57 protein-coding genes (1 of these 57 cut by a window edge) are annotated in these 55,660 nt (G+C 67.8%); 38 read left to right on the forward strand and 19 right to left on the reverse strand.

Features of this window, described 5'->3' with window-relative positions:
* Positions 1-332: the beginning of a LysR family transcriptional regulator gene (locus EV650_RS36915; protein WP_202875229.1), read on the reverse strand. Its footprint begins 550 nt before the window's first position; the window shows 332 of its 882 coding nt (coding positions 1-332); its start codon is at positions 330-332; its stop codon lies beyond the left edge, outside the window.
* Between the two features lie 45 nt (positions 333-377).
* On the opposite strand from EV650_RS36915, the gene EV650_RS36920 reads away from it, so the two are divergent.
* Positions 378-755 carry a DUF427 domain-containing protein gene (locus EV650_RS36920; protein ID WP_134123771.1) on the forward strand — a complete coding sequence of 126 codons (378 nt, stop codon included), beginning with the start codon at positions 378-380 and terminating at the stop codon, positions 753-755.
* On the opposite strand, the gene EV650_RS36925 is transcribed toward EV650_RS36920, so the two are convergent.
* Entirely contained in the window at positions 742-1,515 is a 774-nt protein-coding gene (locus EV650_RS36925; protein WP_134123772.1) for an alpha/beta fold hydrolase, read from the reverse strand. The genes EV650_RS36920 and EV650_RS36925 overlap by 14 nt on opposite strands.
* Before the next feature lie 103 nt (positions 1,516-1,618).
* On the opposite strand from EV650_RS36925, the gene EV650_RS36930 reads away from it, so the two are divergent.
* Genes EV650_RS36930 through EV650_RS36945 form a run of 4 tightly spaced genes read left to right on the forward strand, consistent with a single transcriptional unit; the run spans position 1,619 to position 6,759 of the window.
* A complete protein-coding gene (locus tag EV650_RS36930; protein ID WP_166678400.1) occupies positions 1,619-2,401 on the forward strand; it encodes a GNAT family N-acetyltransferase in 783 nt (260 codons plus the stop codon).
* A gap of 48 nt (positions 2,402-2,449) precedes the next feature.
* Entirely contained in the window at positions 2,450-4,732 is a 2,283-nt protein-coding gene (locus EV650_RS36935) for a helicase-associated domain-containing protein (protein ID WP_134123774.1), read from the forward strand.
* Between the two features lie 5 nt (positions 4,733-4,737).
* Entirely contained in the window at positions 4,738-5,067 is a 330-nt protein-coding gene (locus EV650_RS36940; RefSeq protein WP_134123775.1) for an AAA family ATPase, read from the forward strand.
* Positions 5,068-5,085: 18 nt separating this feature from the next.
* Complete coding sequence (locus EV650_RS36945) at positions 5,086-6,759, forward strand: DNA repair helicase XPB (RefSeq protein WP_369409976.1); 1,674 nt, start codon at positions 5,086-5,088, stop codon at positions 6,757-6,759.
* 113 nt (positions 6,760-6,872) lie between these two features.
* On the opposite strand, the gene EV650_RS36950 is transcribed toward EV650_RS36945, so the two are convergent.
* From EV650_RS36950 to EV650_RS36965, 4 genes are all read right to left on the reverse strand, one after another.
* Positions 6,873-7,733 (reverse strand): type IV toxin-antitoxin system AbiEi family antitoxin domain-containing protein, encoded by an 861-nt coding sequence (locus EV650_RS36950; RefSeq protein ID WP_134123777.1) that lies wholly within the window; start codon positions 7,731-7,733, stop codon positions 6,873-6,875.
* Between the two features lie 155 nt (positions 7,734-7,888).
* Positions 7,889-8,599 (reverse strand): FadR/GntR family transcriptional regulator, encoded by a 711-nt coding sequence (locus EV650_RS36955; RefSeq protein ID WP_134123778.1) that lies wholly within the window; start codon positions 8,597-8,599, stop codon positions 7,889-7,891.
* A gap of 27 nt (positions 8,600-8,626) precedes the next feature.
* Positions 8,627-9,562, reverse strand: a complete 936-nt coding sequence (locus EV650_RS36960; RefSeq protein WP_134123779.1) for a dihydrodipicolinate synthase family protein — start codon at positions 9,560-9,562, stop codon at positions 8,627-8,629.
* A 14-nt stretch (positions 9,563-9,576) separates the two neighbouring features.
* Positions 9,577-10,641, reverse strand: a complete 1,065-nt coding sequence (locus EV650_RS36965) for a sialidase family protein (protein ID WP_134123780.1) — start codon at positions 10,639-10,641, stop codon at positions 9,577-9,579.
* Positions 10,642-10,688: 47 nt separating this feature from the next.
* Here EV650_RS36965 and EV650_RS36970 point away from each other — a divergent pair, with 47 nt between their 5' ends.
* From EV650_RS36970 to EV650_RS36990, 5 genes are all read left to right on the forward strand, one after another.
* Positions 10,689-12,311: an extracellular solute-binding protein gene (locus EV650_RS36970; protein ID WP_134123781.1), complete on the forward strand. Its 1,623-nt coding sequence runs from the start codon at positions 10,689-10,691 to the stop codon at positions 12,309-12,311.
* A complete protein-coding gene (locus tag EV650_RS36975; protein WP_134123782.1) occupies positions 12,312-13,256 on the forward strand; it encodes an ABC transporter permease in 945 nt (314 codons plus the stop codon).
* On the forward strand, positions 13,253-14,173 hold the full coding sequence (locus EV650_RS36980) for a carbohydrate ABC transporter permease (protein WP_134123783.1): 921 nt from the start codon (positions 13,253-13,255) through the stop codon (positions 14,171-14,173). The genes EV650_RS36975 and EV650_RS36980 overlap by 4 nt, the downstream gene beginning before the upstream one ends.
* 100 nt (positions 14,174-14,273) lie before the next feature.
* Positions 14,274-15,062: a phosphatase PAP2 family protein gene (locus tag EV650_RS36985; RefSeq protein ID WP_134123784.1), complete on the forward strand. Its 789-nt coding sequence runs from the start codon at positions 14,274-14,276 to the stop codon at positions 15,060-15,062.
* Positions 15,063-15,099: 37 nt separating this feature from the next.
* Positions 15,100-17,133 carry a HelD family protein gene (locus EV650_RS36990; protein ID WP_134123785.1) on the forward strand — a complete coding sequence of 678 codons (2,034 nt, stop codon included), beginning with the start codon at positions 15,100-15,102 and terminating at the stop codon, positions 17,131-17,133.
* Here the strand turns inward: EV650_RS36990 and EV650_RS36995 are convergent.
* The 3 genes from EV650_RS36995 to EV650_RS37005 are packed head-to-tail and all read right to left on the reverse strand — an operon-like array spanning position 17,101 to position 20,760.
* Positions 17,101-18,516: a hypothetical protein gene (locus EV650_RS36995; RefSeq protein WP_134123786.1), complete on the reverse strand. Its 1,416-nt coding sequence runs from the start codon at positions 18,514-18,516 to the stop codon at positions 17,101-17,103. The two genes, EV650_RS36990 and EV650_RS36995, sit on opposite strands and share 33 nt — an antisense overlap.
* Positions 18,513-19,526: a hypothetical protein gene (locus EV650_RS37000; protein WP_134123787.1), complete on the reverse strand. Its 1,014-nt coding sequence runs from the start codon at positions 19,524-19,526 to the stop codon at positions 18,513-18,515. Before EV650_RS37000 ends, EV650_RS36995 begins: the two co-directional genes overlap by 4 nt.
* Positions 19,527-19,557: 31 nt before the next feature.
* The gene (locus tag EV650_RS37005) at positions 19,558-20,760 is read right to left on the reverse strand and encodes an MFS transporter (protein ID WP_134123788.1); all 1,203 of its coding nucleotides are present in this window, start codon (positions 20,758-20,760) and stop codon (positions 19,558-19,560) included.
* Between the two features lie 88 nt (positions 20,761-20,848).
* Between EV650_RS37005 and EV650_RS37010 the strand changes: the two genes are divergently transcribed.
* Positions 20,849-21,160: an ArsR/SmtB family transcription factor gene (locus tag EV650_RS37010; protein WP_134123789.1), complete on the forward strand. Its 312-nt coding sequence runs from the start codon at positions 20,849-20,851 to the stop codon at positions 21,158-21,160.
* A gap of 67 nt (positions 21,161-21,227) precedes the next feature.
* The gene (locus tag EV650_RS37015; protein ID WP_134123790.1) at positions 21,228-23,474 is read left to right on the forward strand and encodes an outer membrane protein assembly factor BamB family protein; all 2,247 of its coding nucleotides are present in this window, start codon (positions 21,228-21,230) and stop codon (positions 23,472-23,474) included.
* 1 nt (position 23,475) lies between these two features.
* Here EV650_RS37015 and EV650_RS37020 read toward each other — a convergent pair whose 3' ends face one another.
* From EV650_RS37020 to EV650_RS37030, 3 genes are all read right to left on the reverse strand, one after another.
* Positions 23,476-24,297, reverse strand: a complete 822-nt coding sequence (locus tag EV650_RS37020; RefSeq protein ID WP_166678401.1) for a class I SAM-dependent methyltransferase — start codon at positions 24,295-24,297, stop codon at positions 23,476-23,478.
* Positions 24,294-24,917 carry a TetR family transcriptional regulator gene (locus EV650_RS37025; RefSeq protein ID WP_134123792.1) on the reverse strand — a complete coding sequence of 208 codons (624 nt, stop codon included), beginning with the start codon at positions 24,915-24,917 and terminating at the stop codon, positions 24,294-24,296. Before EV650_RS37025 ends, EV650_RS37020 begins: the two co-directional genes overlap by 4 nt.
* A 65-nt stretch (positions 24,918-24,982) precedes the next feature.
* Complete coding sequence (locus EV650_RS37030; protein WP_238174721.1) at positions 24,983-25,891, reverse strand: Gfo/Idh/MocA family protein; 909 nt, start codon at positions 25,889-25,891, stop codon at positions 24,983-24,985.
* A gap of 143 nt (positions 25,892-26,034) precedes the next feature.
* On the opposite strand from EV650_RS37030, the gene EV650_RS37035 reads away from it, so the two are divergent.
* Positions 26,035-28,416, forward strand: coding sequence for a hypothetical protein (locus EV650_RS37035; protein ID WP_134123793.1), 2,382 nt, complete (start codon positions 26,035-26,037; stop codon positions 28,414-28,416).
* A 287-nt stretch (positions 28,417-28,703) separates the two neighbouring features.
* Positions 28,704-29,891 (forward strand): elongation factor Tu, encoded by a 1,188-nt coding sequence (tuf, locus tag EV650_RS37040; protein ID WP_134123794.1) that lies wholly within the window; start codon positions 28,704-28,706, stop codon positions 29,889-29,891.
* Positions 29,892-29,909: 18 nt separating this feature from the next.
* Here tuf and EV650_RS37045 read toward each other — a convergent pair whose 3' ends face one another.
* Positions 29,910-30,176, reverse strand: a complete 267-nt coding sequence (locus tag EV650_RS37045) for a DUF4031 domain-containing protein (RefSeq protein WP_134123795.1) — start codon at positions 30,174-30,176, stop codon at positions 29,910-29,912.
* Positions 30,173-30,877, reverse strand: a complete 705-nt coding sequence (locus EV650_RS37050) for a copper homeostasis protein CutC (RefSeq protein ID WP_134123962.1) — start codon at positions 30,875-30,877, stop codon at positions 30,173-30,175. Before EV650_RS37050 ends, EV650_RS37045 begins: the two co-directional genes overlap by 4 nt.
* Before the next feature lie 107 nt (positions 30,878-30,984).
* Between EV650_RS37050 and EV650_RS37055 the strand changes: the two genes are divergently transcribed.
* From EV650_RS37055 to EV650_RS37080, 6 genes are all read left to right on the forward strand, one after another.
* Positions 30,985-32,022, forward strand: a complete 1,038-nt coding sequence (locus EV650_RS37055; RefSeq protein WP_134123796.1) for a LacI family DNA-binding transcriptional regulator — start codon at positions 30,985-30,987, stop codon at positions 32,020-32,022.
* Between the two features lie 73 nt (positions 32,023-32,095).
* A complete protein-coding gene (locus EV650_RS37060) occupies positions 32,096-32,305 on the forward strand; it encodes a hypothetical protein (protein WP_134123797.1) in 210 nt (69 codons plus the stop codon).
* 216 nt (positions 32,306-32,521) lie between these two features.
* The gene (locus tag EV650_RS37065; RefSeq protein ID WP_134123798.1) at positions 32,522-32,866 is read left to right on the forward strand and encodes a DUF8819 family protein; all 345 of its coding nucleotides are present in this window, start codon (positions 32,522-32,524) and stop codon (positions 32,864-32,866) included.
* 58 nt (positions 32,867-32,924) lie between these two features.
* A complete protein-coding gene (locus EV650_RS37070) occupies positions 32,925-33,293 on the forward strand; it encodes a hypothetical protein (protein ID WP_134123799.1) in 369 nt (122 codons plus the stop codon).
* A complete protein-coding gene (locus EV650_RS37075) occupies positions 33,290-33,721 on the forward strand; it encodes a hypothetical protein (protein ID WP_134123800.1) in 432 nt (143 codons plus the stop codon). The genes EV650_RS37070 and EV650_RS37075 overlap by 4 nt, the downstream gene beginning before the upstream one ends.
* On the forward strand, positions 33,718-35,220 hold the full coding sequence (locus tag EV650_RS37080) for a multicopper oxidase family protein (RefSeq protein WP_134123801.1): 1,503 nt from the start codon (positions 33,718-33,720) through the stop codon (positions 35,218-35,220). Before EV650_RS37075 ends, EV650_RS37080 begins: the two co-directional genes overlap by 4 nt.
* Here the strand turns inward: EV650_RS37080 and EV650_RS37085 are convergent.
* Positions 35,217-35,699: a Clp protease N-terminal domain-containing protein gene (locus tag EV650_RS37085; RefSeq protein ID WP_134123802.1), complete on the reverse strand. Its 483-nt coding sequence runs from the start codon at positions 35,697-35,699 to the stop codon at positions 35,217-35,219. The genes EV650_RS37080 and EV650_RS37085 overlap by 4 nt on opposite strands.
* Positions 35,699-35,923 (reverse strand): hypothetical protein, encoded by a 225-nt coding sequence (locus tag EV650_RS37090; protein WP_134123803.1) that lies wholly within the window; start codon positions 35,921-35,923, stop codon positions 35,699-35,701. Before EV650_RS37090 ends, EV650_RS37085 begins: the two co-directional genes overlap by 1 nt.
* A 124-nt stretch (positions 35,924-36,047) precedes the next feature.
* Here EV650_RS37090 and EV650_RS37095 point away from each other — a divergent pair, with 124 nt between their 5' ends.
* The 4 genes from EV650_RS37095 to EV650_RS37110 are packed head-to-tail and all read left to right on the forward strand — an operon-like array spanning position 36,048 to position 38,046.
* A complete protein-coding gene (locus tag EV650_RS37095) occupies positions 36,048-36,377 on the forward strand; it encodes an ArsR/SmtB family transcription factor (RefSeq protein WP_134123804.1) in 330 nt (109 codons plus the stop codon).
* Positions 36,374-36,844: an SRPBCC domain-containing protein gene (locus tag EV650_RS37100; RefSeq protein WP_134123805.1), complete on the forward strand. Its 471-nt coding sequence runs from the start codon at positions 36,374-36,376 to the stop codon at positions 36,842-36,844. Before EV650_RS37095 ends, EV650_RS37100 begins: the two co-directional genes overlap by 4 nt.
* 3 nt (positions 36,845-36,847) lie before the next feature.
* A complete protein-coding gene (locus EV650_RS37105) occupies positions 36,848-37,453 on the forward strand; it encodes a dihydrofolate reductase family protein (protein WP_134123806.1) in 606 nt (201 codons plus the stop codon).
* Positions 37,454-37,455: 2 nt separating this feature from the next.
* Positions 37,456-38,046, forward strand: a complete 591-nt coding sequence (locus EV650_RS37110; protein WP_134123807.1) for a dihydrofolate reductase family protein — start codon at positions 37,456-37,458, stop codon at positions 38,044-38,046.
* On the opposite strand, the gene EV650_RS37115 is transcribed toward EV650_RS37110, so the two are convergent.
* Complete coding sequence (locus tag EV650_RS37115) at positions 38,025-38,675, reverse strand: peptidyl-tRNA hydrolase (RefSeq protein ID WP_134123808.1); 651 nt, start codon at positions 38,673-38,675, stop codon at positions 38,025-38,027. The genes EV650_RS37110 and EV650_RS37115 overlap by 22 nt on opposite strands.
* A 50-nt stretch (positions 38,676-38,725) precedes the next feature.
* Here EV650_RS37115 and EV650_RS37120 point away from each other — a divergent pair, with 50 nt between their 5' ends.
* From EV650_RS37120 to EV650_RS37180, 13 genes are all read left to right on the forward strand, one after another.
* A complete protein-coding gene (locus EV650_RS37120) occupies positions 38,726-39,517 on the forward strand; it encodes a thymidylate synthase (RefSeq protein WP_134123809.1) in 792 nt (263 codons plus the stop codon).
* On the forward strand, positions 39,514-39,969 hold the full coding sequence (locus EV650_RS37125; RefSeq protein ID WP_134123810.1) for a dihydrofolate reductase: 456 nt from the start codon (positions 39,514-39,516) through the stop codon (positions 39,967-39,969). Before EV650_RS37120 ends, EV650_RS37125 begins: the two co-directional genes overlap by 4 nt.
* 98 nt (positions 39,970-40,067) lie before the next feature.
* Positions 40,068-41,327, forward strand: coding sequence for a toxic anion resistance protein (locus EV650_RS37130; protein ID WP_134123811.1), 1,260 nt, complete (start codon positions 40,068-40,070; stop codon positions 41,325-41,327).
* 34 nt (positions 41,328-41,361) lie between these two features.
* Positions 41,362-41,943 (forward strand): hypothetical protein, encoded by a 582-nt coding sequence (locus tag EV650_RS37135; protein WP_134123812.1) that lies wholly within the window; start codon positions 41,362-41,364, stop codon positions 41,941-41,943.
* Positions 41,940-43,286 carry an AAA family ATPase gene (locus EV650_RS37140; protein WP_134123813.1) on the forward strand — a complete coding sequence of 449 codons (1,347 nt, stop codon included), beginning with the start codon at positions 41,940-41,942 and terminating at the stop codon, positions 43,284-43,286. The genes EV650_RS37135 and EV650_RS37140 overlap by 4 nt, the downstream gene beginning before the upstream one ends.
* Complete coding sequence (locus tag EV650_RS37145) at positions 43,283-44,608, forward strand: GlnX family signal transduction membrane protein (protein ID WP_134123814.1); 1,326 nt, start codon at positions 43,283-43,285, stop codon at positions 44,606-44,608. Before EV650_RS37140 ends, EV650_RS37145 begins: the two co-directional genes overlap by 4 nt.
* Complete coding sequence (locus EV650_RS37150; RefSeq protein WP_134123815.1) at positions 44,605-45,585, forward strand: glutamate ABC transporter substrate-binding protein; 981 nt, start codon at positions 44,605-44,607, stop codon at positions 45,583-45,585. The genes EV650_RS37145 and EV650_RS37150 overlap by 4 nt, the downstream gene beginning before the upstream one ends.
* Positions 45,582-46,697: a hypothetical protein gene (locus EV650_RS37155; protein ID WP_134123816.1), complete on the forward strand. Its 1,116-nt coding sequence runs from the start codon at positions 45,582-45,584 to the stop codon at positions 46,695-46,697. The genes EV650_RS37150 and EV650_RS37155 overlap by 4 nt, the downstream gene beginning before the upstream one ends.
* On the forward strand, positions 46,694-49,030 hold the full coding sequence (locus EV650_RS37160; RefSeq protein ID WP_134123817.1) for a serine/threonine-protein kinase: 2,337 nt from the start codon (positions 46,694-46,696) through the stop codon (positions 49,028-49,030). The genes EV650_RS37155 and EV650_RS37160 overlap by 4 nt, the downstream gene beginning before the upstream one ends.
* The gene (locus EV650_RS37165) at positions 49,015-50,085 is read left to right on the forward strand and encodes a PP2C family protein-serine/threonine phosphatase (RefSeq protein WP_134123818.1); all 1,071 of its coding nucleotides are present in this window, start codon (positions 49,015-49,017) and stop codon (positions 50,083-50,085) included. The genes EV650_RS37160 and EV650_RS37165 overlap by 16 nt, the downstream gene beginning before the upstream one ends.
* 13 nt (positions 50,086-50,098) lie before the next feature.
* Positions 50,099-51,376 (forward strand): vWA domain-containing protein, encoded by a 1,278-nt coding sequence (locus EV650_RS37170; RefSeq protein ID WP_134123819.1) that lies wholly within the window; start codon positions 50,099-50,101, stop codon positions 51,374-51,376.
* Positions 51,373-52,101, forward strand: a complete 729-nt coding sequence (locus EV650_RS37175; RefSeq protein WP_134123820.1) for an FHA domain-containing protein — start codon at positions 51,373-51,375, stop codon at positions 52,099-52,101. The genes EV650_RS37170 and EV650_RS37175 overlap by 4 nt, the downstream gene beginning before the upstream one ends.
* Before the next feature lie 162 nt (positions 52,102-52,263).
* Positions 52,264-53,451, forward strand: coding sequence for a Fic family protein (locus EV650_RS37180; RefSeq protein ID WP_134123821.1), 1,188 nt, complete (start codon positions 52,264-52,266; stop codon positions 53,449-53,451).
* Between the two features lie 28 nt (positions 53,452-53,479).
* Here EV650_RS37180 and EV650_RS37185 read toward each other — a convergent pair whose 3' ends face one another.
* Together EV650_RS37185 and EV650_RS37190 are read right to left on the reverse strand one after the other, a co-directional pair.
* Positions 53,480-53,935, reverse strand: coding sequence for a hypothetical protein (locus tag EV650_RS37185; protein ID WP_134123822.1), 456 nt, complete (start codon positions 53,933-53,935; stop codon positions 53,480-53,482).
* 121 nt (positions 53,936-54,056) lie between these two features.
* Positions 54,057-54,989, reverse strand: a complete 933-nt coding sequence (locus tag EV650_RS37190) for a GNAT family N-acetyltransferase (RefSeq protein ID WP_134123823.1) — start codon at positions 54,987-54,989, stop codon at positions 54,057-54,059.
* 212 nt (positions 54,990-55,201) lie between these two features.
* Here EV650_RS37190 and EV650_RS37195 point away from each other — a divergent pair, with 212 nt between their 5' ends.
* Positions 55,202-55,612, forward strand: coding sequence for a guanyl-specific ribonuclease (locus EV650_RS37195; RefSeq protein ID WP_134123824.1), 411 nt, complete (start codon positions 55,202-55,204; stop codon positions 55,610-55,612).
* Positions 55,613-55,660 lie beyond the last annotated feature (48 nt).

Below are 55,660 nucleotides of genomic sequence, written 5' to 3' on the forward strand. Positions count from 1 at the left end.
TCGGCGACCACAGTCTCCAGCCGCTCACCCAGTCCGGTGCTGGTGCCCAGACGCAGTACGCGGCCCGGTTGGCCGGTCGCTGCGGCCCGGGCGGTCTCGACAGACGCCAGTACTGCGCGGGCGGCGGGCAGGAAGCGCTGGCCTGCCTCGGTGAGCCGGATCGCTCGAGCCGAGCGGTCGAACAGCAGTACGTCCAGCTCACGCTCCAGTCGGGCGATCTGCTGGCTCACGCCAGGCTGACCGATGCCGAGTTGCTCGGCGGCGCGGCCGAAGTTCAGTACCTCGGCGACCGTCACGAAGTACTGGATCTGCCGTAGCTCCACCTTCGACATGATCCACCTGGGAATGCGCCCGCAACGAGTGGGGTTGTCACGGACATGGCGGAGAAGACTGTGAAGATTCCTGGACCGGATCATCCGATCACCGTGGAGAAGAACCCGGACCGCGTCGTCGTGAAGGTCGGCGACAAGGTGATCGCGGACACCCGCGACGCGTTGTCACTGCAGGAGGCGAACTATCCGGCGGCGCAGTACATCCCGCGGAAGGACGTCGACCTCACGCAGCTCGAGCGGACCTCCCATGAGACCTACTGCCCGTACAAGGGCGACGCGGCGTACTACAGCGTCCTCCCCGCCGGGGCGGACGGGGTGAACGCTGTCTGGACCTACGAGCAGCCGTACGACGCGGTCGCGGACATCCGCGAGCACGTCGCGTTCTACCCCGACAAGGTGTCGATCGAGATCATCGCCGACTGAGGAAGTCGGTTACCACCGGGGCGAGCAGCTCCGGCGGTACGACGTGGTGCTGGTCTGCGAGCTCGATGAGTTCGGCCGCGGGCAGGATCGTCACGATGCGGTGCGCCGCGTCGACCATGAAGGGCGCTGACGCGGTCCCGGCCAGGACGAGGGTGTCCAGCTTGATCGCGCGGAGCAGGTCGACCGGCGTACCGCCAGTGCCCGTGCCTTCGTCCATGACGGCAAAGTCGTAGGCGAGTGTCGGTGCGACGTCGGCCAGCCCTGGTGTGGCGGCGATCTGCAGTGCCTCGGGTTTTGGCATGCCTGTCATCAGCAGGAACAGTTCGACCGCCTCTTGGTTCTCGCCTGCCCGGATGAGCTCGAGCACCCGCTCGCCGTCCTCTGACGAGTCGGCGTCGTCCGGTCCGTACGGCGGCTCGTGCAGCACGACCTTGGTGAACGGCAGCCCGGTGCCGGCCGCGATCGCCGCCAGTCCGGCGCCGGACGAGTGCCCGTAGATGGCCGCCGTACCGCCGACGGCCGTGAGCACCGCGTCGATGTCTTCCACCTCGCGCTGGACGGCGTACGGCGTCGTGTCGCCGGAGTCCCCGCGGCCGCGCCGGTCGTAGGTCACCACGTCGAAGTGGCTCGCCAGCTCGTCCGCCAGCGGACGGAGCGCGTGCCGGTCGCACAGTGCTCCGCCAACCAGGATCAGCGGCTCCCCGCTGCCCAGTCGGTCGTAGGCGATCGACGTACCGTCCGCAGACGTCACTGTGTCCATGCAGTCCTCCTGTGTGCGTTGTCGGAGTGACGTCGGAGCCGATCGACGGTTTTCGACAAATGTGTTGGTGTTTGGCCCGGTCCGGGTGATTCACTGCGTCGCGATGATCACCAGAGTCGATACCTACCTCCACAGCGTCCCCCTGTCCGGTGCGGTTGCGGAGCAGGTCGGACCGTTCACGTTGTTCCGCAGCACGATCACCTGGCCGTACTACGCGCGTCCGGTGCCCGGCTCCGAGGCGACGATCACTGCGGACGACATCGAGCTGGTACGGGCGCGGTGTGCCGAGCTGGAGATCCCACTGAGCTTCGAGTGGGTCGTGGAGACCTGTCCGTCGCTGGGAGCGGCTGCGGCTGCCGCCGGGCTGTCGGTGGTCGAGCACCCGTTGCTGGTGCTGGAGCGGGACGACTTCCGACCTGCGACGGCTGATGCGCGCTTGGAGATCCTCCCGACTGAAGACGACGTGATCCGGCAGGCCCGCGCGGCCGTCAATCTGGCTTTCGGCGAGGGCGGTACGGCGGTCGGTACGGCCGGCCCGGCAGAGCGGGACGCGAACGCTCCCGCGGTGGCGGACGGCCTGGTCGCCACACTGCGAGACCGAATGCTGCAGGGCGTGTCAGTCGCCGCCGGTGCATTCATCGACGACGGCATCGTGGCCAGCGGTAACCACCAGCCGGTCGACTCCACCACCGAGATCGTCGGCGTCGGAACCCTCCCATCCATGCGCCGCCGCGGCCTGGGCGCCGCCGTTACCTCGACTCTGGTGGAGCACGCATTCGATCACGGCGTAGACCTAGTACTCCTCTCCGCCGAGTCCCCCGCCGTAGCAGCCGTCTACGAACGCATCGGCTTCCACCAGATCGGCCACGCCGGCGCAGCCGAGTAATAGGGACCGCCCTTGGGGTGGACACCGCTGGGCCGTACCTTTGGAAGGATGAGCACTTCCGAGCCGACCCGCCCCCGTACCCTCGCTGAGGCTCTGCGGACCTGGGACGATGCTGGGCTCGGTGAGCTGCTGCGGCGGCGCCCCGATCTGGCGTTACCCATTCCAGCCGACACCGGGCAACTGGCCGCGCGGGCGACGAGCAATGCGTCGGCTGCGCGAGCCGTCAACCGCCTCGACGAATTCGGTGTGGATCTGCTGGAGTCGCTGTCCGCACTGCCTGAGCCGGTCGATCTGGAGGCGCTCGCGCAGGGTGTCGATCAGCCGGTGGAGGTGGTCCAGCCGCGGGTGACCGAGTTGCTGGACCTCGCACTGGTGTGGGGCACCGAGGACGACCTGCGACCGATCCGAGCGGTGCACGAACTGCTCGGTCCGACACCGGCCGGGCTCGGTCCGATCACGACGCGGCACTTCGGTGATCTGGACCAGCTGATCGAGGACGCCGGTCCGGATGCGCGTGCAGTGCTGGACAAACTGACCTGGGGTCCGCCGACCGGATCGGTGGAGAAGGCCGAGCGTCCAGTGACGATTGCGTCCGCCCGGACACCTGTGGAGCGGTTGCTGGCTCGAGGTCTCGTCGTACCGAAGGATCCGAACACCGTCGTACTGCCACGGCAGATCGGTCTGCATCTGCGCGGTGGACGTGTGCTCGCGTCAACCAGGCCGACACCGCCACCGTTGGACGGCAAGAAGGTGTCAGCCTCGATCGCCGACCGGGCCGCGGCCGGTGCTGCGCTGGACCTGGTGCGGTTGGTCGACCGAGCGCTGGAGCAGCTGGGGACTGAGCCGCCTCCGGTACTGCGTACTGGTGGCATTGGTGTCCGTGAGGTGCGTAGCCTCGCCGCGAAGATCGGCGCGGAGGAGCAGACCGCAGCTGCGGTGCTGGAGATGGCGTACGCCGGTGGGCTGCTCGCTGCCGTTGAGGTCGGGACGAGCGAGCTGTGGCTGCCTACTAGTGCCTACGACGACTGGCTGGAGCTGGACCTAGCGCATCGGTGGGCCCAGCTGGTCATGGCGTGGTTCTCTGGGCTCAGAGCGATCGGACTGATCGGCCGGCGGGACTCTGGCGCTGGTACGGCGGCTGCCCGCGAGCGGCTGATCAACGCACTGGCTCCGGACCTGGAGCGGTTGCTCGCCCCGGAGATCCGAGTGCTGGCGCTGCAGGCGTTGGCCGAGGCTGGTGCGGGTACGGCGCCTGCTCCGGAGACTGTGGTGACCTGGGTGGCGTGGCATCGGCCGCGGCGTGGTGGGCAGTTCCGCGACGACCTGGTCGAGTGGAGTGTCACTGAGGCTGCCCTGCTCGGGCTGACTGGGCTGGGTTCGTTGGCGAAGCACGCCGGACCGCTGCTGGGTGCTGAGCCGACTGCCGACGAGCTGGCTGAGGCGATCCTTCCGCTGATGCCGGAGCCGGTGTCGGAGGTGCTGTTGCAAGCTGACCTGACCGCGGTGGCTCCTGGTCCGTTGGTACGGGTCGTGCAGGACGAGTTGTCCGCGATGGCAGATGTCGAGTCGGACGGCGGTGGTGGGGTCTACCGGTTCAGTGAGGGTTCGGTGCGGCGCGCGTTCGATCTTGGACGGACTGCGGCGCAGTTGCACACGTGGCTGGCGGACCATTCCCGGACTCCGGTTCCGCAGCCGTTGACGTACCTGATTGATGACGTTGCGCGGCGGCACGGCGTACTGCGGCTTGGGACGGCGTCGACGTACCTGCGGTGTGATGACGAGGACGTGCTGACGCAGCTGCTCAACACGAACCTGCCTGGTATCCGCTTCCGTCGGTTGGCGCCGACTGTGGTGGTGACGCCGTCGCCGCCGGACATGGTGCTGAGCCGGCTGCGCGCGGCCGGGATGGCGCCGTTGGCGGAGACGTTCGATGGGGCTCTGCATGTGACGGGCGCACCGCGACGGGGTGAGGCGCCACGACGTCGTACCAGCCGGGACTTCAACGAGAGCGCGTTCGACCTGACCGACGACCAGGTGAAGGCGGTCATCGAGAAGGTCCGCGCCGGCGACCGCATCGCCGCCGAACGCCCCGATGACCAAGGTCTGGTCGAACCGGCTGCGCCCGCCGAGACCATCGCCGTACTCACCAACGCGGCCGAGGCCCACACCCGCACCTGGATCGCGTACGTCGACCACAACGGCACGTCCTCCGAACGCATCGTGGAACCGGTCCGAGTAGCCGACGGCTGGCTGACCGCGTACGACGACACCACCGACAACCCCCGCACCTACGCCCTCCACCGAATCTCCGCCGCCCGAGGTGTCGATTGACCCCAGTGCTGATAATCCTGACCGGACTGCCGTACTGCGGCAAAACGACGTTGGCTCGAGCTCTCGAACAAACTGGCGCAGCCGTTGTCGAGCTGGACCACATCAACCGCGAACGCGGATTCCGCATCGAAGACGGCGTACCGATGACAGAGTGGCCGGAAACGATCCGCCAGGCAGAAGCAAGGATCGAGGCGAGCGACCGGCACATCCTCTCCGACGAGGTCCTCCAGCGCGTTCGCCGCCGATTCCAGCCGCCGCCGGAGGACAGTGCGCTGATCGTGGACGCGGTCTGGAGCACCCAGAAGCAGCTGGATGTCGTGACCGCAGCCCGCTGAATTGACCGCTCAGGCACAATGGAAGGTCGGGGCGAGATTGAGGAGCAGCGGGTGACAGACGGTCCACTGATTGTGCAGTCGGACAAGACCCTCTTGTTGGAGACGGCGCATGCGGAGGCGAACGAGTGCCGGAAGGCTATTGCGCCGTTCAGTGAGTTGGAGCGGGCGCCGGAGCATGTGCATACCTATCGGTTGACGCCGTTGGGGTTGTGGAATGCTCGGGCCGCGGGGCATGACGCGGAGCAGGTGATCGACGTACTGCTGCGTTACAGCCGCTACCCGGTCCCGCACTCGCTCCTGGTCGACATCGCTGAGACGCTGGACCGGTATGGGCGGCTGCGGCTGGAGAAGCACCCGCAGCACGGACTGGTGCTGGTGACGACCGACCGGCCGGTGCTGGAAGAGGTACTGCGCAGCAACAAGATCAAGCCGATGATGGGCGCCCGCATCGACGACGACACCGTTCTGGTGCACCCGTCGGAGCGCGGTCACCTCAAGCAGACCCTGCTGAAGCTGGGCTGGCCTGCTGAGGACCTGGCCGGGTACGTCGACGGCGAGGCACACAAGATCGAACTGGTACGTGACGGCTGGGACCTGCGCCCGTACCAGCAGCAGGCAGCCGACTCGTTCTGGTACGGCGGCTCCGGCGTCGTCGTACTCCCCTGTGGAGCCGGCAAGACCATTGTTGGCGCAGCCGCGATGGCACAGGCGTCCGCGACCACGCTGATCCTGGTCACGAACACGGTGTCCGCCCGGCAGTGGAAGGACGAGCTGCTCAAGCGGACCAGCCTGACCGAGGAAGAGATCGGCGAGTACTCCGGTGCGCGCAAGGAGATCCGGCCCGTCACGATCGCGACGTACCAGGTGATGACGACGCGCCGGAAGGGCGTCTACTCGCACCTGGAGCTGTTCGACGCGCGCGACTGGGGCCTGATCCTGTACGACGAGGTGCACCTGCTGCCGGCCCCCATCTTCCGAATGACCGCCGACCTGCAGACCCGGCGCCGGCTCGGCCTGACCGCGACCCTGGTCCGCGAGGACGGTCGCGAGGGCGACGTGTTCTCGCTGATCGGCCCCAAGCGGTACGACGCTCCGTGGAAGGACATCGAGGCCCAGGGCTGGATCGCGCCGGCCGACTGCATCGAGGTGCGGGTCGATCTCGAGCAGACCGAGCGGTTCGTGTACGCGACCGCCGAACCCGAGGACCGCTACCGGCTGGCCGCGTCCACACCGGCGAAGTCCCGGCTGGTACGACGGATTGCCGACCACCACGCCGGCGAGCCGCTGCTGGTGATCGGTCAGTACATCGACCAAGTGGACGAGCTCGGCGAACGGCTCGAGTGTCCGGTGATCAAGGGCGAGACGACGGTGAAGGAACGGCAGCGCCTGTTCCAGGCCTTCCGGACCGGTGAGATCAACCGGCTGGTGGTCTCGAAGGTCGCCAACTTCTCCATCGACCTCCCCGAGGCGTCGGTCGCCATCCAGGTCTCCGGCACCTTCGGCTCCCGCCAGGAAGAAGCCCAACGCCTAGGCCGAGTCCTCCGCCCCAAAGGCGACGGCCGAACCGCCCGCTTCTACTCCATAGTCGCCCGCGACACCATAGACGCCGAATTCGCCGCCCACCGCCAACGCTTCCTAGCCGAACAGGGCTACGCCTACACCATCGTCGACGCCGAAAACCTCTTCGCCTGACCTGAAGATCTGCAGGTCGACAGGAGGTGTCGGCTTGGTCGGCCGAGCGCCACGCTCGGCCGACCAAGCTTTTCGCCGCAGTGGAGGTATACGTACTGTCGAGCTGCCGGACTTCAGGCGACGAGCCGCTGAGCCAGGGCCGCGCGGACGGTAGCGATGACCCAGGCGGGGTCTCCAATGATCTGTTCGTAGGTGAACCGGAGAACCAGCCAGCCGGCCGTGTTCAGCTCGTCGTACCGGTAGCAGTCGGCCGCGAAATCCCGTCGCGAACCGTGGAACTCGAAGCCCTCGGCCTCCAGCGCCAACTTGGCAAGGCGATGGCCAAGATCTACTCGGGCACGGAACCCGTCATGCGACACCAGTACCTGCGGTTCGAAGCCTTCGACGCCCGCGCTGATCAGGAGCGCCCGGAGGATCGACTCCAGGAAACTGCCGGCCAATGGCGTAGCAGCGGCCGCGACGCGGCGAGCGTTCGGGCAACCGGCGCCACGCATGGCAACCACCTCCGCAAGCAGCTCCTCGGGCAGCAAGCGTCGCGTGGCGAGAGCAGCGTCTGCGATGGCAAGCGCCTCGGCGAACGGAAGCATTCGAGAACAGTCGACGACAGTGCGGGACAGGGAAGTGATTCGATCCTGCCGCTCGAGCGAACTGACGTTGGCCCAATGCAACACAGCAGCTGGGCCTGGCCGTGGCCGCCGGTGCGGCGGAACGATCAGATGGGGCTTCTCGGGTGTGACCAGCAGAGGAAGGCCACAAGCCGCCGCCGCACTCACGTGCGAGAGGACACCGTCATAGGCCAATACCGCGACCGTTTCGGCCGGTAGGCCAGGTAATGCGTAGATCCCCAGTGCGATCCGCTGGATTTCACCGCGCGCGACGGCCTTCGCGACGGCATGCCGCGTGACCACAGCTGCCAGCTCGGCAGCGGTAGCCCAGCCGCCCCGGCGCGCCAGGATCTGATCGACCGATTCCATCCGGGGATGGTGCCTGAACTTGCCCGTCTGATGACTTTGTTCATCCACAGGCAGCAGCTCGACAGGAGGTGTCGCTCCACACCCCTCACCCCCACGCTCAGCCCACCCGCAACCAGCCCGCAGTGGGCGTATACGTACTGTCGAGCTGCAGAAACCTATTCGCCTAGGCGGGTGTGGATGCCGTTGAAGTGGGATTTCATGGAGTGGGCGTAGGTGTCTGGGTTGGCGGACTCCAGGGCGTTCAGGAGGTCTCGGTGCCAGGCGGCGGCGTCTGCGGGGGTGTAGCGGGCGCCGGGGAGGCGGGCGTCTACCTGGGCGAAGGTTCGCCAGAAGACGGACAGTAGGTCGATGACGAGGGCGTTGCCGAGGGGCTCGTAGAGGGCTTGGTGGAAGGCCCAGTCCTCGTCGGGGAAGTACTTGCCGTCGGCGGCCTTGGCTTCCATCCGTTCGACGATGGGCTCGAGGGTCTCGTAGCCGTACTGCTTGAAGTGGTCGACCACGTCGTCCGCCAGCCCGACCTCGATGGCCTGGCGGACCTCCAGGACGTTCTGCACGTCCCGGAGGTCGCCGGCCATCGACTGTGACATCCGGAAGGCGAGTCCGTCCTCCAGCGACTGCAGGTTGACCTCGCCGACGTACGTCCCGTACCCGTGCCGGATCTCGATGATCCCGACCGCCTGCAGCGCCTTCATCGCCTCCCGCAGCGGATGCCGGCCGACGCCGAGCTGCGCCATCAGGTCCTGCTCGTTGGGCAGCGGGTCACCCGCCTTCAACCCACGTTCCAGGATGTACGACTTCATCGCATCCCGGATGAAAGACTGATTCCCCGCCGCACCACGTGCCCGGCTGAGCCCACCCGTCGTCACCGCCGGCCTCCCTTAGCTAGGAACTGGTCAGTGTAATCCGGCCCGGTCCAGTAGGGGCCGGACCGCGGCGATCTCCGTGTCGTTCAAAGGAATACAGGGGTACGCCGTCACCGGGGAGTCGATCACGCCGAGCAGGTGCAGCCCGGCCTTGAACGCACCCAGTGCCGCCGAACTCGCGCCCATCCGGGACCGGTCCGCGACCTTGATGATGTCGAACAGCCGGAACAGCCGGTCCTGCTCCGCACGCGCCGCCGCGGTGTCACCGGCCACGGCTGCGTTGAACAGCCGCACGTATCCGGCCGGGTCCACGTTCCCCAGACCAGGTACGACGCCGTCGACGCCGAACGCCAGCGCGGAGTCGACCGTCACCTCGGAGCCGGTCATGATCGCGAAGTCTTCCAAGCCGGCTTCACGCCGCGACAGCACCAGCTCCCGCAACGACGTCTCCTGGCCGGACGAATCCTTGACTCCGGCAATGACGCCCTGCTCACCGAGCGACAGCATCAACGACGCCGGCAGCTTCGTACCGACCCGCGGCGGGATGTCGTACGCGTACAGCGCGGTGTCACCCGCCAGCGACTTCAACCGCACAAAGTGCCGCTCGATCTCGGCCTTGTGCGTAGCGGCGTAAAACGGAGCTGTGGCGACCAGTGCGTGCACACCCGCCTTCAGTGCGGCAGAAACGTGTGCAGCGACCCGACTGGTCGAGGTGTCGATCACACCGGCCAGCACCGGCACCCGCCCGGCCACCTCCGTGACAGTTGTCTCCAGCACGACCTGCCGCTGCTCGTCGGTCAGGAACGTGCCCTCACCGGAGGTGCCGAGCACGAACACCCCGTTCACACCCCCGGCCAGCTGGTACTGGATCAGCCGGGCCAGCGATGCGGTGTCGACGTCGTACGACGGGGTGAGCGGAGTGACGAGCGGCGGTACGACGCCAGTCAAACGGGCGGATGCGGTCAAGGGGTCTCCCAACCTCAAAGGGCGAATGTGGCAAAGCGCAACGTCGCGAACGAGGACGTCTCACCGGCCTCGTAGAAGATGCCGACCGAACCGTCGGCCAGCAGCACCAGATCGGAGTAGCCGGCCATGGCCTCGTGCACGACCAGCGCCGACTTCCAAGACACACCTGAGTCCTCACTGACAAAGACGGTCAGCTCTCGGCGCGAAGACGGGTTCACCGGTGTCGACAGCAGCAGCCGTCCGTCCGGCAGGCACAGCACGCTGCCCTGGATACCGGGCGCGGTGATCTCGGGAATCCCGGCGTACGGCGCATCGAGCGTCTGACCGCTGTCGGACGACCAGGCGTGCACTCGGGCTGGTCCGGTGCCCTGGTGGTTGCGGGCGTTGAAGTAGAGCCGCCCGTCGGGCAACTCGGCCACAGTGGTCTCGTTGGCGTTGATCTCCGCGCCGTCGTTGCGATCGACGAAGCCGACCGACCAGGTGACACCACCGTCGTCACTGACGATGCAATGCCCGCCGTTCAACCGGACCAGGTCGTCAACGGGCTCCGACGGCACATACGAGTGGTTCGCCGGTACGACGAGACGCCCCGAGCGCAGCGTGATCCCGTGGCATGGCCCGGTCGCGTACCAGCCCCAGTCCTTCGGCTTCACCTGCGACGTGATCTCGACCGTCGGACTCCAGGTCGCGCCGTCGTCGGACGACCGCTGCACGAACACCCGCCGGCCGGACTCAGGATCGGTACCGCGGGCCAGCGACATCTCCACCGCGTCCGCACCGTTCTCCACCGTGACCAGCACGAAGTCCCCGCTCACCGGGTCGAACAGCGGCACCGGGTTCCCACAGGTCTTTCCGGCCTGAGCCGACACCACCTGCAGTGGCAGCCAGGTCTGTCCGCCGTCCAGCGAGCGCCGCAGGACGATCTCGATCTCCCCCGCGTCACCGGACCCGTGCAGCCGTCCCTCACAGAACGCCAGCACCAGCGAACCCTGCGCCAGGACGGACGGGATCCGGAACGTGTGATAGCCGCTCCCAGCAGGGTCGAAGACGATTTCCGCCACGCCGACTCTTGAAGACATAGGACGTACTATGTCATGGTGTGGCCCTCCGATGGAAGTGAGGCCTCATGCCAGTCAGCAGAAGAAGATTCCTCGGCGGTGGTCTGGCCGCCGCCGCTGTCGCGGTCACCGGTACGCCGCTGCTGGCGGGGTGCGCGTCGGACAAAAAGACCTCCGCCGCGGCCAACGCGGCGGTCAAGCTGCCGACGTACACCAGGTACGGCGGCGTCAAGCCGGACCTGCCCGGCACCGACGTGGTGCTGGACGGATTCCTGAAGTACCCGGCCAGCCCGGTGAAGGCGATTGCCGAGATTCCTGGTGACGGCAAGCCGATCACGTTCATGACGAACATCCCCGGGGCGATCCCGCCCGCGGTCGACAAGAACCAGTTCTGGCAGGAGCTGAACAAGCGGCTCGGGTCCGAGCTGCAGATCAGCATGGCGTCGAACGACGAGTACGACGACAAGTTCGCCACCCGGGTGGCCGGCGGCGACCTGCCCGACATCATGAACATCCCGCCGTCGACCCCGCAGATCCCCGGCCTGCTCAAGGCCAAGGCGACGGACCTGACCGAGCACCTGTCCGGTGACGCGGTGAACAAGTACCCGTTCCTGGCCAACATCCCGACCATCTACTGGAAGGGCTGCGTCTTCAACGGCGCGATCTACGGCGTACCGGTGCCGCGCGGCATGTCACGCACGTCGCTGCCGCTGTACCGGACCGACCTGCTCGCGGCCAAGGGCATCAAGAACCCGGCGCCGAAGAGCTTCGAGGAGTTCTTCGACATCTGCAAGGAGATGACCGCGGCGAAGGACAACCGCTGGTCGTGGACCCGGGTCCCGACGTCGTACATCCGGATGATGCTCGGCCTTCCGAACAACTGGAAGGAGGAGGGCGGCAAGTTCACCTCCGTGTACGAGGCGGACGGCAACGAGGACGCACTCGAGGCGTCGCGCAAGATGGTCGCCGCCGGGGTCATCAACCCGGACACGTTCAGTGCCAAGGCGGCCGCCCGCAAGCAGTGGTTCAACGGCGGCACCGCGGCGTTCGACTACGACAGCACGGTGGCCTGGAACCAGTACTACTCCGACAACACCGCGGGCGATGCGTTCGGCGTCGACATGCTCGACGTACCGGGCTTCACCAGCGGCGCGGGCAAGGTGTGGATGGGCGCGGCGCTGAACAACGTCACCGCGTTCAACAAGTCCAGCAAGCACTCGGTCGAGACGCTGCTGAAGGTGGCCAACTGGATGGCGGCGCCGTTCGGCACCGAGGAGTACCTGTTCCGCAAGTACGGCGTAGTCGGCCGGCACTACAACCTGGTCGGAACCGACCCGGTGCCGACCAAGACCGGCATCGTCGAGACCGGCATCGGGCTGCAGTACATCGCGGACTCGGCGCTGGCGCTGTACTGGGCCGGCAAGCCCGACGTACCGCAGAAACAGCACGCGATCGAGTCGAAGATCGCGGACCGGATGGTGTACGACGCGTCGTACGGCCTGTACTCCGAGACGAGCTCGAAGAAGTGGGGTCAGCTGACCGGCGTCCTGACCGACCTCGAGAACCAGATCGTGCAGGGCAAGAAGCCGGTCTCGGACTGGGCGCCGGCGGTCAAGACCTTCCTGTCGTCGGGCGGCGAGAAGATCCGCGGCGAACTGCAGGACGCCTTCACCGCGGCGGGCGGGAAGTAGATGCTGCAACGATCCTCGAAGCATCCGCAGCAGCAGCTGAGCCTAGGCCGGCGGCTGCTGCGGGATCGGGTGCTGCTGCTGTTCGCGCTGCCTGGGGTCGGGCTGATCATCGCGTTCCACTACGTGCCGTTGCTCGGCAACGTGATCGCGTTCAAGGACTACCAGCCGTTCCTCGGGATCGGCGGCAGCGACTGGTCGGGCTGGGAGAACTTCAGCGTGATCTTCAACGGCGACCCGGCGTTCCTGCGGGCGTTGAAGAACACGCTGATCCTGACCTGCCTGCAGTCGGTCTTCGTGTTCCCGGCGCCGATCGTGCTGGCCCTGCTGCTGAACTCGCTGTTCTCGGAGCGGATCAAGCGGATCGCACAGAGCATCCTCTACCTGCCGCACTTCATGTCCTGGGTGATCGTCGTCGCGCTGTTCCAGCAGATGCTCGGCGGCAACGGGCTGCTGAACAACTACCTGCGGTCGCACGACCTGGCCACGATCAACATCGTCGGGAACTCGGAGCTGTTCCACGTCCTGCTGACCTCGCAGATCATCTGGAAGGACACCGGCTGGGCGACGATCCTGTTCCTGGCCGCGCTGTCCCAGATCGACTCGCAGTTGTACGAAGCAGCGAGCGTGGACGGCGCCAACCGGATGAAACAGCTCTGGCACGTCACGCTGCCCGGACTGCGCGGGATCATCATCCTGCTCTTCATCCTGCGGCTCGGTGACTCGCTGACCGTCGGTTTCGAGCAGATCATCCTGCAGCAACAGGCGGTCGGCCGAGACGTCAGCGAAGTACTGGACACGTACGTCTACAACAACGGTGTGCTCGGTGGCGCCTGGGGTGTGGCGGCCGCGGTCGGCCTGGTGAAGGGCATCGTCGGCGTCATCCTCGTGCTGACCGCGAACAAGGTCGCGCACATCTTCGGTGAGCAAGGGGTGTATCAAAAATGACGCAGGCCGTCGTGTCCCGTCCGACCGCACCGGCTCGGAAGATCGTGCAGGGCGTGCCGATGCCGTCCTGGCCGATGCGGATCTTCAAAGGCCTCGTACTGCTGGTCTTCTGCGCGGTCGTGATCATCCCGTTCGTCGGTGTGATCTCGACCAGCGTCGCGCCGAACAAGCAGATCAACGAGTCCGGCGGGCTGGTGCTGCTGCCGAAGTCGGTCAACTTCGCGGCGTACCAGTCGTTGTTCTCCGGCGGCGTGGTCACGCAGGCGCTGTTCGTCAGTATCTTCGTCACGGTCGTCGGCACGCTGCTCAGCCTGACCGTGTCGTGTCTGCTCGCCTACGCGTTGTCGCGGCCCGGGTTCGCGGCCGGGCGACCGATCCTGCTCGTGGTCCTGTTCAGCATGCTGTTCTCGCCCGGCATCATTCCGACGTACCTGACCGTCAAGGGCGTCGGGCTGCTGGACAGCATCTGGGCGCTGATCGTGCCGACGATGATCAGCGCGTTCAACGTCGTCGTACTGCGGGCGTTCTTCATGAACCTGCCGAACGAGATCACCGAGAGCGCCCGGATCGACGGCGCCAGTGAGTTGAAGACGTTCGTGTTCATCGTGCTGCCGCTGTCAAAGGCGGTGCTGTCGGTGATCGGCCTGTTCTACGCGGTCGCGTACTGGAACGCGTTCTTCTCCGCGCTGCTCTACCTGAACGACTCCAAGCTCTGGCCGTTGCAGCTGGTACTGCGGACTTACGTCATCAACGACACCCAGCTGGGCAGCGCCGAACTGGGCACCGAACTGCTGCCACCGCAGGCGTCGATCCAGATGGCGATCCTGGTCGTCTCGATCGTGCCGATCCTGATCATCTACCCGTTCCTGCAGCGGCACTTCGCCAAGGGCGTTCTCACCGGAGCCGTCAAGGGCTGATCACAGCTCCGTCTCAAAGCCCCTTTCGGGGGTTGCCCAGGGCAACGCCAGGGTTGCGCCTGGGCAAACCCTGTGGGAACGGCAGGTACCGTCGAACGGTATGGGGATACAGGCGCTGGAGCCGCTGGGGCAGGGTGGGGAAGAGCAGCAACGACGGGCTCAAGTCTTCTGGAGAGTGGTACGGGAAGCAGTCCTGTTGGCCACCCTGTTCGGTGTCTACAGTGCGGGCCGGCAGATCGCGGCCCGGCACACCGGGTCGGCGTTCGACCACGCTCACGAGGTGCTGTCGTTCCAGAACTGGCTGCACCTGCCGAACGAGGCCACGCTGCAGCACTGGGCGCTGCAGTTCCCCCACCTGATCCAGGGCGCCAACCTGTACTACGCGAGCGTGCATGCTCCGCTGACTGCCGCCGTACTGCTCTGGCTGAGCATCTGGCGGCCGAAGGCGTACTCACATGTCAGGTGGACGATGGTGTCACTGACCGGACTGGCGCTCATCGGTCACATCGCGTTCCCGTTGGCGCCGCCGCGGATGATGCCGGGCTTCGTCGACACCGGACTGCGGTTCGGTCAGTCGGTGTACGGTCCGGACCACTCCGGTGGGCCGGTGAACCAGTTCGCTGCGATGCCGAGTCTGCACGTCGGCTGGGCGACGCTGATCGCGCTGTCGATGATCTTGATCACCCGGTCGCGCTGGCGCTGGCTGTGGCTGCTGCACCCGATCATCACGTTCACCGTGGTCGTGGTGACCGGTAACCACTACTGGCTGGACGGCATCGTCGCGCTTCTCCTCCTGGCAGCCAGCCTGCCGCTCCTGCTCCGCCCCGGACTGCACGCCGACAAGCCGCGGACCCGTAATTCAGTTCCGCCGCACAGGGTGCTCAAGTAACGTAGCTGGGCTCCCCCCTGCTGCCGGAGGTTTACGCATGCCCCCCGATACGTCCGACACCCTCCAGGCCGAGAAGGACTACCTGAAGACCTCCCGCTCCGCTCTCGCGGTGATGCGGGAGAAGACCGGCGCGCTGGAGGTCCACAGCGCGGATCGGGTCAACCAGGAGTACCTGATGGCCGCCATCTTCCGGCGGATGAAGGAACTGGAGGACGACCCGGACGTCCCGCTGTTCTTCGGGCGGCTGGACTACATCGAGCCGACCGACGAGACGTTCCACATCGGCCGCCGGCACGTGAACGACGCACTCGGCGAGCCGCTGGTCGTGGACTGGCGGGCCGACATCTCGGTGCCGTTCTACCGGGCCAGCAAGACCGAGCCGATGGGCGTGGGGGTACGCCGGCGGTTCGGGTTCACGCATGGCGAGATGACTGCGTTCGAGGACGAGGACCTCACCTCCGACGCGGCGCCGGACCAGCACAGCGACATCCTCGACGCGGAGATCGAGCGGCCGCGTTCGGGCCCGATGCGCGACATCGTGGCGACCATCCAGCCAGAGCAGGACGTGATCGTCCGGGCCGGCGTCGATGAGACCATTTGTGTGCAGGGAGCGCCCGGCACCGGCAAGACCGCGGTCGGCCTGCACAGGGCGGCGTACCTGCTCTATGCGTACCGGGACCAGCTGAGCCGGGCCGGTGTGCTCGTGGTCGGCCCGAACGCGAGCTTCCTGCGCTACATCGGCGACGTACTGCCCGCACTGGGCGAGATCGAGGCCAAGCAGACCACCGTCGAGGAGCTGGTCGGGCGAGTGAAGATCGCCGGCCCGGGGCCGGCGCTGGTCGACGTGCTCAAGGGCGACGCCCGGATGGCCGAAGTACTGCACCGGGCTGTCTGGTCGCACGTCACGCTGCCCGCGGAGGCACTAGTAGTGCCTCGTGGAGCGCACCGCTGGCGAGTGGCGACGTACCAGGCCGAGGAGCTCGTCACCGAGCTGCGCACCCGCGGCATCCGGTACGGCGCTGGTCGGGCGATGCTGCCGCAACGACTGGCCCACGCCGTACTGCTGCGGATGGAGGCGGCCGGCGACTCACCCGACGACCGCGTGCAGGACTCGGTCGCGCGCAGCCGCCCGGTGAAGCAGTACGCCGACCTGCTCTGGCCGGCTGTGGACCCGGCGAAGCTGCTCTTCCGGCTCTTCACCGATCCGGAGCTGCTGGCAGAGCACGCCGACGGCATCCTCACTCCGGACGAGCAGGCGATGCTGATCTGGGACAAGCCGCCCCGATCGGCCGGAGCGGCCAAGTGGTCCGTCGCCGACGCCACTCTGATCGACGAGATCGCCGACCTGGTCGACCGGACGCCGTCACTCGGCCACGTGGTGCTGGACGAGGCACAGGACCTGTCCGCCATGCAGCTGCGCGCTGTGGGCCGACGCTGCTCGACCGGCTCGATGACTGTGCTCGGTGACATCGCCCAGGGCACCACACCGTGGGCCACGCCGTCGTGGGACGAGGCCCTGAAGCACCTGGGCAAGACCGGCGCCCACACCGAGGAGCTGACCGCCGGCTTCCGCGTCCCCGGCCAGGTGATCGAGTACGCCGCCCGCCTCCTCCCGCAGATCGCTCCCCACCTCAAGCCCCCGACAGCGGTACGACGGGCGCGCGGTGAGCTCACCATCTCCCGCGGACCGGACAGCCTCGCCGCCGCGATGACCACCGTCCGCGAGGTGTCGGAGCGCCTTGGCTCGATCGGCCTGATCGTCCCCGACGCTCTGGTCACCGCGACCCGGAAAGCCTTGCAGAGTGAGGGAGTCCTCTTCTCCGTGCTCGGCGACGAGGACGACGTGGACGCCCACCTGGACGTCGTACCGGCGTCGCTTGCCAAGGGTCTCGAGTTCGACCACGTGGTGCTGGTCGAGCCGGCCGGCATCGTGGCGGGTGAGGCCGACGAGCGGACCGGACTCCGCCGGCTCTACGTCTGCCTGACCCGTGCGGTCACCTCGCTGGCCATCCTGCACAGCGAGGACCTGCCCGACGTACTAGAAGCCGCGGGAGCCGCCGGAGCGGCGTGACGACCGCCGCGACGAGCCGCCACCGCTGGAGCGGGTCCGCGACGACCAACTCGACCGCCGCCGCGAACCACCGCTGTACCAGCCGTCGTCGTCACTAGACCCGGTTGCAGCCGACGCGGCCGCGTCGCCCAAGGCACTGCCCACGTTGGAACCGAACCGACCGAAGCGCGCTCCCGGGCGGCTGTAGCGCCAGCGGGCGCGCATCGCCTCACCCTTGCGGCGGAAGTCTGAGTCCGGGAACCACCACTGGCTGCCGTCGCCCCGCGACCAGTAGCCGTCGACGTACGCGCCCAGCTCCTCGGCGTACTCCCAGTACGGCCGCTCGATCTGCCAGCCCTTCACCATCCGGATCTCGGGCTTCTCGCCGGCCTCGTCGCGCTGCTTGCACGCCGCGCACACGTCGACCGCCCGCTCAGCCCCGTCCTCGGGCTTCCACTGAACCTGAGCCACGCTGGGCCCGTGCCGCGGATCGAAGAAGCAGGGCGCCTTCGGCTCCGGGATCGGCTTGCCTGCACGCACTGCGTCCAGACACTGAAGGCCGTAGCGAGCAGAGCCGAGGAGGGTCGTCACGGATTGGACGTCCTTGTCGCTCTCGGCCTCGTCGAGCCGGTGTCGCGCCTTCTCGACCGTGTCGAGTACATCCTTGGACAGCTTGGACTGCTGCGGGTCGGAGGTCGTCGGCAGAGCTGAGACCTGCTGGGAGAGCGCGATGATCTCCTCGTTGAGCAGCGGCCTGGTGACGGACAGGTGTGCCTTCTCGTCCCGTCGCCGTTGCCTCCGCGCGCCCAGTGCGGTCACGCCGTACCAGAGCCCGATCACTCCGGCCAGGCCGCCGGCCCACGGCGCCGCGTCCACGTAGAAAGGCTTGTTCACCACCTGGGCGCGCTGGATGAACCGTTCGAGCATCGGCTGGTAGTCCGGCGCACAGCAGTCGACAGCCTGGTCCACCGCGTCGCCCACGTAGTACGTCGGCCCGTGGTCGGCCCGCTGTACGGCGTGGAACCCGCGTCCAGCGCCTTCCGAGCCCGCGTCGACCAGTACGCCGTACACGCCCTCGACGCCGACGCGGTCGTACAGCTGGTCGGCGATCTCCTCACCCTCCCAGGCGAGGCTCACGTAGTAGTCGCTGTCCGACGTGTTGATCTTGGCGGCCGGGATGACTGCGATCCGGATCGGTGCGGCTGCGCTCTTCGCGGCGGCATCGAGCTCGACGACCTCGCTGGCGGTCAGCTCTTTCACGTCCGGGTCGACCCAGACACCGGCGTCGCCCAGGTGGCTGGCGACCGTATTCATGTACGCATCGGGGTCCGTCGCCGCGTGGGCAGGCAATGTGGGCAAGGCCCAGAGCGTGATGATGGCGAGCGCGCCGAGCAGACGTTTCATCGTGATTCTCCCGAGAGGCGGTCGCGGCAGGCACTACAGACCGGGACTTCCCGCGGCCGGCCGCCGGGTGGCGTGTACATCCAGTCGGTCACGGACGTGCCGTGACTGGGGTCGAAGAAGCAGGCGGCTCGGCGCGCTGGCGCGGGTGTTCCGGCGACCTTCGCCTGCGCACAGGCCAGTCGCCAGCGTCCGTACTCGACCGTGGCACGGACTTCGCGCAGCTTGTCGTCGTCCGGTTCACCGTCGACCACGCGACCGGCATCGGCGTACGCGTCCATCGCTGCCTGCACGTCAGTCCCGGTGCCAGTGATGTCATGGCCATCCAGACGCACGTCCGCGGCATCCAGTTCCTCACCGAACCGAGTGACATCCTCGCGCGCTGCGGCCCGCCGCTCGTCCAGCGTGTCCACCTCATCCGGCAGGACCTCGTACGACGGCCGGTAGAGCGCAGGTCCTTCGTCCTTGCCCGGACGCGACTTCCACCAACGCAGCGCGAGCCCACCGGCCAGCAGGACCACCAGCACGATCAACGCAGGCCAGAGCCAACCAGGCGGACCGCTGGACGCCTTCGGTACGTCGAGTTGGTCCAGCACACCGTTGAGCGTTCCGACCGGGTCGGAGCGACTGTGCTTGCCCAGCTCATCAGTGAGGATCTGCGCGATCGGAGTGTCGACCCCGACCGCACTCCCCCAGCTGATCGCACCACCGAACACGACCAGGTAGATGCCGTCCGCCTGCTGACGATCCACCAGTTGGTCGACGTACGTATGCGCCGCTGCACTCTGGTCACCGGCTTGGAGTACGGCGACGGGCACGACCGCGATGCGAATCGCCGGGTCGTGCCCGTTCACCCGTTCCGCCAGCTTGGCCGCGTCCTTGTCCGACACGAGTGACCGCTGTGCCGGATCGACGTACACCGGTGAGGTCTTCCAGCCGTCGACCACTGCCGCCGGATCGCTGGAGCCCGTCAGGGTGGAGGCGAGCAACAGCACACCGGCAAGCAGACGCATGGGCAGAAGCCTGCCCTACCGCAGGTTCTCCTCAGTCAGCTGCGGCTGTGATGTAGATGTCCTCGTCGCGCTCGAGCTCCTCGACCCGCTGGAGAACGGAGTCACGCCACAGCGCGTAGACCAGGCCGAGCACCACCAGCGACAACGCACTCGCCAGCACCGGCAGGTAGCCGACGCCAAGCGACTGGATGACCAGTCCGCCGACCACGGCCGACAGTCCGGCGCCCAGGTAGATCGCGGAGGCGTTGAGCGAGATGAGCAGCCCACCACCGAGCTCGAGCAACAGGTTCTGGATCGGTGGGTTGAAGGACCAGGTCAGCAGGCCCCACACGAACAGTGCGGCACCGGCGCCCACCCCGGTCGTCAGGGTGACGTCGAGTGTGGCGAGGACAGCGGTGATACCGATCATCAGAACGGCCAGGGTGCGCAGGCTTCCGAATCGGTCCGTGACTCGTCCGCCGAGGAAGTTGCCGATGACCGCACCCACGCCGTACAGCAGGAGCAGCAGGCTGGTGACGTTGCCGGTCAGGCCGGCGGTGTGCTTCAGCAACGGAACGATGTAGATGTACACGCTGAACGCGGCGAGCACTGCGAGGACCGTGATCGCCAGGATGATCTGCACCCGTCGGTCGGTCACACCGGCGAAGCGTTCGCGCAGACTGACCACTGGCGGCGCGTCGATCGTGGGCAGCGCCGCCCGCTCGGCGATCGCGACCAGTACGGCGACCGCGGTGATGAGTGCGAAGACACCCTTGTAGCCAAGATTCGGACCGAGCAGCGTGCCGGCAGGTACGCCGAGCACCAGAGCGAACGTCAGACCGCCGAACACGATGGCGACTGCCCTACCTCGTTCTTCCGGTCGCATCAGGCTGGTGGCGAACAGCGTGGCCGCCGGGGTGTACATGGCCGCACCGAGCGCGGCGACGACCCGTCCGGCGATCAGGATCGGGTAGTTGACGGCCAGCGCGGCGATCAGGTTGCCGAGCGCGGCCAGGACCAGTGCGGCGATCAGGAGGGTACGGCGCTCCCACCGGCCGGTCAGGGTGGACAGGATCGGCGCACCGATCGCGTAGGACAGGGAGAACGCGGTGGCTAGCTGGCCCGCGGCGGTCAGCGAGACGTGCAGCTCGGAGCTGACGTCGGGGAGCACACCGGACACGACGTACGCGCTGGTGCCGACCGCGAACGCACCGGCGCCGAGCAGGTAGACCGTGCCCTTACTGCGTGCGGACATCGAGGACCTTCCGGACGAGGTTCAGTAGTTCGACGGCTATCGTACTACGAAGTTCATCGAACTTCGACAGGCGTCGTAGTATGGACACATGGCCACCAAAGTCCTCCCGCAGCCCGAGCGGGCCGAGATCCGGGTTGAGTCGGTTCTCCAGGCGTTGGGCGAGCCGGTCCGGCTGACAATCGTCCGCGCGCTGGCCGACAACCCGGCCGGCGTCTGCTGCGGCGACATCGAGCTTCCCGTCACCGCTTCCACCCGCGCCCACCACCTGCGCATCCTGCGCGAAGCGGGCGTCCTGTCCACCCACACCGACGGCACCCGCCGGATCAGCATCCTCCGCCGCGAAGACCTCGAGGACCTCTACCCCGGCCTGCTCACAGGGATCCTGTCGGCGAAGCAGTAGGCAACCGCAAGGTGCCGGTGGGGTGATCGTGGGGTGGTTGTAGAGGTGCGGCTGGCAGACTGAAGCGGTGGTGGAGCTGCGGGCGCGATGGGATGACCTGGTGCCCGGGTCTGCCTCGCTCGCCGACGAACTGGTCGCCCGGTACGTCGAACGCACCCGCCGCGCGTACCGCGACCACTACCTCGGCATCGTCCTGACGGCGCTGGACTCGCTCATCCAGCTCTCCACCGACCCGACCAGCGTCCGGCTCGCAGCGTGGTTCCACCGCGCGGTCCACGAGCCTGGTGGCAGTCCAGCCGAGGACGCCGAGGCTTCAGCCCGGCTGGCCGAGCACCTCCTCCCGCAGTACGGCGTACCTGCCATCCGCATCGCCGAGGTGGCCAGACTGATCCGTCTGACCGGTGACCTCGCCGCACCACCGCCGGACGCCTACGCCCCACCCCGACGCGACGCGAACGGCGACGTACTGCTCGACGCCGTCAACGCGATCCTCGCCTCCGACCCCAGCAGGTACGTCGTCCACACCGCCGAGGTACGCCGCGACGCCGGCGACCGCAAGGCCGCACTCGAACTCCGGTACGACGAAGTGCGCGACCTGCTCGACGGCCATCTGTATCGCACCCAACTGGCCCGTCAACGGCTCGGACCGGTTGCCCGGGTCAACCTCGAGTCAGAGCTGGCCGGACTGGACAGCGAACTCCCAGCCCCGTGGCGAGGTTGGGAACAGGCCGCACTGACCGCCACTGCCACCTTCACGGCAATTGCTGCCGCCGTGGTTGCGATCGCTGCATCCGGTGCGTCCTGGGAGACCCCGGCAGCACAAGACGAAGCTGGCTGGCCACCTGTCGCACTAGCTGTCATTTCGTTCTTCAGCGCACCGATCCTGTTCCGCTGCGCCCGTAGCGCCAGTCAGCGTGCTCGCCTGATCGCAGGCACCGTTCTGGCCATCGCCGTGACCGGACTGCTCATTGCGTGGGCCCAAGTACCGACCACGAACGTTGCCGTTGGCGTCGGCCTCCGCGTGCCACTGGTGATCTCCGGACTGCTCCTGCTGTTGGTCGCTGGCGCTGCGGCCCTCGTGGCCTCACTACTTCGCACCAGGACTGCCCGGTTCCTCCCGGCGCGCAACCTCGGCCAGCAACTCGCCTGGCTCGCAGCACCGGCCGCAGTCGCCCTCATCCTCTTGCTGATCATCCAACCGCTGTCTCGTAGCTACGTGCTCGGCTCGAACGAGCGAGTCGAGGGAACACCGCGCGAGGCAGGCAAGGCTGTCCCGTCCGTCCTCGACGGCGGTGTCGCGTGGGTCAGCGACTCGGTCGTGGGCACCGGTGCCGAGGAAGCGATCGGTACCCGCTACGGCGTCGCGATCCCCCGGCCGAGCGGTGTGGTGGAGATGCTCGATGCGGCCACCGGCGCACTGCGCTGGCGCTACAGCCGATCGGACTCCGACGAGAAACCAGTCATCACGGCCACCGGCAACGGCGAGTACGTCCTGGCCCAGTTCTCCGATGTCGGCTACCTGCTGCTGGACGCGAACACCGGCAAGCGCAAGGCAGCCTGGCCCGGCCGGACGCGCGACCGCTACATCCAGCAGGCCCAACCTCTACTGACTGGCGAACGCTCCGGCAAGCTGCACGGCGTGGACCCGAGCGGCCACGAGCGTTGGACGTACGACTCCGGTGACTGCACCGACCTGGGCGCGATCGCCACTGCCGAGACCGTGGTCACGTTCGTCAGTCACACCTGCGACGAACGACCCGACGAGATGAGCGCACTGGACGTCCAGTCGGGCAAGAAGCTGTGGACCAAGACGTCGGACACGTACCGCCGACCGGTCGTGGTGGCCGGCCTGGTAGTCGTGGCCGAGCCCGGCGGCGACTCCGACGTACCGGCCGCGCTGACCGCGATCGAGCCGCGGACGGGTGACATCCGCTGGCGGTGGGAGGTGCCCAAGACCTGGGCGTGCCGCACGCTGCTCAACACGGCCGGGAAGTACCTGATCGTCGTCGACTGTCCGGGCCCGAGCAGCCTGGAGAACCAGAAGACGATCGTCACCGCCATCGACGCCAATACCGGTCTGACCGCTTGGCAGACTCAGGCACCGGTCAGCCCGCGGGTGAAGGTGACCGTGACAGCGGACGGCCGCGTCATCTCGCTCGGCCGCGGTTCGGCCGGCTGCATGGCGAACGTGATCAGCCAGGCCGGCTTCCGTCAGGTCCGGCTGCCTACCGGCATCTCCTGCAATCGCGATCCGCGAGCCGTCGGCAACCTAGTACTGACCTCGGGCTCGGACACGGTCATCGCCCTGCGCTGACTCAGAACCGGTAGTGCAGTACTACGTTCCCGCGCCGGGACAACGACTCGCTCGGTGCGGACAGCTTGTTGGCCCACCGCAGCCCGGCCGGGAACTGCTCCACCTCGGGCTCGCGGGTCATCAGGATCTCCTTCACCAGCTCGAGTTTCGGATTCCACTGCTCCGGTGTCCGCGGGTCGTCGAAGCCCTCGGACCGCATGATCTCCCGCACGGCCTTCCCGATCGGGAAGATCTTCGCCGCCTTCACCGCGAACGTCGAGTACCCATTGAACGCGATCTCGCCGCTCGGAAAGTGGTCGATGATCCGGTTCAGGATTGCGCTCCACTCTGCCAGCGGGAAGAACGCGAGCAGCCCGTCCGCGACGACGACCGCCGGCCGGTCCGACGGGATCGTGTCGAGCCAGCTCGGGTTGGCGAGGTCCGCGGCCAGGTCGTGCGCGCGCGGATGCACCGGGACCAGCTGCCCGCGCGCGGCGACGACCTCCGGGAAGTCGACGTCGTACCAGTCAGCCGTCGCCGGCAGCTCGATCCGGTGCGCGCGGGAGTCCAGTCCGGCGCCGAGGTCCAGCCCGATCGCGTCCGGGTGCCGGGAGACGAAGTCCTGGGAGATCTGGTCGAGCTTCAGGGCCCGGTGGGCGATGTAGATCGCGCTGCTCGGGCTGATCTTCAGCGAGCGGTAGTCGTAGTCGAGCGTCCGGACGATCTGGTCCGCGAGCTCGTCGCCCAGCAACGGGTGGTCCCGTCGGTTGTCGAGCGCCCGGCCGCACAGCGTCAGCCACAGGCTGTTCTCGAGTTGGTCGAACGCCGGAAGTGTGATCGTCACGATTGGCTCAGCTCCTCGTTCGCCGCGGTCGCCGTCCGCAGCGCGGTGTCGTCGGTGTAGAGGCCGTAGGTGTAGAGCTCGAGCGTCGGTACGGCGAGCCGTCGCAGTACTGCGGGACCGAACTCGTCCTGACCGAGCGCCCGCGCCAGCGCCGGCGGCATCGTCAACGTGGCGAGGCTGACGAGGACGTTCAGCACGGCCAGAGCCCGTCGGTCCGAGGACTCGCGCATGGCGCCGGCTGCCACGCCGGCCTGGTGCACCGCCTCCGCTTCACCGACGATGTGCTCCACGAAGGACTGCGCGGCCGGCGAATCCTCCGCCAGCGCCCGGTTCATGTACTGGATCTGGGACCGGTACCCGTCCGGGTCCGCGAGGTACTCACCGAGCAGATCGGACGTCCCCGCAGCCCGAGCCCGGCTGGTCAGCACTTCCAGCACGAACTCGTCGCAGACCGCGCGCAGCCCGTCCTTGCTGCCGAAGTGGTGGATGACCAGCGCGGCGCTGACCCCGGCGGCAGCGGCGATCGCGCGCACGTTCGTCTTCTGGAACCCGTCCCGGGCGAACAGCTCGATCGCCGCGTTCCGGATCCGGGCTGTCGCCGTGAGGTCCGCTGTACGCATGTTCAATAGACTAAACACATGTTCAGCGCATGGCAAGCAGAAGCCCACGCAAGCCAGCAACCGAGTTAGGACAGCTGTTGCTGCGCGGAGGCTAGTAGCTCGACGATGCGGGTGCCGTAGACGATGTCGGTCGGGTGGGACTCGCCTGACTCCGCTGCGACGACCAGCTCCTCCGCAGCGAGGCTGAGCGCGTCTGCGGCGAGGGTGGTGCGCGGCGGCAACAGCGTCGTACCTGACTCGCCCCAGACGGCGGTCTCGAAGCTGCTGCCGTCCGGTGGGGCAGACAGGGTGATGCTGACCGTGCTGGTCGCACCCGACTCGTGGGTGAGCACCATGTGGATCAGACCGTTCTCACCGCCGACAGCCGTGAGCTCCCCGATCGGACCGAGCATCGACGTCAGGTTGGACAGCGCATGCGGGCCGACATCCCAGAGCGACCCCCACTGCTCACGCCGCCAGACCGACTTGGCGTACCGGCCGCCTGGTGCGTCCAGCGAGGCGAGCATCCGGCTCCACCCGCCCTTCCACCCGCCGGTGGCCTCCAGTCCGGCGAAGAACTCCCGCATCGGCGGCTCGAACCGCTGGGTGAGGAACACCACCGACGCGATGCCCTCGGCCGCGACCTCGTCGGCCACCGCGCGGGCGTCATCCAGCGAGTCCGCGACCGGCTTGTCGAGCAGCAGATGCTTGCCCACGGCAGCGGCCTCCAGGGCCATCGTCGCCTGCACGTTCGGCGGTACGGCGAACGCCACCGCCTCGACGGACTCCAGTAACTCCGCGTAGTCGTCGTACCCCGGAACACCGAGTTCACCCGCGAGGACTGCGGTTTTCTCCGGATGCCGGCCCCAGACGCCGGCCAACTCGACCCCCTTGGCCGCCGCGAGCCCCGGACCGTGCGTCCGCGACGCCCACCCGCCCGTCCCGACCAGACCGAACCGCATGCCGTCCTCCCAAGCCGCAAGTGTGATCTGCACCGCAATCCCACCGGTGGAATTCGTTACCGGGCGTACCTGCCGAACCGGTCAGGTGACGAGCCGATATCGCTTTGGCCACGACCCTATCCGGGAACCCCGGATCGGTCGGTAGAGGCTCCTGCGGGGTGCCAGACTCCTTAGCCATGGACCTGCGCGACCAGTGGAATCGCCTGCTGCCGCACGCGCAGCCGTTGGGCGACGATCTGCTGGCTCGTTACGCAGAGCAACAACGCCACTATCACAACCAGCAGCACCTGACCGAGGTCCTGCAGACCATCGACGAACTGGCCGAGTACGCCGACAACGCCGACACCGTCCGGCTGGCGGCCTGGTTCCACGACGCGATCTACGACCCGCAGGCCGACCCCGGTGAGAACGAGGAGGTCTCGGCCCAGCTGGCCGAGCTCGAGCTGGCGGCGTACGGCGTCGAGGCCGCGCGGGTCGAGGAGATCGGCCGGCTGGTCCGGCTGACCGCCAAGCACGACTGCAGCCCGGACGACCACAACGGCGCCGTACTGTGCGACGCCGACCTGCGGATCCTGAGCCTGCCGCAGGAGCGGTACGACGAGTACGCCGCCGGCATCCGGCAGGAGTACTCACATATCGCGGACCGGGACTTTGCCCGCGGCCGGATGTCGTTCCTGCAGAGCCTGAGCGATACGCCCTTGTACATGACCCCTCGTGGACACGAGGAGTGGGAACGACCGGCCCGCGAGAACCTGACCCGGGAGGTCGGGTCGCTAGGCCCTAGGGCCGCCCGGAGGATCGGCGGGCTGATCCCGGTCATCTACTTCGGCGCCGGCCTCGGTGCGGTCGTCGCGTCCTCCGTTCTGCTCGGCCGCGGCCTCGGTGCGGCTGCGAAGTGGCCGGCTGACGCGTCCGACATCGGTGGTTTCCCGGTGTGGGCGCCGATCGCCGGTACCGCGCTGGCGGCCGCACTGACCTGTGCGTGGTTCCGGCGGACTCAGCAGCGACTGGTCACCATTCCGGCGATTGTCTTCGCTGTAGTTGGTGTGGTCGCTATTGGCGTCTGCTGGTGGCGCTGGCCGGCCGCGCAACCCGGTGCAGCCATGTCGGAGCGCTGGCCTTACCTGATGCTTGCGTCTGTGGCACTGGTCCTGGCCGGTGCGTTGCTGGCGTTGGCGCGACGGTTGCGGCTCGCACCGCCGTACGCACAGGCTCCGCCGCGTTGGCTGGGGGTCGGTGCGACTGCAGTGTTTGGTGCGTTGCTGGCGTGGGTCGTGGTGTCGGCTGGTGAGCCGTTCGTACAGGCCCGGCTGGAGACGGCCAACACGGTCAGCACGACCACCACGATCGATCCGACCCAACTACCGGTCCAGCTCGACGGAACGCTGGCGTGGAGCCGTGAGGTCCCAGCGACCGGTGCGATCACCGGTACGGCGGGTGGAGTCGCAGAACTGCGGTCGGACGGCGTAGTGATGTCCGACGCGGCCACCGGTCAGATCCGGTGGCGCTACTCGCGGGCCGACGTACAGGACGCCGCATCGAGTGGTGCGAAGGGATTGCTGGTTTCACAGGACGGTCGGACGATCGCGGCGCATCTACCGCGGTCCGACTACCGCGAACCGGCGGGCATCAGCCTGCCGACGTACGCCGTATTGGACGCGGTCAGCGGGAAGGTCCTGACCGAGGTCGACACGGACGGGACCGCATTGGCTGTCGACGAGGACCAGCTGCTCGTGGCCGAAGGCAAGTACGTCGTCGCGCACGGCGTCAGCAGCCCGACGCACTGGCGGGCACAGGTGCGCTGCAACGTGACGCAGGGCCAGCTGATCGGTGACCAGGCCGTCGTCGTCGACGCGTGTGCGGGTAATAGTGCCGTCGTACGCGGGCTGGACCTTAAAACCGGGGCTCAGCGGTGGGAGGTCGACCTAGGTGCGCGGATCGACCTGAGTGCCGAGCTGGATCCGTCTACCTGGGTCGGGGACCTGGTCGCCGTACCGGACACCCGTCAGGTCTCTGGACTGATCTGGACCGGCGCAGCCGGCGGGACGCTGTACCAGTGGAGTGTGGACGTCGGCCAGGGCCACATCATCTGGGCAACGCCTGTTCCAGGGACACCGCGGCCTCGACTCGGCTCGTCGTCCTGCGACGCGCAGCTGGCCGCCACGCATGCCTCACTGGTCCTGATCACCTGCCGGACCGGGAACGATCCTGGACAGCCGCAGACGTACGACGTGTCGTCGTCGAGTCCTGCTGATGGGACGCCGCAGTGGCATCACCTGCTGCAGGTACCGCCGAAGCTGCAGCAGCCGGAGTACCCGCGGAACGGGTTCGGGCTGCTGCCGGACGGCCGAGTGGTCACACTGATGCCGCAGTCGAACGGGAGCTGTTCTCCCGTCATGATCGGCACCACCGGTGTGCAGCCGCGGCCGATCCTGCCCAGCGTCAACGCCCAGCCGGTGGCCAAGTCCGAAGAGGTCACCTGCAACAAACCAGCCGTCACAGTCGCCGCCGCGCGGCCTGTCTTTTCCGACGGCAAACGGCTGTTCGCACTGAACTAGGGAATTACTTTGCCGTCGGTCCGGTTGATGTCTACCGTGATGCGCATGTTCCGCGTGGTTTTCTTCGAGCACAACCTGTCAGGCACCGGCCTGACGGGTGCTCCCACGTGGGCTACGTCAGTCGATTCAGCAGCCTGCACCGGCACTCGAAGCTGACCCTCCTCCTGCTGAGCAGGACCCGCGGAGGAGGGTGGCTCTCACCGGCCCCCTCCGTGTGGTGACAGCACTGGAGGGCTTGCCGGAGGGTCCTGGCTCACACGAATCTTCTGACAGGCAAAGGAATTCTCATGGCCAAGAGCCAGTTCGTGCGGACCAAGCCGCACCTCAACATCGGCACGATGGGTCACGTCGACCACGGCAAGACCACCCTGACCGCCGCCATCACCAAGGTGCTCGCCGAGCGCGACCCGGGCGTCAACCGGTTCGTCGCGTTCGACGGTATCGACCGTGCGCCGGAGGAGATCCAGCGCGGGATCACGATCAACATCTCGCACGTCGAGTACGAGACCGCGACCCGGCACTACGCGCACGTCGACATGCCCGGGCACGCCGACTACGTGAAGAACATGATCACCGGCGCCGCGCAGGTCGACGCCGCGATCCTGGTCGTCTCCGCACAGGACGGCGCCATGCCGCAGACGCGGGAGCACGTGCTGCTCGCGCGCCGGGTGGGCGTGCCGTACCTCGTGGTCGCGCTGAACAAGGCGGACACCGTCGACGACCCCGAGCTGCTCGACCTGGTCGAGCTGGAGGTCCGTGAACTCCTGACGGAGTACGGCTTCCCGGGTGACGACGTACCGGTCGTGCGCGTGTCCGGTCTGAAGGCGCTGGAAGGCGACCCGAAGTGGACCGCCGCGATCGGTGAGCTGCTGGACGCAGTCGACAGCTACGTGCCGGTGCCGGACCGTGAGCTGGGCGAGCCGTTCTTGATGCCGATCGAGAACGTACTCACCATCAGCGGCCGCGGCACTGTGGTCACCGGTGCTGTCGAGCGTGGTTCGCTCAAGCTCGGCGACGCGGTCGAGGTCGTCGGCCTCGGTCCGACAGTGGTCAGTACGGCGATCGGGATGGAGACGTTCGGCAAGTCGCTGGAGTCCGCGGACGCGGGCGACAACGCGGCAGTGCTGCTGCGTGGCGTGAAGCGCGACGAGGTCCGTCGCGGCCAGGTGGTGGCCTTGCCGGGCAGCGTGCACCCGCACCGGAAGTTCCGGGCGACCCTGCACGCGCTGTCCACGGCCGAGGGCGGGCGGCACACGCCGTTCGCCGCGGACTACCGCCCACAGTTCTACTTCCGTACGACGGACGTGTCCGGCGGCATCGACCTCGGTGAGATCAACCTGGTCATGCCCGGCGACACGATCGACCTCGGCGTGGAACTCGAGAAGCCGATCGCGATGAACGTCGGCCTCGGCTTCGCCGTCCGCGAGGGCGGCCACACCGTAGCCGCCGGCACCGTGACCGAACTGCTCGACTGAACAACGGCGGCCCCCGATCTACTCGGTCGGGGGCCGTTTTCTGTGCCGAAGCCCCGCAGCGGTGATCCGGCGGACCAGCTCGCGGCTGGAGACAGGTAGGGCGCCGGCGGCGACCAGGTCGTCGTAGCGGTCACTGGGTACGTCGTAGTGGTCGCGGTCGAAGCCGCGGGCCGGGATGCCGGCTGCCTTCGCGAACGCGTGCAGCTCCTCGTAGGACTCGTCGCTGACCAGGTGGGACCAGACTCTGTTCCAGGCCGGCCACGCCGGTGGGTCGATGAGGATCATTCGCGCGCGTCCTGGGCGTCGAGCAGGTTGCGCCAGGAACGGACGAAACGGGAGTTCACGTACGCCTTGGTCCACGAGCCGTCCTGGCGGACCGACGTACCGACGTGAAAACGCCGTACGCCGCTCTGGAACAGCCATGGCACGTGCTCCGGCTGCAGACCACCACCGGCCATCATCACGCCGGCCACCGCGGGGTCCTCCTTGGCCAGCTTGCACAGGTCGTCCAGCCCGTGGCTGACACCGATCGACGAGCCGGCCGTCAGCACGCAGTCCAGACCGGGCAGGGTCCGCAATGCGCGCCACGCCGTCTGCTGCTCGAGTACGGCGTCAATGGCGCGGTGGAACGTCCACGGCGTACCGGCGAACGTGCTGGTCAGCGCAGCCACCGAGTGGACGTCCACCTGGTTGTCCGGGGTCAGGAACCCGAGCACGAACCCGTCCGCGCCGGCAGACAGGTACGACTGCGCCATCGCGGTCAGCCGGTTCAGCTCGGCGCCGTTCGTGGTGAACGAGTTCTCCAGCCGCAGCATCACCCGCAACGGCAGGTCGGTCACCCGCCGGATCGCACTGACGGTCGACACCGACGGACAGAGCCCGTCCGCCTCCATCGAGGCGCACAGCTCCAGCCGATCCGCCCCACCCTCCTGCGCCGCCTCCGCATCCGCCGGATGCAGCGCGATGATCTCCAGCAACGAACCCATGTAGCTATCTTCCCGCACCCGCCGGAATTTGGTGTTGCACTCGCCGCCAGGCTTCTGTATCGTTTTTCTAGAACGATTTAGAAGATCGATACAGAAGGAGGTGCGAGATGGCCGGAGTGACGCTGAAGACCGTGGCCAAGGCCGTGGGCGTGTCGCCGTCGACGGTGTCGAACGCGTACAACAAGCCCGACCAGCTCTCCACCACCCTCCGCGAGCGGATCATGGCCGCCGCGCAGGAGCTCGGGTACGCCGGACCGGACGCGTCGGCACGCGCTCTACGCAGCGGCAAGGCCGGCGCGATCGGCGTGCTGTTCACCGACAAGCTGGCCTACGCCTTCTCGGACCCGTACGCGGTCGGCTTCCTGGCCGGGCTCGCGGAGGTCGCCGAGGAGTTCGCCACCAGCCTGCTGTTGATGCCACTCAGCTCGACCGACATCGCCGGCGGCAGCAACGCCGTACAGCAAGCGGCGATCGACGGGGCTGCGATCTTCTGCGTGCCCGGCGGCCACCCGGCGCTCGAGATCCTGGCCAACCGCGGGATTCCCGCAGTCTCCACCGATCGGGGCGACCACCCGGCCCTGTCCTGGGTCGCGATCGACGAGGTGGAGGCGGCCGCACAACTGGGCGAGCACCTGGCCCGGCTCGGCCACCGCGACGTCGTCGTACTGGTCGACAACGCCCAGGCCGCCGGCGGCCGTCCGGTCGAACTGACACCCGACGAGGTCGGGTACACCGACTGCGAGCTGCGGATCCGCGGCCTGCAGAAGGCCATGCCGGACGCGCGGCTGCGGATCGTCTCCGGCGGGCACAACGCGTTCGCCTCCGGCCAGCGGGGCGCGGAGTACGCGCTCGACTCGCAGGACCGGCCGACCGCGATCGTCGGACTGAGCGACGTCCAGGCGCTCGGCGCCCTGGAAGCGATGAAGGTCCGGGGGCTGACCCCCGGTCGCGATCTGACCCTGGCCGGGTTCGACGACATCCCGGCCGCGGAGACTGCCGGACTGACCACAGTCCGCCAGCCGATCAAGGACAAAGGACGTGCGGTCGGGCGGATTCTGCTCGACCCGGCCGTCACCGAGCGCCAACTGCTGATGCCGACCAGGCTGATCGTCCGCTCCAGCAGCGGACCGGCACCCAAGCGCTGACAACTCCAGATACCACCCAGGACCACACCGGTCCCTGGGTCGACCGAACACGCTCTCAGGAGGGAGCAGAACCATGTACCTCACGCCCGGCAACACCGCTGTCGAGAACGCTCGCAGCCTCTCCCAGTCCGCCCTCCCGAACGCTCCCCAGGTGTACGACGAGCCCGCCCCGCGTCGCACTCTCCCGGTCCGAGCCCGCCTCAGCGCCGTACTCCGCTCCGCCGCCGAACGCGAACTCCGCCTCGCCAACCGAATCGACCCCACCTGCACCACAACCGCCTGACCCCTTGCCCTCTCACCTGGAGGGTTGCCCCCTCAACTTCCGACGGGGCAACCCTCCAACTCGGCGGGCGACCCTCCGACTCGATAGGCAACCCTCCAACTCGGTGGGCGCCCATTGAGTTGGAGGGTTGCCCATTGAGAATCTGAGGGGGCAACCCTCCAGCTGAGAGGGCAACCGCGTGGGTTTTGTCGGTGCCGTCTGGCACTCTGAAGGGCGATGAGTGAGCCAGGGGTGTTACTGAGTGCGCGAGCCATGGTCTTGCATGACCTGGCTGCGCGGGGTTTTGACGACGCGGTGATGGTCTCTCTCTTGGAGGACGCCGTGGCCGGTCGTCAGTGGTGGCTTGACCAGTGGCCCGACGGCGCCGAGCACATCGCCGGACTGGTTGCGCAGGACGTCCAGGACCGCCTGGTCGACTCCGGTGTGCGCTGGCCGCGCTGCACAGCCTGCGACGACCTCCACGACCACGAGCTCCGGATCGAACCAGAGCTGGGCCCCGACCCGCAGTGGGTCTGCGAGCGTGCCGGCATCGCGGTCGCACCCCTGGGACATCTGACCTAACCCCTCCGGGTGATACCTGATTGCCCTACATGTAGCCAGGCTACTATTGTCTGTCTACATGAGGTCCTTGAACGTGCTCCGGGTGACGGCCGGCGTGCATGCGGTGGCGATCTGTATGCAGCCGGTGCTCGCCGGCCTGTACCTGAACGGGTCGCCGTCCGGCCTTCGGATGCACGAGCCGATCGGGCTCGGCATCGTCTTTCTCGGGCTCTTCCAGTTGCTGATGGCAACGATCTGGTGGCGCTCGGGTGGACGCTGGACCGTACCGGCGGTGAGCTTGCTGATCACCGCTGCCGAGGTCGTCCAGACCTCGATGGGCTACAGCCGCCAACTGGCGATCCACATCCCACTAGGCATCGCCCTCGTCGCCGGCACACTCGCCTTCGCCTTCTGGACAATCCGCGAACGCCAGGGGGTGAGCGCATGACCGCCCTAGCAGTAGAGCCGACCAAGGTACGTCGACCACGCGTCAGCCTTCAGCTGCTCCGGATCACCCTGGTCCTGCACACAACGCTCGTGATCGCCCAGCCGATCGCGGCCGGCTACTTCCTGGCCGGCAACGTCGACGCGATGACCAACATCCACAGCCCGATCGGCGGATCGCTCTGGATGGTCGCGTTCATCCAGACCATCGTCGCCGCGTGCTACACGTTCGCCGGCCGCGGCCGGATCTGGCCGACCGTCGCGTCCGCGCTTCTGATCGTCGCGGAGCTCACCCAGATCGTCTACGGGTACGCGCAGAACTTCGCAGTACACATCCCGCTCGGCACCGCCATCGTGACCGCCGTCATCTGGATGACGGTCTGGTCGTTCCGTTCCACCGCACGCCTGAGTCGCCGGGAGGCGAAGCGATGAAGTTGTCCCGCCGCGGATTCCTAGTCGCGACCGCCGCCCTGACCCTGACCAGCTGCGGCCAGGAAGCCAAGCCCGCGCAGGCCGGCGAACTCCTGCGCAGCAAGGCGAAACTCCCCGCACCGTTCCAGGTCCCGCTACCGATTCCGCCGGTGAAGAAGCCGCTCCGCTCGGACGCCAAGGCGGACTACTTCCGAGTCGTCCAGCGCAAGGCGAGCATCGAGATCCTCCCCGGCCTCAAGACCGAGGTGATGGGGTACGACGGCCTGCTGCCCGGACCCACCTTCGACGTACGCAGCGGCCGCACGACCGTCGTCGAGCAGGTCAACCAGCTCGACGTGTCGACCGTGGTCCACCTGCACGGCGGCCACACCCCCGCCCCGAGCGACGGCTGGCCGCTCGACATGATCATGCCCACGAACGGCGAGCACTCTGGCCAGCACATGGCAGGCGATATGTCGATGGGCAGCCGCACGTACACCTATCCGAACACCCAGCGCGCCGCGACGCTCTGGTACCACGACCACACGATGGACTACACCGCTCCACAGGTCTATCGAGGACTGTTCGGTCTGCACATCATCCGCGACGACGAGGAGGACAATCTCCCGCTGCCGAAGGGTGATCGGGAGATCCCGCTCGTGATCGCGGACCGCGCGTTCGACGCCGACGGTTCGTTCCTGTACCCCGCCCTGCCAGATGGTCCCGGCGTCCAACCGGCGTACATGGAAGGTGTCGTCGCCGACGTCACGCTGGTCAACGGCGCGCCCTGGCCAGTGCACGAGGTGGACGCGGTCCGCTACCGGTTCCGCGTTCTCAACGCCAGCAATGCCCGTCGGTACGAGCTCGGGTTCGACAAAGGTCCGGCGAAGTTCGTCCAGATCGGGAGCGACGGCGGTCTGCTCGACAAGCCGGTCGAGCACAAGACCCTGGTGATCGCGCCGGCCGAGCGGTTCGACGTGATCGTGGACTTCTCGCAGTACCAGCCGGGCGACGAGGTCACGGTCGTCAACAGGCTCGACAGCAACGCCAACGTCCTGCGCTTCAAGATCGCCCGCAAGGCCGTCGACGACAGCAGCATCCCGGCCAAGCTCTCGTTGTACGCCGTAATGCCCCGGCCGAGCGGCGTCGTACGGAGGGAGTGGCGGTTCCGCCGTGGCAGCGACGGTGACCATCGGGGCTGGACGATCAACGGGAAGGCATTCGATCCCGCGGTAATGCAGGCGCAGGTGAAGCTGGATCAGTACGAGATCTGGACGTTCGTCACCGACGTACACCACCCTGTGCACGTCCACCTCGCGCCGTTCCAGGTGCTCAGTCGTGGCGGTAAGGCGAAGGTCGCCGAGTTCGACCACGGCTGGAAGGACACGGTCGACATCCGCCCCGCCGAGGTGGTCGAGGTCCTGGTCAGATTCACCGCCCACAAGGGGAAGTACCTGATCCACTGCCACAACCTCGAGCACGAGGACATGGCCATGATGGCCGCCTTCGAAACGATCTAACGATTGCCGGAGGCCAGGGCCTCACGGGCTTTGGTGTGCAGGGTTGCGCGGTCTACGCCGGCTGCGTCCAAGGTGCGGGCCACTCGGCCGCGGTCGGTGTCGAGCAGACCGACCAGGATGCGCATCGGGCCGATCCGGCCGGGGCCGAGCTTCGGCGGGGCGTCCATCGCGCGCTTGAGCAGCAGTTTGGTCGACTCACCGATGTGCGGGTCGTGACCCCGGTCAGGTGTTGCTTCCGGCAACAGTCCCATCCGGACCGCGATCCCGGCGACGGCCAGGCTCTGCTCCCACTCGCGGTTCAAGGCGGTCCGGATCGCCTCCTCGGACAGCCCTTCTTCGGTTAGCAGTTGTGCGGCCGACGACTCCCGCATGCCGGCCAGCGCGAGCAGCACGTGCTCGGCCTCGATCGTCCGGGAGCCGTCGCGGCGGGCTTCGTCGCGTGCGGCCCGTACCAGGATCGAGCGAACATCCGTTGACATCAGCGCCTCCTCAGGGCAACCCCGGCGGCGAGCAGCCGCCGGGCATGTTTCTTGTGCACGGCCTGCCGGGTGACCCCCAGCACCTCGGCCACCTCGGACCAGCTCCAGCCGGACCGCATCGCGCGCTCCACCTGGCTGTCCTCCAGCCGGTCGGCCAGCCGGCGCAACGCCACCACCGCGGCCAGTCCGGCTGCAGGGTCCTCGGGATCCACCAACTCCGTCATATAAGCAACTTAGGTTGACAACCTCGTCTTGTCAACCAGAGTTGCTTATATCGACGGCTTGACGACCGCGACCACACCTTCCTATAGTCAACACATCAGTTGATCAAGGGAACGGTTGATAAAGATGGCAGTTGATGACGGTCAGCTCGACCGGGCGTTCGCGGCACTCGCGGATCCGGTCCGGCGGGCGATGATCGCGCGACTGTCGCGCGGGCCGGCCACGGTGAACGAGCTGGCCGAACCGTTCCCGATCACCAAGCAGGCGGTGTCGCGGCACATCCAGGTGCTCGAGGCCGCCGGCCTGATCACCCGGACCAGGGACGGCCAGCGCCGCCCGTGCCACCTGGTACCGGCTGCCCTCGAAGCACTGACGAGCTGGATCGACGAGTACCGGCTCGAAACCGAACGCCGCTTCCGCAAGATGGAGGCGCTATTGAAGGAGCAATCGAAATGACCGGCACCGTCATCAACGCCCCCGCGGGCACTCCGTTCGTCGAGGTCACCCGCGAGTTCGCCGCCACCCCGGCGCAGCTGTTCAAGATCGTCTCCGACCGCGACCTGGTCACCGAGTGGCTCGGCCCGCGCGAGCTGGACGCCACCGTCGAGGAGTACGACGCCCGCACCGGCGGCGCCTACCGCTACATCCACCGCGACGAGGCCGGTGAGTACGCCTTCCGCGGCGTCTTCCACACCGTCGAGCCGGACAAGCTGATCATCCAGACCTTCGAGTTCGAAGGCGCCCCGGGCCAGGTGTGCATCGAGAAGATGACGCTCGAGCCGACCGCGACCGGCGTCCGTTTCCACCAGCAGTCGGTGTTCCCGTCGGTCGAGTCCCGCGACCAGTTCATCGAGTCCGGCATGGAGCACGGCATCAACGACTCGATGGACCGTCTCGCCGAACTGCTCGCGAAAGAGAGCTGACTCATGAGCCAGGTAGTTGTCGACATCTCGGTCTCACTGGACGGGTACGTCACCGGCCCCAACGTCGGCATCGACAACGGGCTCGGCGACGGCGGCATGACCCTGCACGACTGGGTTTTCCACGGCAACGACGCCGATCGCGCCGTACTGGACGCCTCCTTCGAATCCACCGGCGCGGTCGTCCAGGGCCGGAACCTCTTCGACGTCATCGACGCCCCGAACGGCTGGAGCGACGAGATGGGGTACGGCGCGAAGCCGACCGGCGAGGTGAACCCGCCGATCTTCGTCGTCACACACGCAGCGCCGGAACATCCCCGGCTGGGCGATCGCTTCCACTTCGTCAGCAGTCCCGCGGAAGCGGTCGAGCAGGCGCTTGCGGTTGCCGATGGCAAGGATGTTGTCGTGATGGGCGGCGGCCAGATCTGTCACGAGGTGCTCGAGGCCGGGCTGGCCGACGTACTGCGGTTGCACCTGGCAACCGTCGTACTCGGCGACGGGACCCGGCTGTTCCCCGCCGAGGCCGCGCCGCCGGTCGGGCTGGAGCTGGTCGAGTGCATCTCCACGCCGGCCGCCCAGCACCTCACCTATCGAATCGTGAAGGAAAAGTAGCCATGGGCAACGTCATCGTCTCGGCAGTGGTGTCGCTGGACGGGTTCGTCGCGGACACCGAGGACGGGGTCGGTCCGCTGTTCGACTGGTACAACAACGGCCCGGTCGAGATCTACGGGACCGACCGGGGCCGGCCGTTCCACGTCAGTCCGGCGAGTGCGGAGTACATGAAATCGACCTGGCCGAAGGTGCGCTCCTGCGTGATCGGACGCCGCCTGTTCGACATCACGAACGGCTGGGGCGGCGTACCCGCGGTCGGCGACCATGTGTTCGTCGTCACGCACGAGCCGCCGACCGACTGGCCGTTCCCGGACGCGCCGTTCACGTTCGTCAACGGCATCGAGGCGGCCGTTGCCCAGGCCAAGGAGTTCGCCGGCGACGGCGACGTCACCATCACCGGCGGCAACCTCACCGGCCAGGCCCTCGCCGCCGGCCTGGTCGACGAGATCGCCTACAGCCTGGTCCCCGCCCTACTCGGCTCCGGCCGCCCCTTCTTCGGCGACTACGTCGGCCCTGAACTCCTCCTCGACAACCCCCGAGTAGTCGAAGGCGACCGAGTCACCCACCTGCACTACCGCGTCAGCAGAGGATGATCGGCGATCACAGTGCGGGAGCCGGGCGCAATCTCGGTGAAGCCGGCGTCTTGGACGACGGGGAGGCTGGTCTGTAGCAACCGCGTCCACTGGTCGGGTTCCGCCGTACGGACTGCCAGGGCGAAGTCAGCGGCCTCCCATTCCTTGCGGGCTGCGGATGACAGGTCCCACCAGGCTAGTTGGGCGGCGTGACCGCATTGCGCCATCGCTTTGCCGCTCGACATCTCCAGCTCCGGATTCACCCAAAGGACGGGTACGCCGGGCTCCACCGCAGGCAACTCGTCCGGGTCCTCGAAGTCGGTGCCGCTCACCTGGAGGTTGGCCAGCTCCACCGGCACCGCGTCCACGGCCGTCGGCGGGAAGACCCGGACCTCCGCCGTACCACCGTGAACCGTGATGCCCGGCACGCTCTCCGCACGCCGCCACTCGGCCCCACGAGCGCGTTTCACGATCTTCCGGATCTGATGGTCCTGCCAGGTGGTCATCGCCTCGGCCCACTCGCCCTCCCCCACGGACCGCTCGTCGGACAGGATCGCGAGCACCGCGCGGGCCGCGTTTTCCAGCGCGTCGGTCTGCGCCGGACGGGCGTTCTTTTCGACTCGGACGACGAGGGTCAAGACGTGTTCCACCCCGCGAGTCTGACATGTTGCCTTGTTGCAACAGGTTGTAGCGTGGCGCCATGCAGCAGTACCTGGATCTCCTGAAGCATGTGCTGGACAACGGGGCGGAGAAGGGGGACCGGACCGGGACGGGCACGCTGAGTGTGTTCGGGTACCAGTCGCGGTACGACCTTCGCGAGGGCTTCCCGGCGGTGACGACGAAGAAGCTGCATCTGCGGTCGGTGATCGGGGAGCTGATCTGGTTCCTCAGCGGGTCCACGAACATCAAGTGGCTGCACGAGAACAACATCTCGATCTGGGACGAGTGGGCCGACGCTGACGGCGAGCTCGGGCCGGTGTACGGCTACCAGTGGCGGTCCTGGCCGACGCCGGACGGTCGGCACGTCGACCAGATCACCAAGCTGATCGAGTCGATCAAGCAGAACCCGAACTCGCGCCGCCACATCGTCAGCGCGTGGAACGTGGCCGACGTGGACGACATGGCGTTGCCGCCGTGTCACACCATGTTCCAGTTCTACGTGGCGGACGGGCGACTGTCTTGCCAGCTGTACCAGCGGTCGGCGGACATCTTCCTGGGCGTGCCGTTCAACATCGCGTCGTACGCGCTGCTCACGCACATGGTCGCGCAGCAGACCGGCCTCGAGGTGGGCGACTTCGTCCACACCCTCGGCGACGCGCACCTGTACCTGAACCACCTCGACCAGGCCCGCCTGCAGCTCACCCGCGAGCCGCGCCCGCTGCCCACGCTGCAGCTCGCGAAGCGCGACTCGATCGACGGCTACGAGATCGCCGACGTCGAGCTGGTCGGCTACGACCCGCACCCCGGCATCAAGGCGCCCATCGCGGTATGAGCGTCATTCTGATCGCCGCGGTCGGTTCGAACGGTGTGATCGGGCGGGACAACGACCTGCCCTGGCGGATCCGTGAGGACTTGCAACGGTTCAAGCAGCTCACCCTCGGCCACACGCTCGTGATGGGCCGCAAGACCTACGACTCGATCGGCCGACCCCTCCCAGGCCGCCGTACCGTCGTTGTCACCCGCCAACCCACCTGGTCCGCCGACGGCGTCGACATCGCCCACTCGCTCGAAGAGGCCCTGGGGTACGACGGCACTCTCTACGTAGCCGGCGGCGGTGACATCTACCGCCAGGCCCTCCCCCACGCCGACGCCCTCGAACTCACCGAGGTCGACCAGTCCCCCGACGGCGACGTCACGTTCCCGGACCTCGACCTGGCCAGCTGGACCGAGAGTGCGCGAGAAGCCCGAGATGGGTTCTCGTTCGTTAGCTACCGTCGCAGGTAACAACGAGTGCGCAACGACGGGACCAGGAAGACCTGGAACCGACTAGATTGTGTGCGCGTCACGGAGGTGACCAGGGGCGCCTCGTGGAGGGGAAGACGATGACTGAAGCTGACAACACCGCAGGTGCGGCGGCAGCGCAGCCGGCTATGGCACCGCTACAGCCGCCGACTGCTACCGCGCCGGGGCTGATACTGACCGCTCCGCCGCCGTCACAGGCTGTGGTCGCGACGTCCGCGCCGAGTCTGGCGCCGGCGGTGGACGCGGCCGCGTTGCCGGGGCTGGACGACAAGGTGGACACCTTCCTGACCGCGCTGATGGCGGCCGAGCCCCGGTCGCCGGAGTTCGCGGCGAAGGCGAGTGACGTCCGCAGCATGGGCGACGTCGACATCCGCGCCGCCGCCGACAGCTCGAACCGGCTGCTCAAGGCGCCGGTACGGGCGCTCCAGGAAGGCGGCCTGTCCGAGGGGTCGACCGTCGGCAAGACGCTGCTCGAGCTGCGCCGTACCGTCGAGGACCTGGACCCGAAGGCCGCGTCCGGGCCGAAGAAGCTGCTCGGGATGATCCCGTTCGGGGACAAGATCGAGGACTACTTCCGCAAGTATCAGAGCGCGCAGAGCCACCTCGAGGGCATCCTGCACAGCCTGCGCAACGGCCAGGACGAGCTCGGCAAGGACAACGCCGCGCTGAACCTGGAGAAGCAGAACCTCTGGGACGCGATGACCCGGCTGAACCAGTACGTGTACGTCGCCGAGCGCCTCGACGCCCGACTGTCCGCGGCGATCGCCGAGCTGGAGCTGACCAACCCGGACAAGGCGAAGGCGTTCCGCGAGGACGTGCTGTTCTACGTCCGGCAGAAGCACCAGGACCTGCTCACCCAGCTGGCCGTGTCGATCCAGAACTACCTGGCCATCGACATCGTGATCAAGAACAACATCGAGCTGATCAAGGGCGTCGACCGCGCGTCGACCACCACGGTCTCGGCCCTGCGTACGGCGGTCATCGTCGCGCAGGCCCTGGGCAACCAGAAGCTCGTGCTGGACCAGATCACCGCGCTGAACACCACGACCAGCGGGATGATCGAGCGGACCTCGGAGATGCTCCGGGACAACTCGGTCGCGATCCAGCAGCAGGCCGCGTCGGCGACGATCGGGCTGCCGCAGCTGCAGGCGGCGTTCGCGAACATCTACGCGACCATGGACGCGATCGACACGTTCAAGGTCGAGGCACTGGACAACATGGCCGCCACGATCGGCACGCTGGAGACCGAGGTGACCAAGTCCCGGACGTACCTGGACCGGGTCTCCCAGCAGAACCAGCAGGTCGTGCACGGCAGCCTCGATCTCGACCTCGGTCGCTGATCCACACCACCACCTTGGGGACTGGGGGAACTGCATGGCGATCGGTGACTTCTTCGCGCGGCTGACCGGCCGCAAGGAGGAGCCCGAGCCTGCCCCGATCTCCCGGCCGCCGACGAACGACGATCTGCTGGCCGCGCTCGTCCGCGTCGAGGAGTTGGTCGCGGGCGGCGCCGTACCGGCCGTCGTCGCGTCCCGGGTCGGGCGGGTGGTCCGCGTCGTCCGCGAGACCATCCCGCGACTCGGGAACCTGGGCGGCAGTGCGCAGGCGTACTCCGTGATGGCGACGGCGACCGACTATCTGCCGGAGGCGATCGGCGGGTACCTGCGGCTGCCGCGGCAGTGGGCGGACACCCGGCCGGTCGACCGCGGCAAGACGTCGCTGATGATCCTGATCGACCAGTTGGACCTCTTGGCCGCAACGATGGACAAGGTGTTCGACGCGGTGAACCGCGCTGACGCGGCGGCGCTGATCGCGCATGGCAGGTTCCTGCAGGAAAAGTTCGGCACCGGCTCCACCGGCGGAGGCTTGGCGCTCGGTCCGACAGGGTCGACCCCACCACCGGATCTGGGGCCGTCCGGGCCGCTGGCACCACCACCAGGACGAGGAGGGAAATGAGCAGCGCGGGGGGACTACAGGAGGCTCTGTCGGCGCTGCTGACGGTCGCCGCTCGTGCCGGCGTCGCGGAAGAGACGGCGCGGACCGAGGCGCTCTCACTGGCCGCTGCCCTGGCGGAGTCGGCACCGGGTGCCTCTGCTGACTGGGCGAAGGCAGTGCCGGACGGCACGACACAGGACTTCTTCGACGCCGCCGTGCGGGGTCGTCGTTGGCGGGGCGCACCGACCGCGGTGCTGACCGAGCTGATCGCCAACAGCTCAGTAGAGAAGGCGGCGTACGCCGAAGCGCTGGCCGAGGTCGCGTCAGCAGCCTGTACGCTGGGCGAACCGACGATGCGAGTAGTAGGCAATGCTTCAGTGGCCGCTGCCGCGCAACTGCAGGCGGCGGGTGCACGCCCGCTACAGGTTGCTCCCACTCCCACAGCAGCAACTCCACAACCAGTTGAGGAAAAAGCAGTAGAGGTTCCTCAGAAGACAGTTGAGGAGTTGCTGGGTGAGTTGGACGGGCTGACGGGGTTGGCTCGGGTGAAGCAAGAGGTGCACCGGCAGGTCGCCGTACTGCGGGTGGAGAAACTGCGGGCCGAAGCCGGGCTGAAGAGTCCGACGATCACGCGGCACCTCGTGTTCGTGGGGAATCCGGGCACCGGGAAGACCACCGTCGCGCGGTTGGTGAGCGGGATCTACAAGGCGCTCGGCCTGCTGTCGAAGGGGCAGTTGATCGAGGTCGACCGGTCCGAGCTCGTCGCCGGGTACCTCGGGCAGACCGCGACGAAGACCGCCGAGGTGGTCGCGTCCGCGGCCGGCGGGGTGCTGTTCATCGACGAGGCGTACAGCCTGACCGCGGGTGACACCGGCGCCGACCAGTACGGGCGGGAAGCCGTCGACACGCTGGTCAAGGAGATGGAGGACCGGCGCGACGACCTGGTCGTGATCGTCGCCGGGTACCCCGAGCCGATGGAGGCGTTCATCGCCGCGAACCCGGGCCTGGCCAGCCGGTTCCGGACCACGATCGAGTTCGAGAACTACAGCGACGACGAGCTGACCGACATCCTCGCCGGCCTCACCGAAGCCGCCGACTACGAACTGGTCCCGGAGTCGCTGGAGAAGTTCCGGGAGATCCTCGCCGTCACACCGCGGGACAGCTCGTTCGGCAACGGCCGCTTCGCCCGCAACGTACTCGAGGCCGCCATCGGCCGCCACGCCTGGCGACTCCGCGACGTCACGGCACCGACAACCGACCAACTGCGTCAGATCCTCGCCGCAGACCTGACCGAAGACTCCCTTACGACCGAAGAAGAACCTCCTCCGGCCGTAACCGAGGACGAGCAAGGAGAACAGGCGTGACCCAGACGCAGAGCGCACCACCCCCAGCAACTTGGTCGCCGCCCGCCCCTCCCGGCACGACGCAACAGGCCTCCCCGACCCCAAGCCGCCGGAGCGCGGTCGCACAGTGGTTCGACGGTACGCCGGGCCGGATGCGCGCCTTCCTGATCGTTGCCGCGGCGATGAGTGTGCTGTTCGGCGTGGCTGCCGCGCAGGGATTCCAGCAGTCCAGCGGCGCCCTCCAACGCGCCCAGGACAACGCCGCCCAGCTGCTCCGGATCCAGTCGATCCACACCAACCTGGTCAGCGCGAACGCCGACGCGACCAACGCCTTCCTCGTCGGTGGTCTGGAGCCGCCGGATGAGCGTGCGAGCTTCGTCAACTCGATGGCCGCGGCCGCCGGCCTGATCGCCGAGGCTGCCACCGCGCAGCCCGCGGACCGCGAAGTGCTCAGCGCGCTGAACAAGACCCTGATCACCTATGAAGGCCTGATCGAGCAGGCTCGCGCGAACAACCGCCAGGGTCTCCCGATCGGTTCCCAGTACTTGAAGGACGCCAACTCGGTAATCCAGGACGACTCGCTGCCCTTGGTGAAGGCTCTGGTCGACGCGAACGAGAAGCGCGTTGACACCGAGTTCGACGGCGTCGGCCACGGCACCGTCTGGATCCTCGTCGGCGGTCTGCTCAGCCTGGTGATTCTCGCGATCACACTGCGCTGGCTGGCCCGCCGTACGCACCGCTACGTCAACCTCCCGATCGCCGCCGGCGCCATCGTCGTCCTGCTCACCACAGCCATCGGCGGGATCGCGCTCGCCGGCGCGTCCGGCTCGGCGAACGACACCCGCAAGGCGGAGTACGAGCGGATGCTGGCCCTGTCGCAAGCTCGGATCGCGGCGTTCGACGCGCGGTCGAACGAGAGCCTCACGTTGATCGCGCGCGGCTCCGGCGACGCGTTCGACAAGGCCTACAACGCGTCAGCCGACACGGTGGACGCGCAACTCGGCAAGCTCGGCTACGGCGACGCCGACCTGCAAACCCGTTGGACCAACTACAAAACGGTCCACGGCCAGATCCGGACACTGGACGCCACGCAGGGCAACTGGGACGGCGCAGTAGCCATCGCCGTTGGCAAAAGCCAGATCGCCAGTTCGGTGACGGCCTTCGACTCGCTCGACGGTGAGCTGTCGGCACAACTGAACGACACGAGCAGCGCGGTCCAGAAGAATCTGGACGACGCGCGCCATGGCCTCCCGCCGATCGGCTGGCTGGGTATCCCCCTTGGCATCGTGGTCGCGCTCTTGGTCGCCTGGGGCGTATCGCAGCGACTGGAGGAGTACCGATGAAGAAGCTCATCCCGATCGCGGCCGCCGCGGCGCTCCTGCTGACTGCCTGCAGTTCCGGCAACTACGCGGCAACTCAGATCCCACCGGAGCCCACAACGCCGACGACCTCGGCCGCGCCCACGACAACGGCGCCGTGTGACAAGAGCACCGAGCTGCAGTCGTACAGGCCCGACAGCCCGCTGCCCGCGCCGATGCAGATGACGCCCGGAACGACGATGAAGAAGATCCAGGACCGCGGCCGGCTGATCGCCGGGGTCTCCGCGGACAGCCTGCACCTCGGCTCCCGCAACCCGCTCAACGGCAAGATCGAGGGATTCGACATCGACATGCTCAAGGCGGTCGCGACGGCGATCTTCGGCACCGACGTGGGCCACCTCGAGTTGCGGGTGATCTCCAGCCCGCAGCGGATCCCGGTGCTGCAGAACAACACCGTCGACATCGTCGCGCGGAACATGACGATCAACTGCGATCGCTGGAGGCTGATCGCGTTCTCGGCCGAGTACTACCTCTCGGGCCAGAAGACACTCGTCCAACGGGACTCGAAGGCGACCGGGCTCGGCGACCTGTCTGACAAGACGGTGTGTGCCCCGGCCGGCTCGACCAGCCTGGACAACCTCAAGAAGGCGAACCCAAAGATCAAGGCCGTCACGGCCGACAGCGACACCGGCTGCCTGGTGCTGTTCCAGCAGGGCAAGGCGGACGCGATCAGCGGTGACGACACCGTGCTGGCCGGTGATGCGGCGCAGGATCCGTACGCGAAAGTGCTCTCGGAGCGGATCAGCAACGAACCGTACGGCCTGGGCATCAACAAGGCGAACGTGGACTTCGTCAAGTTCGTCAACGGCGTGCTCGAGAAGATGAAGGCGGGCCCCGATCCTGCCAACTCCGATTGGATGAAGTCGTACAACACGTGGCTTGGTCCTGACCTCGGCCCGCTGAAGGCCGCGCCGACACCCGCCTACGGCCGAGCCCAATGACAGTTCGTACGCCGACGGTTTCGGCGCCTGCTTCGCCGGGGCGGATGGGAAGTAGCGTTCCGGCTTCGGAGTTGCTCTCGTTTCTTGGGGCGCTTGGGGAGTGGCGGGATCGGCGGAAGGCTGAGCTGGACGAGCTGGATCAGGCTGCGCTGCATTCGCCGGACGGGGATGCGTTGAGTGCGGACGTCGTGCTGAGTATGACGGTCTGGAAGGCGGTGTCGGACCGGTACGAGTTGATCCTGGTGACCTGGGACTCGGGGCGGGTCGGGCCGACGGAGACCGAGCGGATCTCGGCGCTGATCTGGGGCGGACTCGATGCCGGTGGCGCCGGCGGCTCGCTCGCCGTTTCGTTGCCTGAGGCATGCAAATTGTCAGATGCACTCGCGGCCACTCTTCGCGCCAAGCTCGCACTCGATCCAGATGACGCCGACTTGGCCGCTCGGCTGCGGCAGTTGCGTGCACAGGTGGAGCGGATCAGCGATCTGGTCAAGCTGGAGCCGGCGAACGTCCGCGACCAGGCGCTGGCTCAGCACCACGACCTCGACCGACGGCTGACGGACCTTGCCGACCGCAACAAACGTGGCGCGGACATCGGCGGCCTGATCGGGCCGTTCGAGATCGACGCCGCGCGGGCCGAACGCGACCTCATCGTCGGCGCGGCTACCCGCAAGGAGCGAGCCGCCGACGTCGCCCGCGCCCGCACGGTGCGCGGCGAACTGGAAGCTCAAGGTACGGCGGTCCGCGCGCTGGCCGACAAGGCTGTCGCGACAGTCAGTCCGGCCCCGCGTCTCGCCGTACCCGATGTCACTGCGCTCGGGCCGGTGCCGAACACCCCGGCCGAGCTGGAGAAGTACCTGCACCGGCTGGACGCGGTACGACGGGCGCTCGGTCAGGCGCAGGCGGCGTACGGCACCGCGCTCGGACGACGTGACGAGCTGACTCAACTGCTGGACGCCTATCAGGTGAAGGCGGCAAGTGTTGCCCCGGGCAACGAAGATCTCGCCGAGTTGTACCGGCGCGGCCGAGCGGTGACCCAGAAGGAGCCGGTGGACCTGGCTCGTCTCGGTGCACTGGTAGCGGCCTACCAGGCCTACCTGGAAGGGACGAAATGACGACCTGCACCCAGCCGGGTTGTACCGGCTCGATCGTGGACGGGTACTGCGACGTGTGCGGCTCACCCGCCGCGGCCGCTCCAAGCCAGCCAACTGCAGCCCCGGCGGCGGCGACCGGCGCCTGCACGCAACCGGGATGCACCGGCACCTATGTGGACGGGTACTGCGACGTCTGCGGCTCCCCCGCAACAGCTGCCGAAGTCCCGGACCAGATCAGCTCGGTGTCGACCGTCTCCCGCGCATCCAACCGCCTGGCCTCCACGCCGCTCGGCTCCGCCCGCGCCGCCCAGGCCGGCTCGAAGCTGACCCGCAAGCTCGGTACGTCGTCCACCCGCCTGCGCGGTGCGCGACTCGGCGCCGGACTGACCCACGTACCGTCGATCCCCGCGATCGACGCCAGCAAAGCGATCCTGGCCAACCCGCAGGTCCCGGAGGACCGCCGGAACTGCCCGAACTGCGGCAACCCGGTCGGCCGGTCCCGCGCCGGCCAGCCTGGCCGGACCGACGGCTTCTGCCCGAAATGCCGCAACCGGTTCTCGTTCTCGCCGAAGCTGAAGGCCGGCGACCTGGTCGGCGGTCAGTATGAGGTGCGCGGCTGCCTGGCCCACGGCGGTTTCGGCTGGATCTACATGGCCCAGGACAAGAACGTGTCCGACCGCTGGGTGGTGCTGAAGGGCCTGCTCAACTCCGAGGACCCGGACGCGGTCGCCGCGGCGATCGCCGAGCAGCAGTTCCTGGCCCGCGTCGAGCACCCGCTGATCGTCGAGATCTACAACTTCGTCACGCACGACGGCGCCGGCTACATCGTGATGGAGTACGTCGGCGGCACCTCGCTGAAGACCCTGCTCAAGCAGCGGATGGAAGCCAACCACGGCCAGTACGACGCGCTGCCGATCGACCAGGCGATCGCCTACCTGCTGGAGATCCTGCCGGCGTTCTCGTACCTGCACGACCTCGGCCTGGTGTACTGCGACTTTAAACCGGACAACATCATCCAGGTCGGCGACGCGGTCAAGCTGATCGACCTCGGTGGAGTCCGGCGGATCGACGACTTGGACTCGGCGATCTACGGCACGGTCGGGTTCCAGGCGCCCGAGGTGGCCGAGGTCGGGCCGTCTGTTGCCTCCGACATCTACACGCTCGGCCGGACGCTGTGCGTGCTGGCGATGGAGTTCCGCGGCTACCAGGGCCGGTACGTCGACTCGCTGCCGCCGGTGAGCGAAGTACCGCTGTTCCAGAAGTACGACTCGGTGTACCGGTTGTTGCTCAAGGCATGTGCGACGGACCCGGCGGACCGGTTCCAGTCCGCCGACGAGTTCCGCGTGCAGCTTCTCGGCGTACTGCGTGAAGTGGTCGCGGACAAGCAGGGCACCAAGGCGGCCCAGCACTCGGCGTCATCGCTTCTGTTCGGTACGCCGGGTGACAAGTCGACCGGACTGGGCGACCTGGTCGAGCCGTGGCAGCAGCTGCCGTCACTGGCACCGGACGACAGCGACAAGATGGCCGGCTGGCTGAAGACGGTCAGCGTGCCGGACGCGACCAAGCGACTCGAGCTGCTGATCGACGCGCCGGAGCAGTCCCCGCAGACCCTGCTGGAGGTCGCGGAGGCCGCACTGGAGGTCGGACCCGACCGCTACGACCTGGTCGACACTGCGGTGGCTGACCTACTCAACGCGGACCCGTGGGAGTGGCGGGCGGTCTGGATGGCCGGACTGGTCGCTCTGGCCCGCGGGGACTCGGCTGCTGCGCAGTCCGCGTTCAACGCCGTCTACGGCCAGGTGCCGGGTGAGCTGGGGCCGAAACTGGCGCTGGCGATCGCCTGTGAGCACAGCAACGAGTACGACGTTGCCGAGGGCCTCTACCTGACCTGTGCGCGGACGGACGCCAACTACATCGCACCGTCGGCCTTCGGCCTGGCGGCGATCCGGACCCAGCGCAACGACCTCGACGGAGCACTCGGCGCGCTCGACCTGGTCCCCCGGACCAGCGGCGCGTATGTACGGGCCCGTCGCCAGCGAGCCGGGTTGCTGGCAGGATCGGGGCGTGGCCTTCCCGCGCTCGCCCAGGCGATGGACAGCATCGCGACGCTGACCATCGACCCGGTCGACCGGGCCAACCTGGCCGCGGACGTGTTCCGGACCGCGCTGACCGAGGTACAGCAGTCCGGTCCGCAGGAGGCTCTGCGGATCGACGGACGGGCAGCCACCGAGACCTCTCTGCGGAACGGGCTCGAGGCCACCTACCGGTTGCTGGCCGACCAGGCTCAGACCCGGACGGAACGGATCGCCCTGGTCGACCAGGCCAACGAGGTTCGAGGATGGACGTTGCAATGACGAGTACGACCGAAACGGTCTGCCCCAGCTGTGGCGGCCCGGTGTCCGAGGCGGATCGCTTCTGCGAGGCCTGCGGCACCGAGCTCAACCCCGGCAGCGCCACCAGCCCGACCACTCCGGCGTTGGACACCGACACCGAGCCGACCATCGAGATCAGCACGGTCCCCGTGGACCAGGTCGGCCCGTGCCAGTCCTGCGGCGGCACCGTCGGCGCGGAGGGGTACTGCGAGACCTGCGGTACGAAGGCGGCCAAGCTGCGGGACCACTTCGAGGAGCAGCCCGCGCCCTGGGTGGCCGGGGTGTGCGACCGCGGCATCCGGCACAGCCGGAACGAGGACGCCATGGCCCTCGGAGCGGACGCTGAGCCGGGCAGTCGGGCGCTGTTGGTGGTCTGCGACGGCGTCAGCTCGTCACTCGACTCCGACGTCGCGTCACTGGCCGCGGCCCGAGCAGCGTGCGAGGTGCTGCAGGCCGGGCACGCAAAGGGTCTCGGCACCGACTCGTCGCGGGGCAGTGCGATCGCGGCCCGGCTCAAGGCGGCGGCCGACGCTGCGAGTGACGCCGTACTGGACAACACCAGTCCCGACAGCCCGAACCCGGCGTCCTGCACGTTCGTGGCGGCGGTGCTGGAGGACGGTCTGCTGGTGGCCGGCAACGTCGGCGACAGTCGCGCGTACTGGTTCCCGGACGAAGCCGAGCCGGTCGCGCTGACCGTCGACGACTCGTGGGCGGCCGAGCTGATCGCCACCGGCATCTCCCGCGAGGAGGCCGAGTCCGGCCCGCACGCGCACGCGATCACCCGTTGGCTCGGCAAGGACGCACCGGACCACACGCCGCGGACCACAACGATCCACGTGACCGGACCGGGCTGGCTGGTCGTCTGCTCAGACGGTCTGTGGAACTACTGCTCCGAGGCGGCACCGCTGGCCGACCTGGTCCGTCAAACAGCTGCGGGCTGTGGTGGCGAACCGAAGGCCACTGCGTCCGCCCTGGTCGACTGGGCCAACGCCCAGGGTGGCCAAGACAACATCACCGTCGCGCTAGCGCGTATCTAGGAAGGGACCCGAGATGGCCGACTTCACCGCCACCGTCTACCAGAACGAGTTCCTGCCCGACGGCGGGACCGACGTACACGCCATCGTCACGGTGAAGTGCACCGGCGCCGGGGCGGCCGGGCAGTCCGGCAGCGGCGACGCGGGCGAGATCATCATCGTCGACACCTCCGGCTCGATGGGCCGGGACGGCGTCCAGGCAGCGGCGTACGCCGCACAGACCGCGCTCGACCAGATCCTCGACGGGGTCTGGTTCGCGGTCATCTCCGGCAACGACCGCGCGCAACTGGCGTTCCCGCCGTCGGCGGAGCCGGTGATGGTCAGGATGGACTCGTACACGCGGCAGGCGGCAAAGGACGCGGTGTCCCGGTTCTACGCCGACGGCGGGACCGCGATGGGCACCTGGCTGCGGCTCGCCTCACGGGTCTTCGCGACCGTGCCGTCGCTGACGCAGAAGCACGCGATCCTGCTGACCGACGGTGAGAACCAGCACGAGACGCCCGAGGCGCTGACCCAGGCGATCCAGTCGGTCACCGGTCAGTTCCAGTGCGACACCCGCGGCGTCGGCGTGGCCTGGCAGGTGGACGAGGTACGGCGGATCGCCCAGGCGCTACTCGGGACCGTCGACATCATCCCGGCGCCGGACCAGCTGGCCGCCGAGTTCTCCAAGCTGATCCAGAACGCGATGGGCCGCGGTGTCGCGCAGGCCGACCTGCGGGTCTGGGCGCCACAGGGTGCCGAGGTCCTGTTCGTCCGCCAGGTCGCCCCGACGGTCGAGGACCTGACAGCCCGGCGTACTGCGGTCAATCCGCTGACCGGCTCGTACCCGACCGGGTCGTGGGGCGACGAGTCCCGCGACTACCACGTGGCGATCCGGCTGGCCGCGAAGGCGATCGGGCAGGAGCAGCTCGCCGCGCGGGTCCAGCTGGTGCTGGGCAACGACGTGGTCGCGCAGAGCCTGGTGAAGGCGCTGTGGTCGGCCGACGACGCGCTCACCACCCGGATCAGCCCGGAGGTCGCCCACTACACCGGGCAGACCGAGCTGGCGCAGGCGATCCAGGACGGTCTGGCCGCGAAGGCCGCCGGTGACACCGCGACCGCGACCACCAAGCTCGGCCGCGCGGTCCAGCTCGCCGCCGCGACCGGCAACGAGGAAGCGACCACCCGGCTGCGCAAGGTTGTCGACATCGACGACCAGGAAGCGGGTACGGTGCGGCTCAAGCGCACAGTCGAGAAAGCCGACGAGATGGCGCTCGACACGGCCTCCACCAAGACCACCCGGGTGAGGAAATGACCGTCAACTGTCCGAGTGGGCACCCGTCCACCTCAACCGACTACTGCGACGTCTGCGGCCTGCCCATCGGCACCGCTGCCACTCCGGCAGCCACCGTCGCTGCGCCCACTCCGGACGCTGCACCCGCTACGCCGGCTCCGGCGCCGTCGGGACAGGCGTGCCCGAACTGCTCGGAGGCAGCCTCGGCAGACGCGCTGTTCTGCGAGAACTGCGGCTACGACTTCACCACCGGCACGATGCCGCGGCCCGCGTCCTCGCTCGACCTGTCCGCCGGCCTGCCTGCCCCGACCCCGTCCGCGCCGGCCGCGATCGCCGAATGGGTCGTCGAGCGCTGGGTCGATCCGGACTGGTACGCCGTACAGCAGAGTGACGACCCTTGTCCGTCACCTGGCCTGCCCGCGGTGATCCCGTTGACCGAGAAGAGCCTGCTGATCGGCCGCCCGTCCCGCAGCCGCGGCATCTCGCCCGAGATCGACTGCGGCGACGACACCGGCGTCAGCCGCCGCCAGGCCCAACTCACCACCGACGGCCAGCGCTGGTGGGTCGAGGACCTCCAGTCCTCCAACGGCACCTACATCGCCCCTGCCGCCGGCCCCCTCCCCGAAGACCCGATCATCCCCGGCCAACGCCAGGAACTGAACCCCGACGACCGCATCTACGTGGGCGCCTGGACCCGCCTGGTAGTCCGCAAATCCACCCCCGAAGAACAGGCCGGCCAGGCCTAAGAAGCAGGACTTGGATTCCGCTAAGTCCAGGTTGTTAAGGTAACCTGGACTTAGAAGAGAGGGAGTCCAGGTTTGAGTCGGCAACTCACTGCCATCTGGCGTGCAACCCCAGACGCCTTCGGGCCGCGCAAGCACAGACGGCCGTGTGAGTACACGGCGTACGTGCCAGATCTTCTGAGCGCTCACGCGCTGGATATGAGTACAGAGCTTGCTGCTGATGTGGCGGACACCGAGCGGGCTCTGGCCGCGTTCGAAGGAGGCCCGGACAACGGCCTCGAACAGCTGGCTCGCTTTCTATTACGCGCGGAGGCAGTTGCCTCGTCCAAGATCGAGGGCTTGCAGGTCAACAGCAGGCGCCTGGCTACACACGAGGCCCGAGTCGCAGCCGGCATACCGGATCGCGATGCCACCGCCGACGCGGTTCTGGGCAACGTCATCGCGATGCGGCACGCTGTCGACGACGTCGCGACGGTTGAGACAGTCCAGCTACACGATCTGCTCGATATCCACGCAGCACTGATGGAGCATTCTGACCAGCCTGACATCGGCGGCCACCTGCGCACGACGCAGAACTGGATCGGTGGAAACGACTTCAACCCCTGCCAGGCGGTGTTCGTTCCGCCACCACCTGACCAGCTTCCACAGCTCCTCGACGACCTCTGTCTCTTCATTAACCGCGATGACCTTCCAGGCACGGTGCAGGCAGGGCTCGTGCATGCGCAGTTCGAGACGATCCACCCCTTCGCGGACGGCAACGGGCGTACCGGACGCGCCTTGATTCAGGTGGTTCTCAAACGTCGAGGCCTGGCCCGGAACTTTGTCCCGCCGATCAGTCTCGCCCTCGCAACTCGCGCCGCTGCCTATGTCGGCGCTCTCACCCAGTTCCGTTACCTCGGCGACGCCAACGGCCCGGAAGCCCTCGCGGGCATCCGCGCCTGGCTGGACCTCTTTCTCAGCGCCACCCGCCGGGCTACGGCCGACGCGGTGAACTTGCAACAACTACTCCAGGAAGTGCAGCGCGACTGGCGCACGGCCGCGCGGCCGCGGACCGGCAGTGCGGCGGATCGTCTGCTGTCCCAGCTGATCGCCAATCCTGTTGTCACCGCCGACGACGTCATTCGATTGACCCAAGCCAGTCGGTCTGCAGCCTTTGCGGCAATCGACAACCTCAGTGCCGCTAAGGTCATCCGACCCGTCGGCGACCAGAAGCGTTACCGCTTGTTCGAGGCGCCTCGGGTGTTCGAGGTACTGACCGACTACGAGCGCGCCTCCGCAACCGAGTCCGGAAACACGCGAGTCGAGCGACCCAGACGAGTCGTTCCCTATCGGCAGGACTCCGAGAAGGCTTGACATCCCTCAAGCAGTGCCCAGCCGTCCGCTAGTAGCGGGTTGGGGCTGGGTGGGCCCAGCTCCGGGATGGGTTGAAGCACAGCCATTCGATGACGGTTGAGCCGACGACGATGGGGATGGCCCAGGTCCAGGGGTGGTGGGGGAGGCTGACGATGGCTACTGCGGTCCAGAGGGCTATCCAGCCGCCGCCGTAGCCGCGGAGGACGCCGCGGTACCAGAGGCCGCCGGGGGCTTCGGCTGCGCGCTGGCCGAGGTACACGAACAGGTACGACGCGATGCTGATCGGCCAGAAGTACCAGAGCCGGCCCCAGTCGTACGGGACCATCACCACCGCGGACAGGCAGACCAGGGCGATCGTCCAGTGGTAGACCTCGCCGACCCAGTTCAGTCCGTGCCGACGCAGGGTCGTGACGATCGCGAGCGGGCCGAACACCACGGCGAGGACCCCGGCGACGACATGCAGAATCAGTGCGATGTCACGCATCGCAGCGACTCCCCCGCTCCCCGCTCCCCCCGGAGCTATCTGACATGTCAGGGAGCATAGGACGCGGAATGCCTCGCGTCTGCCCCTCGGCGCACCCAGTTGGGTGCGCCGAGGAGACTGGTCACGCCTCCGGGAAGGACAGCACCCGGCGGACTGCGAAGTTCCGGTATCCCTGGCGCTCGAAGCTCTTCGCCATCGGGACGTTGCCGAAGTCCGTGTCGGCGCGGATGTGCTCAGCGCCGGTCTCGGCGAGCTGGTGGGTGAGCTCGGCCAGCAGATCGTCGATCAGCCCGTTCCCACGATGTTCCGGTACGACGCCGAGGTACCCGACGACCGGTCCACCGGCGTTCGCCGACGGCATCTGGAAACCGATCAGCTCGCCGTCGGCGTCGTACGCGAGCCGCCACCAGTCCCGGTCGCCCGGCATCGACTTGTACATCGCGAGCTCATCGCGAGCCGAGGCCTCGACCCCGACCCGCGCGATCTCCCGCGCTGTCGCGGCGTCCAGGCTGCCCTCGCTGACCCGCATGAACACGTCGACGAACGCCTCGTCGTCGGCCGGCTCGAACCGCAGCCGGGTGGGTCGCTCCGGCAGCCCGTACGCCGGCTTCCATTCGTACCGCAGCCGGTCGGTGATCGCGGTCATGCCGACCGCGGTCGCCGCCTGGGCCCGCGTCTCGAGGGCGGTGACGACGTCCGGCTTGTCCTGCCAGTCGCTGTCCAGGAAGAAGTGGTACTCCGGTGGTTCGGCATCGGCCGGCCGGGCTGCGACGGCGTGCTTGAGCAGTTCGGTCCAGACCGGGACCGGGTCGCCGTCGCCTACGAAGTACAGGCCGTCGATGCTGAACGGGTAGTCGTCGGTCGGACCGCCCCACCAGATGGCGAGGGCCTGGATCGCGCCGTTCTCCTCGGCGACCCAGGTCCAGTCGTCGCGGTAGTAGCCCTCAGCGACGTACTGCCGGTACCGGTCGAGGGTGACGGTGTTGATGGACTTCTGCTCGATCAGAGCAAGGATGGTGTCGAGGTCGGCCTCGACGGTGTTGCGGATGGTCACAGATCCTCCAGCAGGAGGCGCGGTCCGCTCAGTGCGAGCTACGGGAGCGGATCGGACGCGCCGGGAAACAAGTCGGTGTACTCATCGGTCGCTCCTTCCGCTCCGGATTCGGTCTCGCCGGGCCAGACTCTAAATGGCGGCCGGGGTCATAGTCCACCTGTTATTCACACCTGGGATGTACGAACGTTTGTTTGCGAGGGAAGCCTCCCAGCATGAGAACCCTCATCGCCGCCGTGGTCCTGGCGACCACCGCCGCCTTCGGCTCCACGGCCTACGCCGCCCCAACCACCGCCCCCACCTCCAGCACGTACGTCGTCGCGCCGACTGCGATCGACACGTGCGCGCTCAGCTCACTGCCCTCCCAGGCCAGCGACACCCTCGAACTGATCCACTCCGGCGGGCCGTTCCCGTACTCGCAGGACGGTGTCGTCTTCCAGAACCGGGAGGGCATCCTCCCGGCCGAGTCGAGCAGCTACTACCACGAGTACACCGTGATCACGCCCGGCTCGCCCGACCGTGGCGCCCGCCGGCTGATCGGCGGCGGCGCGAAGACCGATCCCGCGCACGTCTACTACACCGGCGACCACTACGCCTCGTTCTGCGAGGTCGACGAGAACAACTGAACCTCCGAGAGTAGTCTCGTCGGCACGTTGAGTGATCACCTGAAGGGA

The organism is Kribbella kalugense (genome assembly GCF_004365875.1).
Classification (GTDB): Bacteria; Actinomycetota; Actinomycetes; order Propionibacteriales; family Kribbellaceae; genus Kribbella; species Kribbella kalugense.

Excerpts from the sequence above, each read along its gene's own strand:
- EV650_RS36970 (WP_134123781.1), top strand. The coding sequence starts at position 10,689 with ATGCCAGTCAGCAGAAGAAGATTCCTCGGCGGTGGTCTGGCCGCCGCC.
- EV650_RS37060 (WP_134123797.1), top strand. The coding sequence starts at position 32,096 with ATGTACCTCACGCCCGGCAACACCGCTGTCGAGAACGCTCGCAGCCTC.
- EV650_RS37010 (WP_134123789.1), top strand. The coding sequence starts at position 20,849 with ATGGCCACCAAAGTCCTCCCGCAGCCCGAGCGGGCCGAGATCCGGGTT.
- EV650_RS37075 (WP_134123800.1), top strand. The coding sequence starts at position 33,290 with ATGACCGCCCTAGCAGTAGAGCCGACCAAGGTACGTCGACCACGCGTC.
- EV650_RS37105 (WP_134123806.1), top strand. The coding sequence starts at position 36,848 with ATGAGCCAGGTAGTTGTCGACATCTCGGTCTCACTGGACGGGTACGTC.
- EV650_RS36965 (WP_134123780.1), bottom strand. The coding sequence starts at position 10,641 with ATGTCTTCAAGAGTCGGCGTGGCGGAAATCGTCTTCGACCCTGCTGGG.
- EV650_RS36920 (WP_134123771.1), top strand. The coding sequence starts at position 378 with ATGGCGGAGAAGACTGTGAAGATTCCTGGACCGGATCATCCGATCACC.
- EV650_RS37130 (WP_134123811.1), top strand. The coding sequence starts at position 40,068 with ATGACTGAAGCTGACAACACCGCAGGTGCGGCGGCAGCGCAGCCGGCT.
- EV650_RS37080 (WP_134123801.1), top strand. The coding sequence starts at position 33,718 with ATGAAGTTGTCCCGCCGCGGATTCCTAGTCGCGACCGCCGCCCTGACC.
- EV650_RS36985 (WP_134123784.1), top strand. The coding sequence starts at position 14,274 with ATGGGGATACAGGCGCTGGAGCCGCTGGGGCAGGGTGGGGAAGAGCAG.
- EV650_RS36975 (WP_134123782.1), top strand. The coding sequence starts at position 12,312 with ATGCTGCAACGATCCTCGAAGCATCCGCAGCAGCAGCTGAGCCTAGGC.
- EV650_RS36930 (WP_166678400.1), top strand. The coding sequence starts at position 1,619 with ATGATCACCAGAGTCGATACCTACCTCCACAGCGTCCCCCTGTCCGGT.
- EV650_RS37005 (WP_134123788.1), bottom strand. The coding sequence starts at position 20,760 with ATGTCCGCACGCAGTAAGGGCACGGTCTACCTGCTCGGCGCCGGTGCG.
- tuf (WP_134123794.1), top strand. The coding sequence starts at position 28,704 with ATGGCCAAGAGCCAGTTCGTGCGGACCAAGCCGCACCTCAACATCGGC.
- EV650_RS37000 (WP_134123787.1), bottom strand. The coding sequence starts at position 19,526 with ATGCGTCTGCTTGCCGGTGTGCTGTTGCTCGCCTCCACCCTGACGGGC.
- EV650_RS37070 (WP_134123799.1), top strand. The coding sequence starts at position 32,925 with ATGAGGTCCTTGAACGTGCTCCGGGTGACGGCCGGCGTGCATGCGGTG.
- EV650_RS37185 (WP_134123822.1), bottom strand. The coding sequence starts at position 53,935 with ATGCGTGACATCGCACTGATTCTGCATGTCGTCGCCGGGGTCCTCGCC.
- EV650_RS37110 (WP_134123807.1), top strand. The coding sequence starts at position 37,456 with ATGGGCAACGTCATCGTCTCGGCAGTGGTGTCGCTGGACGGGTTCGTC.
- EV650_RS36925 (WP_134123772.1), bottom strand. The coding sequence starts at position 1,515 with ATGGACACAGTGACGTCTGCGGACGGTACGTCGATCGCCTACGACCGA.
- EV650_RS37140 (WP_134123813.1), top strand. The coding sequence starts at position 41,940 with ATGAGCAGCGCGGGGGGACTACAGGAGGCTCTGTCGGCGCTGCTGACG.
- EV650_RS36995 (WP_134123786.1), bottom strand. The coding sequence starts at position 18,516 with ATGAAACGTCTGCTCGGCGCGCTCGCCATCATCACGCTCTGGGCCTTG.
- EV650_RS37095 (WP_134123804.1), top strand. The coding sequence starts at position 36,048 with ATGGCAGTTGATGACGGTCAGCTCGACCGGGCGTTCGCGGCACTCGCG.
- EV650_RS36990 (WP_134123785.1), top strand. The coding sequence starts at position 15,100 with ATGCCCCCCGATACGTCCGACACCCTCCAGGCCGAGAAGGACTACCTG.
- EV650_RS36935 (WP_134123774.1), top strand. The coding sequence starts at position 2,450 with ATGAGCACTTCCGAGCCGACCCGCCCCCGTACCCTCGCTGAGGCTCTG.
- EV650_RS37050 (WP_134123962.1), bottom strand. The coding sequence starts at position 30,877 with ATGGGTTCGTTGCTGGAGATCATCGCGCTGCATCCGGCGGATGCGGAG.
- EV650_RS37170 (WP_134123819.1), top strand. The coding sequence starts at position 50,099 with ATGGCCGACTTCACCGCCACCGTCTACCAGAACGAGTTCCTGCCCGAC.
- EV650_RS37150 (WP_134123815.1), top strand. The coding sequence starts at position 44,605 with ATGAAGAAGCTCATCCCGATCGCGGCCGCCGCGGCGCTCCTGCTGACT.
- EV650_RS37125 (WP_134123810.1), top strand. The coding sequence starts at position 39,514 with ATGAGCGTCATTCTGATCGCCGCGGTCGGTTCGAACGGTGTGATCGGG.
- EV650_RS37085 (WP_134123802.1), bottom strand. The coding sequence starts at position 35,699 with ATGTCAACGGATGTTCGCTCGATCCTGGTACGGGCCGCACGCGACGAA.
- EV650_RS37135 (WP_134123812.1), top strand. The coding sequence starts at position 41,362 with ATGGCGATCGGTGACTTCTTCGCGCGGCTGACCGGCCGCAAGGAGGAG.
- EV650_RS37160 (WP_134123817.1), top strand. The coding sequence starts at position 46,694 with ATGACGACCTGCACCCAGCCGGGTTGTACCGGCTCGATCGTGGACGGG.
- EV650_RS37195 (WP_134123824.1), top strand. The coding sequence starts at position 55,202 with ATGAGAACCCTCATCGCCGCCGTGGTCCTGGCGACCACCGCCGCCTTC.
- EV650_RS37065 (WP_134123798.1), top strand. The coding sequence starts at position 32,522 with ATGAGTGAGCCAGGGGTGTTACTGAGTGCGCGAGCCATGGTCTTGCAT.
- EV650_RS37100 (WP_134123805.1), top strand. The coding sequence starts at position 36,374 with ATGACCGGCACCGTCATCAACGCCCCCGCGGGCACTCCGTTCGTCGAG.
- EV650_RS37055 (WP_134123796.1), top strand. The coding sequence starts at position 30,985 with ATGGCCGGAGTGACGCTGAAGACCGTGGCCAAGGCCGTGGGCGTGTCG.
- EV650_RS37120 (WP_134123809.1), top strand. The coding sequence starts at position 38,726 with ATGCAGCAGTACCTGGATCTCCTGAAGCATGTGCTGGACAACGGGGCG.
- EV650_RS37155 (WP_134123816.1), top strand. The coding sequence starts at position 45,582 with ATGACAGTTCGTACGCCGACGGTTTCGGCGCCTGCTTCGCCGGGGCGG.
- EV650_RS36945 (WP_369409976.1), top strand. The coding sequence starts at position 5,086 with ATGGAAGGTCGGGGCGAGATTGAGGAGCAGCGGGTGACAGACGGTCCA.
- EV650_RS37175 (WP_134123820.1), top strand. The coding sequence starts at position 51,373 with ATGACCGTCAACTGTCCGAGTGGGCACCCGTCCACCTCAACCGACTAC.
- EV650_RS37035 (WP_134123793.1), top strand. The coding sequence starts at position 26,035 with ATGGACCTGCGCGACCAGTGGAATCGCCTGCTGCCGCACGCGCAGCCG.
- EV650_RS37090 (WP_134123803.1), bottom strand. The coding sequence starts at position 35,923 with ATGACGGAGTTGGTGGATCCCGAGGACCCTGCAGCCGGACTGGCCGCG.
- EV650_RS36950 (WP_134123777.1), bottom strand. The coding sequence starts at position 7,733 with ATGGAATCGGTCGATCAGATCCTGGCGCGCCGGGGCGGCTGGGCTACC.
- EV650_RS37165 (WP_134123818.1), top strand. The coding sequence starts at position 49,015 with ATGGACGTTGCAATGACGAGTACGACCGAAACGGTCTGCCCCAGCTGT.
- EV650_RS36980 (WP_134123783.1), top strand. The coding sequence starts at position 13,253 with ATGACGCAGGCCGTCGTGTCCCGTCCGACCGCACCGGCTCGGAAGATC.
- EV650_RS37025 (WP_134123792.1), bottom strand. The coding sequence starts at position 24,917 with ATGCGTACAGCGGACCTCACGGCGACAGCCCGGATCCGGAACGCGGCG.
- EV650_RS37045 (WP_134123795.1), bottom strand. The coding sequence starts at position 30,176 with ATGATCCTCATCGACCCACCGGCGTGGCCGGCCTGGAACAGAGTCTGG.